The organism is Streptomyces sp. NPDC050164 (assembly GCF_044459945.1).
GTDB lineage: Bacteria > Actinomycetota > Actinomycetes > Streptomycetales > Streptomycetaceae > Streptomyces > Streptomyces coeruleorubidus_A.
On sequence record NZ_JBITJK010000058.1, the window covers coordinates 1 to 48,683 of the forward strand.

A 48,683-nucleotide genomic window follows, 5' to 3' on the forward strand; every position below is an offset into this window, starting at 1 on the left:
CTCCGCCTTGCAGAGGCACGCACCAGACCCCGCTCGCCGGCACCGAGCAGAACAGTCGCTTCCCTGCGACCTGATCCAAACGACAGACCCTAGACGTCGGCTCGCGGGGTGGCGGGCGGACTGGGTCGGCCTGACGCCGTGTGCCACCAGGGCTGCCAGGGCACGCCCCGGACAGCCGCGCCGGGCGGACCGGCGGCGTCCTGGCGCGTCGCACCGCCCGAGTGGCAGCAGTCCAGCACCGCGACGACATGGGTGCCGCGGGCCGCGATGCCGTCCAGGAGCGCCCCGAGTTCGGTGTCCCACAGCACCGGCTGCCCGCCCGGCATCAGGCTGTCGTGGCACACCAGCGCCCGCGACCAGCCGGTGGCCTCGCCCGGATCGGCGGTCGGACTCTGGCTGCCGTGCCCGCTGAACCACGGCAGCGCGGTGTCGCCCGGCCCGCTGTCCCCGAGATGCTCCGCGAGCCCCGCGAGCACGGCCGCCCGGCTCGCCTCGGCGTCGTACAGCGTCCGGATCCGCGTGGCCGGAGCGCTCCGGCTCCGCAGCCAGTTCTCCGCCTCCCGTGCGTCGTTGACGCAGCCGCGCAGCGGCAGGCCGGGGTAGTCGTCGATGCCCACGAGCAGGGCGTACACGTGCGCATGGGGTGATCCTTCCAGGCCCGCCGGGGCGCGGGCGGGGCGTTTCCGGGGCGCACGCCGGGCGCATGCGCGCAACCCCATGTCCGCGCGTCCCGGGGCGAGTTGACTTGGCCGTGGTGATGGCTGATGTTTGTGCCGCCTTCAGCACCGCGCGTAACGGAAGGAAACATGCACGTGAGTTTCGGGGGACCCACCAATCCGTACCAGCCACCCGGGCCGCCGAACGGCGGACCGTACCCGCCGCCTCCGGCCAACGGCCCCCACGTGCCGCCTCATTACGTGCCGCCCCAGCCGGGCCCGGCACCGTACGGCTACCCGCACCCCCAGCCGTACCCGTACCCGCACCCCCCGCAACCGCAACCGCAGCCGTACCCGTACGTCCCCCAGCCGCGGCCCGGCGCCCGGGGCCCGGGGTGGGGCGGTCTGCGCGGTGGCGAATGGCCGTCGGTGCGCGAGCTGTTGCGGCAGGGGCAGCCGCGGGTCTCCGGCTGCATGTGGCTGGTGCTGCTCGCCCCGTGCACCTGGTTCGCGTTCCTGCCGCTCGTGCTGTGCTACTCGTTCGCGCGCTCGGCCCGCATCCGGGCCCACCGGCTGTTCCCGCACACGCACCGGGCCGTCGACGACCGGCGCGTGACGCGCGTGCAGAAGGTGCGGGCCTGGACCGCGGCCGCCATGTCCCTGCTGCTGCTCGCCATGTACGGCAAACCGGAGGACGTCACCGAGGCCCAGGAGCAGTACATGCTGCGGCTGGTGATCACCCCGCTCCTGCTGCTCATGAGCGCCCCCGTCGTGATCGCGGTGCTGTTCCGGTGGGCGTCGTCGGAGACCAGGTCGGCCATGCGGGTACGGGTACGGGCCGCCCTGCGGTCGGCCCGCTGGTACGTCGGCGCCGTGATGGGCGTCCCGTTGCTCGGCGGGGTGATCATCATGCTCGGCCAGCGCCAGACACCCTCCTCCGGTTCGACGGGCGCCGCCCCCTGGCTGATCCTCGCGGCCGCCCTGCCCCTGGTCTGGCTGTTGTTCTTCCTGGGGTTCGCCACGGGTCCGGCCATCCGCACGGGCTTCAACACCGCGGCCGTGCACGCCGCGCTCCCCGCCCTGCTGACCGGCACGCTGGTGTGGGAGTTTTCCGTCGTCAGCCTGCTCGCGGGCGGCCTGCCGCCCGGGCCGCCGGTGATCCAGGCCCTGGCCGTCATCGGCGGTCCCGCCTCGGTGACGGCGGTGGTCTGGTGGGAGATCAGCCGCCTGCGCACCCTGTTCGGGGTGACACTGCGCGCCTGAGCACGAGGCCCGTCAACTCCGCGGTCGGTACGAGGCGTTGGCGTGGGCGACCGCCCGTCCGCGCCCCGCATCCGCCCCGGCCGTGATTACGTATGGCCCATGACTGCGATCAGACTGCTCCTCGTCGACGACGATCCGCTGGTGCGGGCCGGACTGTCCTTCATGATGGGCGGGGCCGACGACATCGAGATCGTCGGCGAGGCGGCCGACGGCGGCGAGGTGGAGGAGCTCGTCGACCGCACCCGCCCGGACGTCGTGCTCATGGACATCCGGATGCCGACGGTGGACGGTCTCACGGCCACGGAGCGGCTGCGCGCCCGCAAGGACGCCCCGCAGGTGGTGGTCCTCACCACCTTCCACGCCGACGAACAGGTCCTGCTGGCGCTGCGCGCGGGCGCCGCCGGATTCGTCCTCAAGGACACTCCGCCGGCCGAGATCCTCGCCGCGGTGCGCCGGGTCGCGGCCGGCGACCCGGTCCTGTCGCCCACCGTCACCCGCCAGTTGATGCAGCACGCGGTCGGCACCGCCGCCGACACCCGCCGCACACGCGCGGCGGCCCGCATGGCCGCCCTCAACGACCGCGAGCGCGAGGTCGCCGTCGCGGTCGGCCGGGGCCTGTCCAACGCCGAGATCGCCACCGGCCTCTTCATGAGCGTCGCCACCGTCAAGACGCACGTCTCCCGCATCCTGGCCAAGCTCGACCTCAACAACCGCGTGCAGATCGCGCTGCTGGCCTACGACGCGGGACTCCTGGAGGAGGAACAGGAGGGCCACTGACCGCCCTGCCGTCACACGAAGGGGGAGGCGGTCCCGCCGGGGATCTCCGCGAGGTGCACCGGCCTGCGCTCCCGGCGCGACAGCTCGCACGCCTCGGCGACGCGCAGCGCCTGAAGGGCCTCGCGCCCGTCGCAGGGGTTGGCCCGTTCGCCCCGCACGACCTCGACGAACGCGTTCAGCTCCGCCTCGTAGGCGGGGCCGAAGCGCTCCAGGAAGCCGGTCCAGGGCTTGTCCGCGGCCGGCGGCCCGGTCGGCTCGGTGGACGCGATCGGCGTACGGTCGTCCAGGCCGACCACGATCTGGTCGAGCTCCCCGGCCAGCTCCATGCGCACGTCGTAGCCGGCCCCGTTCAGGCGGGCGCCGGTGACGGTGGCGAGCGTGCCGTCGTCGAGGGTGAGGAGCGCGGCACCCGTGTCGACGTCGCCCGCCGTGCGGAACATCGCGGGCCCGGCGTCGGACCCGGCCGCGTACACGTCCGCCACCTCGCGGCCCGTCACCCAGCGCAGCACGTCGAAGTCGTGGATCAGCGTGTCCCGGTACAGCCCGCCGGACAGCGGCAGCCACGCCGCGGGCGGCGGCGTCTGGTCGCTGGTCAGCGCCCGCACGGTGTGCAGCCGCCCCAGCCTGCCCGAGCGCACGGCCTCGCGGGCGCCCCGGTAGCCGGCGTCGAAACGGCGCTGGAAGCCCATCTGGAGCACCGTCCCGGCCGTCTCGACCTCGGTGATCGCGCTCAGGGTCCCCGGCAGATCCAGCGCGATGGGCTTCTCGCAGAACACCGGCAGGCCCGAGCGTGCTGCCCGACCGATCAGTTCGGCGTGGGCCGACGTAGCCGTCGTGATCACCACGGCGTCGACCCCCCAGCGGAAGATCTCCTCCACGCCCGGCGCGGCCGTCTCACCCAGCCGGTGCGCCAGTTCCTGGGCCCGCGAGGCGTCCGCGTCCGTGAGGATCAGGGAGCCGACGTCGCGGTGCCGGCTGAGCGTGTTCGCGTGGATCGTGCCGATGCGGCCCGTACCGATGACGCCGATGCGCATGGAAACAAAGTGCGGGCACAGTTCGCCCCTGTCAATCGGAATGTCCGGACAATCTGACTACACAACTTCCCGTCAACAACGCACGGAGCTACGCTCGGCCCGTGCCGAAACCAGAAGTGGACCCGACCGTGCAGCTCGAGCTGAGCGTGGACCGCAGCTCTCCCGTGCCGTTGTACTTCCAGCTGTCCCAGCAGCTGGAGGCCGCCATCGAGCACGGCACGCTGACCCCCGGCAGCCTGCTGGGCAACGAGATCGAGCTCGCCGCCCGGCTCGGCCTGTCCCGGCCGACCGTCCGCCAGGCCATCCAGTCGCTCGTCGACAAGGGCCTCCTCGTCCGCCGCCGAGGCGTGGGCACCCAGGTCGTGCACAGCCAGGTCAAGCGCCCGCTGGAACTCAGCAGCCTCTACGACGACCTGGAGGCGGCGGGCCAGCGCCCGGCCACCAAGGTCCTGGTCAACACGCTCGTGCCCGCCTCCGCCGAGGTCGCCGCCGCACTCGGCGTCGCCGAGGACAGCGACGTCCACCGCGTGGAGCGTCTGCGCCTCGCCCACGGCGAGCCCATGGCCTACCTCTGCAACTTCCTGCCCCCCGGCCTCATCGACCTCGACACCGGCCAGCTGGAGACCACCGGCCTCTACCGCCTGATGCGAGCGGCGGGTATCACCCTGCACAGCGCCCGCCAGTCGATCGGCGCCCGTGCGGCGACGCAGACAGAGGCGGAACGACTGGCGGAGGAGGCAGGGGCCCCGCTGCTCACCATGCAACGCGTCACGTTCGACGACACGGGCCGAGCAGTGGAATTCGGCACGCACACGTACCGCCCGACGCGCTATTCGTTCGAGTTCCAGCTGCTGGTACGGACGTGAGGGTGATGCCGCTGAGGGGCGGGGGGAACCGCGCGACAAGCCCCCACGCACCCGCACTCGGCACTGATCCGCACCACCCCTCTGCTCCGCACCCTGCCTCCCCGTGAGGCAGAATCGGCGGCGATGAGCACCTACCGCGACTTCACCGCCCCCATCGGCTCCCGCCGTGCCACCGTGCTCCGCACCGTCGGCACCCGGGAGCGCCGCTCACACCTGACGGCACCCCGCGTACCGACGGTCGGCATCGACATCGGCGGTACGAAGGTGATGGCGGGCGTCGTCGACGCCGACGGCAACATCCTGGAGAAGGTCCGCACGGAGACGCCGGACAAGTCCAAGAGCCCCAAGGTCGTCGAGGACACCATCGCCGAGCTGGTCCTGGACCTCTCGGACCGGCACGACGTGCACGCCGTCGGCATCGGCGCGGCCGGCTGGGTCGACGCCGACCGCAACCGCGTGCTGTTCGCCCCCCACCTGTCCTGGCGCAACGAACCGCTCCGCGACCGCCTCTCGGGCCGGCTCTCCGTGCCGGTGCTCGTGGACAACGACGCCAACACCGCCGCCTGGGCCGAGTGGCGCTTCGGCGCCGGCCGCGGCGAGGACCACCTCGTGATGATCACGCTCGGCACCGGCATCGGCGGCGCGATTCTGGAGGACGGCCAGGTCAAGCGCGGCAAGTACGGCGTCGCCGGCGAGTTCGGCCATATGCAGGTCGTCCCCGGCGGCCACCGCTGCCCGTGCGGCAACCGCGGCTGCTGGGAGCAGTACAGCTCCGGAAACGCCCTGGTCCGCGAGGCGCGCGAGCTGGCAGCGGCCGACTCGCCGGTGGCGTACGGGATCATCGAGCACGTCAAGGGCAACATCGGCGACATCACCGGCCCGATGATCACCGAGCTGGCCCGTGAGGGCGACGCCATGTGCATCGAGCTGCTCCAGGACATCGGCCAGTGGCTCGGCGTCGGCATCGCCAACCTCGCGGCCGCCCTCGACCCCTCCTGCTTCGTCATCGGCGGCGGCGTCTCGGCCGCCGACGACCTGCTGATCGGCCCCGCGCGGGACGCGTTCCGCAGGCATCTGACCGGCCGCGGCTACCGCCCCGAGGCCCGTATCGCCCGGGCCCAGCTCGGCCCCGAGGCGGGCATGGTCGGCGCCGCGGACCTCGCCCGGCTGGTCGCCCGCCGCTTCCGGCGCGCCAAGCGCCGCCGCGTGGAGCGCTACGAGCGCTACGAGCGGTACACGCAGTCGCTCCGCAGTACCCAGGAGACGCTGTGACCGCATCCCTGCCGCACCAGGGCTCCTGGCCGGACGGTGAGGAACGCCCGGCCGAGGACCGCCGCCACATGATCCGCCGCAGGGCGCTCACCCTGCTGATCATCGTGCTGCTCATCGGCATCCCGGCCGGCTACCTGGTGATCTCCGCGAACCAGAGCCGGGACAGCGGCAAGGACAAGGAGGCGAAGTACTCGGCGACCGGCCTGACCGAGGGCTGGCCGTCCAAGCTCCAGCGCCGGATCTACCAGGTACCCGTCCCGCACCCGGCCTGGCACGTGGCGTACTACGAGACCAACAACTGGAAGACCAGCCGCCTGTACGCCCAGTTCGAGACCAACGCGGCCGGTCTGGACGCCTACCTGACGGGCCTGGGCATGACCCGCGACGACCTGAAGAAGGGCCACATCACCATCGGCGCCCGCGACCGCAAGGTCACCGGCTGGACGTTCCCCGAGGGCGACTCCTGGTACGGCTTCGTCCACCGGCAGAAGAACCCCGCACCCACGCACGACGTGGTGGTGGACCTGTCCAACCCGGCGTATCCGTGGGTGTACGTGGTGTCCCGGACGGTGCCCTGACCCGAAGCCCGGTCCGGCCGGCGCGGCCGTCGGGGCCGATTGTCAGACCCCGCCCGTAGAGTCGGAGACAGCTGACCCGAAACGCGGGCGGGAGGTGGCAGGACGTATGGGTGACACGGCTGTGATGGCCGAGCGGGCGGCAAAGCGGACGGTTCCGGTCCGGCTCCCGGCCGTCTTCCTGCCCGCGCCCCTCCCGCGCGACGGGCGCATCGCCTTCTGGGACCCCGAAGGGCAGCCCCTGCCCGCAGAGATCACAGAGCTCACCGAGGACACCGAGCTCACCGTCGTACGACGGCACGGCGCCGCGGTCCGGCGGCGCGCCACCCCGGCGCTGTCCCTCCCGCTGGACGAGGCCCTGCCGCTCCTGGTGCGCGCCCGGCACGACCCCGCGGCCCACCCCGCCACCGCCTGCTGGGGCGCGGCCGCCCTGCACGCCCTGCGGCTGACCGCGCGCGGCCGGCTGCTGCCCGGCCTGACCCCCACGGGCCACGACGCCTGGCGCGCCGGCCCGCTCGACCCGGACGACATCGCACACCTGCGCGCGGTGGCCGCCGCCCTCCCGTACGAGGGGCACGCCGTCCCGCTGCCCGGCCCGGGCCCGATCCGCCTGCCCGAACCGGAAGCGCTGGTACGCGCCTTCCTGGACGCGGTCGCCGACACCCTGCCGCGCACCCCCGCCGCACCCCACGCCACCGGCAGACCCTTCGCGGCCCGCGACGCCCAGCACCTGCCCGATGCCCACGACTGGGCCGCCGAGGTCGCCGCCGGCATGGACGCCGGGGTGCGGATCTCGCTCCGGCTGGACCTCTCGGCGTACGACCTGTTCGACGACGCCTTCGACGGCGGCGCACGCGGCGCCGGCGCCGCGATCGTCCAGGTGCACAGCCTCGCCGACCCCACCCTCGTCGCCGACGCGGCGGCGCTGTGGGCGGGCGAGGCCGACGACGCCTTCGGCCCGCGCGCCCGGGTGGACGCGGCCCTCGCCGTCCGCCGCGCGGCCCGGGTCTGGCCCCCGCTCGACCGGCTCGCCGACCAGGACGTGCCCGACGTGCTGGCGCTGACAGAGGACGAGCTGAGCGACCTGCTCGGTGTCGCGGCCACCCGGCTCGCCGCGGCCGGCGTCGCCGTGCACTGGCCCAGGGACCTGGCCCAGGACCTCTCCGCCGCGGCGGTGGTCCGGCCGGCCCCCGGCTCGGCGACCGACGGCACCGGCTTCTTCGAGAGCGAGGATCTGCTCCAGTTCCGCTGGCAGCTGGCGCTCGGCGGCGACCCGCTCACCGAGAGCGAGATGGACGCCCTCGCCGAGGCCCACCGCCCGGTCGTCCGGCTGCGCGACCAGTGGGTGCTGGTCGACCCGGCCCTCGTCCGCAAGGCCCGCAAGCGCGACCTGGGGCTGCTCGACCCGGTCGACGCGCTGTCCGTCGCCCTCACCGGCACCGCCGACGTGGACGGCGAGACGGTCGAGGCCGTACCGGCCGGCGCGCTCGCCGCCCTGCGCGACCGCCTCACCGCGGGGGTACGCCCGGCCGCACCGCCGCCGGGCCTGCGCGCCACCCTCCGTGACTACCAGCTCCGGGGCCTGGCCTGGCTCGACCTGATGACCTCCCTCGGCCTCGGCGGCTGCCTCGCCGACGACATGGGCCTCGGCAAGACCGTCACCCTCATCGCCCTGCACCTGAAGCGGGCCCGCCGCGAACCGACCCTGGTGGTCTGCCCGGCCTCGCTGCTGGGCAACTGGCAGCGGGAGATCACCCGTTTCGCGCCCGGCGTCCCGGTCCGCCGCTTCCACGGCCCGGACCGCAGCCTGGCCGACCTGGCCGGCGGCTTCGTCCTCACCACGTACGGCACGATGCGTTCGGCGGCCTCCGCCCTGGCCGGGCAGGCGTGGGGCATGGTCGTCGCCGACGAGGCGCAGCACGTCAAGAACCCCTACTCGGCGACGGCCAAGGCGCTGCGCACCATCCCGTCCCCCGCGCGCGTGGCCCTGACCGGGACGCCCGTCGAGAACAACCTGTCGGAGCTGTGGGCGCTGCTCGACTGGACCACGCCGGGCCTGCTCGGCCCGCTGAAGTCCTTCCGCGCCCGGCACGCCCGTGCCGTGGAGAACGGCGAGGACGAGCAGGCGGTGGAGCGCCTGGCCCGCCTGGTCCGGCCCTTCCTGCTGCGCCGGAAGAAGTCCGACCCGGGCATCGTCCCCGAGCTGCCCCCCAAGACGGAGACCGACCACCCCGTGCCGCTCACCCGCGAACAGGGCGCGCTGTACGAGGCGGTGGTCCGCGAGTCGATGCTCGCCATCGAGACCGCCGAGGGCATGGCACGCCGGGGCCTGGTGCTGAAGCTCCTGACGTCGCTGAAGCAGATCTGCAACCACCCGGCCCTGTACCTGAAGGAGGAGCCCGCCCGGCCCGGCGGCGACCGGCTCGCCGCCCGCTCCGGCAAACTGGTGCTGCTGGACGAGCTGTTGGACACCCTGCTCGCCGAGGACGGATCCGCTCTGGTCTTCACCCAGTACGTCGGGATGGCCCGTCTGATCACCTCCCACCTGGCCACCCGCGCGGTCCCGGTAGACCTCCTCCACGGCGGCACGCCGGTACCGGAGCGGGAGCGCATGGTGGACCGCTTCCAGACCGGCTCGACCCCGGTCCTGGTGCTGTCCCTCAAGGCGGCCGGTACTGGCCTCAACCTCACCCGCGCGGGTCACGTCGTCCACTTCGACCGGTGGTGGAACCCGGCCGTCGAGGAACAGGCCACCGACCGTGCCTACCGCATCGGCCAGACCCAGCCCGTCCAGGTCCACCGCCTCATCACCGAGGGCACGATCGAGGACCGCATCGCCGAGATGCTCCAGGCCAAGCGCGCCCTCGCCGACGCGATCCTCGGCTCCGGCGAGTCGGCCCTCACCGAACTGACGGACCGTGAACTGTCCGACCTGGTCTCCCTGCGGAGGACGCCATGACGCCGCGCCCGGCCGACGAGGCCCGCCGGGCCCTGCGGGCGGCCCGGGAGCGGGCGGCGTCCGACCCGGACCCGGCACCGGCTTCCCGTCCCGCGCCCTCCCCGGCCCCGGCCCCCGTCGGGCAGGAGGCCCCCCAACCGGCAGACATCGCCCGTGAGGCACTGCGAAGGGCGGTGTCCGAGCACCGGGGCGGCGCAGGCCCGGCGAGGGACATGGGGGTGCTGCGGGATACAGACGCCGAGGTGATCGCCGATCAGCCGGGAGACATCTCGCGGGACACGTCGGGACCCGCGGGGCCGGACGGCTCCGACCACCGAGGAGAGACCGGGGAGGCCCCGGCCCCGACGAACTCGGTCGGCACTCCCACCGACGAGGAGGACCGGTCCGCCGCCCCACCCGAGAGCACGGTGACCGCTCCCTCAGGCGGCACCGACCGGCCGGCCCCCCGCGCGGCGGACATCGCACGCGAGGCGCTGCGCGCGGCTCGGGAGGAAGCCCGGCGGGCACGGGAGGAGACGGAAAGCGAAGGGGCCCGGCGCAGGCGCGGGACACGGCAGAGCCGTGTGGACGAGCGGGCGGCGGCCCTCCGGCGGACGCGCGGAAACGCCGTCGGCGGGGAAACGCGTGACGTACGGCAGGTGCTGTCCGACGCCTTCCGGATGCCCGCGACGGACCCCGGGGGGATGCCCGAGGCCCCGGACGAGACCGGCCATGAGGACTCGCCCTCACCCGACCCCGGCATCCCCGACGCCGCCACAGCCACCGCGCCGCCCCATGACCCCACCCCCTCCACCGCCCCGCCCCCGGCCCCCCGGACGCCTGGCGACCTCCACAGCCCCCGGGCCCCCCACTCCATGGCCGCTCCCAACCGCGACAACGAACTCCGCCGCACCTTCCCCGCCTTCCCACCCCGGGATCCGGACGACAAGGGCTTCGCCGAGAGCTGGTGGGGAAACGCGTGGGTCGCAGCCCTGGAACAGGGCGCGCTGGACGTCAAGCGGCTGGAGCGCGGGCGGGGTTATGCCGGGCAGGGACATGTCGACGCCATCACCGTGACGCCCGGCCTGGTGCTGGCGTACGTGCGGGGCAGTCGTCCGCGCCCGTACCGCGTGCAGGTGCGGCTGCGCACGCTCGACGACTCCGACTGGGAGCGGTTCCTGGACGCCGCCGCCGACCGGCCCGGGCACATCGCGGCGCTCCTCGACAAGGAGATGCCCCAGTCCCTCGCGGACTGCGGCGTTCCCCTGCTGCCGGGCCCGGGCGATCTGGAGCCGCGCTGCAGCTGCCCCGACCGGGGCCACCCCTGCAAGCACGCCGCCGCCCTGTGCTACCAGACCGCGCGGCTGCTCGACGCCGACCCCTTCGTCCTGCTCCTGCTGCGCGGCCGGGGCGAACGCGAGCTGCTCGACGCGCTGTCCCGGCTGAGCGCCACCCGCGCGGCGCGCGCCGCCCAGGACAGGGGACCGGCGCCTCTCCCCGGAGTGCGGGCCGGTGACGTTCTCACGCCGCGCGCCCTCCCGCCCCTGCCGGCGCCGCTCCCGCCGCCCCCGCACCCCGAACAGCCCCCGGCCTACCCGGCGTCCCCCGGCGGCCCGGACCCGTTCGCACTGGACCAACTGGCCACGGACGCCGCCGCGCGGGCCCACGCCCTGCTCACCACGGGCCGTGACCCGGTCGGGCAGCTGACGCTCTGGGAGGACGCGGTCCGCCTGGCCGCGGCCCGCCCCGGCTCGGGACTCACCGCGGGCACCCGGGCGCTCTACTCCTCCCTCGCCTCCGCGGCGGGCCGCACCCCGTCCGAGCTGGCCCGTGCGGTCGCCGCCTGGCGCCAGGGCGGACCGGAGGGCCTCGCCGTACTGGAGGAGCCGTGGGACCCGCCGGCCGGCCGGTTCGACCGGGCGCGTCCGCTGCTCCTCGCCGCCGACCTGCCCGCCTTCCGCCCCTGGCGCAACCACCTCACCCACCCCCACGGCCACGTCCAGCTCCGCCTGGGCCGCGACGGCCTGTGGTACGCCTACGAGTCCGAGCCGGGCCACGACGACTGGTGGCCCCGCGGTACCCCCGACCTGGATCCGGTCGGCGCCCTGACGGGCCTGGGCATGCCGAGCGACCTCTGAAGAGCCGCCGCCGGAACGGGCGGTGAGCGTGGAGCGGTGAGTGCCGCGGTGCAGCGGTGCTCTCAGAACGGCTGCACTGAGAGACGCACGCGTATGAATGGCGGACTGTGACGCATGGAGCCTCCGAGTCGATCTACGTACGCTGCAGTTCAGTGGCGCCGGAGCGCCCGTTTCCCATTTAGAGCAGAGAGCGGCTACTCATGATCAAGGTCGGAATTGTCATCGCCAGTACCCGCCCGGGACGCGTCGGGGAGGACGTGGGCCGGTGGGTGCTCGACGTCGCCGAGCGGCACGGCGGCGCCACCTACGAGTTGGTGGACCTCAGGGACTACGACCTGCCGCACCTCGACGAGCCCGTACCCGCGCTGCTGGGCGGTTACAGCCAGCCCCACACGCACCGCTGGGCCGAGAAGGTCGGCTCCCTCGACGCCTTCGTGTTCGTCACGCCCGAGTACAACCACAGTGCCCCGGGGGTGTTGAAGAACGCTCTCGACTTCCTGTACGCGGAGTGGAACGACAAGTCCGCGGGCTTCGTCGGCTACGGCATGGAGGGCGCCGGCCGCGCGATCGCGCACCTGCGCAACACCATGGCCGCGATCGGCATCGCCGATGTGCGCCATCACGCAGCCCTGCTGATGCACCACGACTTCGTCGACTTCAAGGAGCTCAAGCCGCAGCCTCACCAGGAAGACGCGGTGATCAAGATGCTCGACGACGTCATCTCCTGGGGCACCGCGCTGCGGACGCTGCGCGACAACTGACCCACGCACGGCGCTTGATGCCCCGGCAGGAACCTGCCGGGGCATCAAGTTGTCGGCGCCCCCGGACGGCTCGGTCCTGGAGAATCTCAAACCAACTTGTCGACTGCATGGTCAAGCCCTATGGCTTCCAGGAGCCACTGAGGTTTTCTCAGTGAAGATCACTTCCAGTGGCGGTTGAGGGCAAGGGCGGCGCGGGCTATGTCGCCGATACGGCTGGGGCTGAGGGTGACGCGCTTGAGCGTGCGCCAGCGTTCTTCGAGTTCGGCAGCGGTGCGCTCACCGAGGGCGCGGAGGTCTCTGACCAGGCAGTTCGTGGTGCGGGTGTCGGTGTCGAGGGCTTGTTCCGACTTCCCCTTCGGGCGGCGGACCGGGACGCGGATGCCGGCGCCGATGTATCCCTTGCCGGCCAGGGTGGGCAGGCCGTCTGCGGCTGCCTTGTACAACGCGGGCAGGACGTGCAGCCGGGCGGCGGTCATGTCCGGGGTGGAGCCCGGCTCGACATCGGAGACCCACAGCGGGGTGCCGTCCGGGGCGGACAGGAACTGGACGTTGCCGCCGAAACTCTTGTGTTTCTGGCTGAATCACAGGTCGTTGCCGTTGTCCCGAGTGCCGGCCAGGCGGTCGCTCTCGATGAGCATGCCGTCGAGGATCACGTGGCTCATCTCCTCCTCGCGGCAGCGGTCCAACACCTCGTGCGGATCGGGTGCTTGGGCGGCGAGGATGTCGATGCCCTCGTGCAGGTAGCGATAGCTGGTGGCCTGGGAGATGCCAGCGTCCCTGGCCAGGCAGTGCACGCAGCCCCGCTCACGGAACCAGCGCAGCACGAGGACCGCCTGCCGGAACGCACGCTACTGCTCCCAGCATTTGACACCTCCACCGAGGATGGCCGCGGCGCTGGCAACGGTTCCCGGATGGCCGGCCCGATATCCTGCGCGAAGTACGGACTGGAGGTTCCGGTCGGCGGCGGAGACCCGACACTAATGACCACCGGAGTCACCAGGGGGAGCCCGCAGCATGACCGGCACCACGGAGGCCCTTGGCGGGTCGGCCGCAGTCGACGATGCAGCACGAAGTGTCACGCGCCCGTTCTACGTATACGCCGTGCTCGCCAACACGCTGTTCCAGCGCGGCGTATTCGTCCTCTTCCTTTATCAGCGCGGCTTCTCCGTCGGGCAAGTGGCCCTACTGCAGACACTGCTCTACCTGGTCAGTGGACTTGCGGAGTTTCCGACGGGAGTCATCGCCGACCGAATCGGCAGGCGTGCCAGCATCGTGATCGGCCAGATGCTGATAGCTGGATGTCTGCTCGGTCAGGTGGCGTTCTCCAACTACTGGGTGTTCCTGGCGCTGTTCATCGGGCAGGGCGTGGGCATGGCATGTGTGTCCGGTTCGGATACCGCCCTGCTGTACGACCTGCTCGTGCGTCGTGGTGCAACGGCCGGCTACGTCAAGATCAAGTCCCGGTTCACCATGCTCGGGACGGTCGCCTCGGGAGCCGCCATCGTCCTCGGCGGCCAACTGCAGCAGATTTCCTGGGGAGTCGTCTACGTCGGTTCGGCGGCGTGCCTCGTCCTGGCCATGGTGGTGCTGATGTCAGGGGTGCCCGAGATCCGCGGCGCGGACGCGGTGGACGAGCAGGACGGAGCCGAGGAGCACGGCGACGCCACAGCATGGCGGGCGATGCTTCGGGTCGCCACGCCGGCGCTCGTGACGCTTGTCGTGGTGTCCGGATTGATGCATGCGACTTTGACGCCGTACATCATTTTCACGCAGAAGACCCTCTCCGCTCAGGGAGCGGGCACCGCATTGGTCAGCGTGGTCATAGCGGCGGGATTCTTCGCCGGCGGGCTCACTCCATTGCTGTCGGACCGCGCGGACCGGCGCATCGGGTATCGGGTCATCGTCCCGGTGTCTCTCCTGACGCTCGCCGTGGCGCTCGGCCTGAGCGGCCTCGGCCTTGTGTGGGTCACCATCGCCGCGTTCCTGGTCCTGGCCGGGATTCCCGAGATCACCGCCGTGATCGTGGACAACGTGTTCAACGAGGCAGTGCCGTCGCGCCACCGGGCGAGCCTGCTGTCGATGATCGCATTCGTGGAGTCGGCGCTCATCGGCATCGGCTATCTCGTCCTCGGCGCGCTCATGGGCGGGTTGGGCTCCAGTGTGGGCATGGCCACCTACGCCGCGGTCCCCCTGCTGGCATGTCTCCTGTGGCTCCCGGTGCTCTTCCGAGGGGCACGGGTGACCACCGAGATCGAGAAGCCCGCCGACCAAAAGGCATCCTGAAACAGACCATCTCGCGCAACGTCCTGCCCGATGGCAGGGGCGCTGCTCGTTGACATGTCGCTCCCAGTCAGCGACGGAGCTGTCATCGCGACGATCAGCGCCAAACGGGATGGGAAGAATCGCGCCACTGAGAAAACCCCACTGGCCCATATCGAGGCCGTCATGCGTCGGTCCGTCCGCAGCCGCGCACGATGGAAGTCATCACCAGCGGCCCGCTGTCGACCTCCTCTATCTGCTCGCTTCGCAACCTGAAGACCTCATCTTCCTCGCAGCTGACCACGGAGCCGGAGGTCGGCAGTTCGGTGGTGGAGGAGGTCACGGGAAACCGGCCCGCACCGGCCGGGTGTCCTGTCCGTCACGGCCTTCGCGGGCACTCCCGCCGCGGGCATCGCAGGACCCGCCGCGAGAAAACGCCCGGGAATCCTGTGCGTCGCGACATGCCACGTCAAGGAGCATGGGGCCGCTGGGGACCTGGCCCGCCTGCTGCGCGACTCGGGAGGATGGAAGCGCCGGCACCCCGGATTCGTCTCGGCGACACCGTACATTGGTGTGGACGGCACAACGTACGTCAACCACCCGCAGTGGGTGAGCCAGGAGCCCTTCCGCGCCTACATGGACGATCCACGCAACGCCGCCGCACTGGAGACTGCACCGACATCGTCATGTCTTCCCTGCTCGAGCAGATCGACGCCGCACCACGGCCGGAATCCCACCGCTCCTACAGCACCGGCCCCACGACCGCCGACATCATCGGGGGCGGCTGCCGATCGAGCCCGGGTGGCGCTGGCTGGAACTCGGTTCGGGTGCCGGGTCGATGGCGTACCGGCTCGCGGACGAGGCCCACGAGGGCAGCGTGGTGGCCGGCGACATCGACACCGGCCATCTCGACGCGACCCGCGCCCCGAACCTGACCGTTCTTCAGGCGGACATCACCCGGGAGGAGTTCCCGACGGGCTCCTTCGACATGCGGTGGGACCGCAGGCTGCCGGCGGCGCTCGCCCGGGCCGGGCTGACCTCGGTGGACATGCGACGACATCGCGAGCTCTCTCGGGAAAGGAACCCATGGATCGGCCCTATGACTTCGAATCGATCTACCAGGGCCCGGCTCTGGTGCAGTACAAACAAGCCGTCGTGCCATGGGACATCGGTGAACCCCAGCCGGCGGTCACAGCCCTGGAGCGAGCGGGAGAGATTTCCACCGACGTGCTCGACGCCGGGTGCGGGGTCGGCGACAACGCCGTGTACCTCGCCGGCCGCGGTTATCGGGTCACCGGTTTCGACTACGCGGCCACGGCACTGCGCCAAGCCGAACAGCGGGCCGACGCGCTCGGTGCCGAAGTGGAGTTCGTGCAAGCCGAAGCAACGCGGCTGGACAACCTGGCCCAGAAATTCGCCACGGTGCTGGACAGCGGTTTGTACCACTCACTCGCACGGCAGCAGCGCGCACATTACGCGGAGGCGCTGCCCAAGGTGTGCCTGCCGGAAGCACGCCTGCACCTGCTGTGTTTCTCCGACGAGGCCGAGGACGGCTTCCCGGACCCGCATCGCATCAGTGAGGCTGAGCTGCGCACCACCTTCACCGGGGCATGGCGCATCGACGAGCTGCACCGCGACACTTACGTCACGGCGTTCACAAGGGAGTACCTCGAGAAGCAGGCAGGAGGCGAGCAGTTCCCCCACCTGGACACCCGGGCGCTCGCCTTCGACGGAGAGGGACGGCTGACGCGCCCGATCTGGCGTCTGACAGCCGTTCGGCTGTGACCTGACCTGTCACATAGCCTGACGCGATGGACGTACTCAGTCAGGTGACAGACGCTATGCGCACCGGCCGGCCACGTTTTGTCCGGGTCGAGGGACACCACCCTTGGAGGCGACGCATCCGACCCGTGCCCGGCACGGCGTTCCACGTCCTCTTACAGGGCTCCTGCCGGCTGGTTCCCCCCGCCGGTGATCCGGTCGTGCTCGGGGTGGGGGATGTGGTGCTCCTTCCCAACGGGCACGGCCATGGGATCGCCGACAGCTACGCCGCCCCGCTTCTGGACTCGGATCCCGCCCTGGACGAGGAGTTCGGCGAGAATGCGAGGACGGTGACCCTGGGGTCTGGCGAGCCGGGCGGGCCAGCGGCCCTCACTGTGCTGCTCAGCGGCGTGTTCCCACTCGACCAGAGCTGGTGCCACCCGGTGGTCAATGGCCTGCCCGACGTCGTCCACGTGCCGGCTCAGCTCAGGCGAGAGCCGCCGCTGCGGGTCGTTCTCGACCTGCTGCGGGAGGAGTCGGAGGGCGCCGGGATGGGCGCGGACTCGGTGATCTCCTCGCTGCTGGACACGCTCCTGCTGTACACCCTGCGGGTGTGGTATCAGGAGCACGGAGTCGGCCGTGGCTGGGGACCGGCGCTGAACGACGTGGCGATCAGCAGGGTTCTGTGCCGTATCCACAATGACCCCGGCGGGAACTGGACCGTGGAGGGCCTGGGCGAGGAAGCCGGCCTGTCCCGTTCGGCGTTCGCCCGGCGGTTCACCGAACTCGTCGGCCAGCCGCCCCTCAGCTACCTCACCTGGCTCCGGATGAACATGGCGGCACAGCGGTTGCGCGACTCCGAAGAACCGCTGGGCGCCATCGCGCAACGGGTCGGCTACACCTCCGAGTTCGCGTTCGCCGCAGCGTTCAAGCGGCTGTACGGAACAGCGCCGGGCGCCTATCGCAGACAGGAGCGGTCCGTCATGGCGTGACACCGACCCGGGCGGCGGTCCTGCGGCCCACAGGGACGGCCGTCCGCTGACGGCCGTCCGCCGACGGCTCTTCGCCGATGTCCGGTTTCCGGCGGTCCGCGGGCCCACTGATCAACAATGGTGTCCCCCGACCTGCTTGCGACCAGGAGGACCTGACCATGCAACAGAACGCCCGGACCCCGCGCCGCGTCGAGTTCGTACTCGATCTCATCTGCGTCCACTCCTACATCGCCTTAACCCGCTTCTCCCGTGCGGTGAAGCGGTACCGCGACTCCGGGGGCGAGGCCGAGGTCGTCTTCCGCCCCTACCAACTCGCGCCCGAGACGCCGCCCACCGGCAGGCCCCTCTTCGAGGTCCACAAGGAGTCCTTCGGCGAGGAGAAGGCCCGAGCCATCGCGCAGGACACCGGCTTCGGAGCCCAGGACGGGCTGAGCCTGAACTTCGAACGGGCCGTGTACACCAACACGTTCGAGGCGCACCTCCTGCTCGCCGACGCGGCCGGCCAGGGCCTGGGCGAGGCCATGGCCGAGCGGCTCTTCCGCGCCTACCTGACGGACGGACTGAACATCGGCGATCCCTCCACCCTCGCCCGGCTGGCCGACGAGATCGGCGTCGTACGCAGCGAGGACGGAGCCACGGCCCTGCGCGCCGAACTGGACAGCGTGCGCAGGCTCGGCGTCGACTCCGTGCCCCTCGTCCTCTTCGACGGCGGTCCGGCCCTGAGCGGAGCGCAGCCCGAGGCCGTCTATCTCCACGCCCTCGACACGCCGCCGGCTCCGCCCGTCGAGGGCTGAACACCCCCGCCTCCAGCGTTGCTCTTGACGCTGACCGCATGCGGTGAGGAGGCGCCGACTGTCGGGAGCCAACTCGGCGTCCCTGTCGGTGGCCTGTTCGTGCTGGAGGGGCAGGACATCGCACCCCCAGGCACTTCCCTGGACAAGCTGCACTTGGTCGACGCCACTTGGGACGAGGGTTCGCAGTGACGCTTGAACCAGGCGGTGCCCAGAAGCGTTTGTCAGTGGCCTCTGGTTAGCTGAGGGGCGTGATCGGACGCGCTCTCATATCGGCCCGTGCCGCCAGAACGGTTCAGCGGCCGTCGCTGTGCGACGTACTGCTGTGGATGGCTGGCGACACCTTCCACTGGTTGCACAACGGCCACCACCACTACCCTCCCGCGCCCGGTGAGGAGAGCCTCACCGACATGCACATCCGCCACCTGCGCCAGTTCCTCGGTGACCGCGTCAAGATCTTCCAGTTCAACAAGGATCAGGAGCGGCAGAACGGAGCGGACTGGGAGCTGTGGATCCACAATCGGTCCCATGGAGTCGGCCTGCGCATCCAGGCCAAAAAGGCGAGCAAGCAGCGAAGGTACCCCTTCGCGCACGTCGTCAAGGGCACGAACGCCGACCAGTGTGCACTGCTGCTCCAGCACGCCCTGAAGGTTCGGTGCGTGCCTGTCTACCTGCTGTACAACCACTGGGAATGGGACGGCGCGGATCTGGAGGCCGAAGCAGAAGCGGAGCAGGCGGGTTTTCTATGCGGTCACGGAGTAGATGACCCCGCTCGCCATGGCGCGACGCTGCTGTCGGCCTATCGGGTTGCGAGCGAGATCCAGCGGAAGGGGGCCGGTCACAACCTGCGGCACCGCGCCCTTTGGCCTGAATCGCTGCCGTGGAACAGGGTGTTGTGTGACTGCCGAGCCGTCAACGGAACCAGTCATCAGGTCCTCACTGGGGTCGCCGACGCGGTCAAGGGGCTGGTACGGACCGGCATGCCCGCAAGCACCTCGAGTGAGGAACAGGCCGAGTCCGTCGGCGGCATCCTGCGTGACGGCCCAAATCGTCTGCCGCAACATGTGGTCCGACTCCTTGAATCGCACGAAGCCGAACCGCCGCCCCCGCCGGTGCCCACTACCACGACGATGCTGGTGGACGTCGGCGACGACCCCGAGCAAACGCACACGTGGGAGTTCATGGGTTGTGTCCGGCCCTCGGGTCCCGCACGACGGTGAACTTCTGACAGTTCGGCTACCGGGAACCGGCGGCGCGCCGGAGAGCACGTCGATCGTCTCCCGAGGTGCCGACGGTGGGGGTGCCGAGCCGTCGGCGCCCCCGCTCTTGACCGTGTTCAGGCCGTCGCGGGCCAGAACTGCACGAGGTACTTCTCCACGCCTTCGCCCGTACCTTCCTGCTCCGACAGTGCCGCCGCCTCCCCGCGCCCGGCACAGCTCACCCGCACCCGCTGTAGATGTCGAGGCGTCCCGGGAAAGCGTTCAGGAACACGCCCTGCGCGAAGTCGTCGGGGAACGGGACGGGCAGATCACCGTCATCGGACTCCCCCTTGGCATGACAAACGACTGGTCATCCCGGTGATCCCGAGCCGCCCTTCCGAGCGCGCGTCGGCCTGTCCAGCGCTCCCTGGTACGTGCGGTGTTTGGGGAAGCCGTGGGCGCTGGCCCCGAACAGGAGGCTGTCGGCGGGCACCATCCGCTCCAGGACGCGAACAGCGCGCATGGCGAAGGAAGGTTTGCGGCGCAGGGACTGGGAGCGCGCGCGAGCCAGGAGGAACGGGCAGGACATGGTCGGCGTCGTCCTCTGCTCCATCCGCCGTCACGACCACACCGTGGGCGAGGTCGAAGAGTTGAGTGTCCGGACGGACCAGCAACGCCTCGGAATCGGCCGGGCCCTGCTGTTGGACGGGCTGCGCAGCCTTCGCGAGCAGGGTGCAACGACCGCCCGGCTGTTCACGGGCACGGCGAATCCGCACCGGTCCTACGATCTTTACGAGAGTGTGGGGTTCCGGCGGCAGAACGAGTACGTCCGTTACCGCAAGCCGCTTGCTTGACCGACCGGTCATTGGCTGTCCGGTCAGTCCACAGGATTTGACAATGCCTCGGTTTCCCTCGGTCGTGCGGTTGAACGGGACAGGCTTCGGCGCGACGTCAGGGTCGAGAAGCTGAGGAGCACTCGCTCTCAGGCGACGCCCAGGGGTGTGTCGTCGAAGGCCCTGACCTGACGTGCGGTCAGGTCGCCGACAGCCTCGAGGCGGACCAGCACCTCGGCGCGGCGCTGCCTGGCCAGGTCGGGGTTGTGGAGGGGATCGTAGGCGGAGGGCGCCTGGACGAGACCGGCAAGGAGGGCGGCCTGGGGCCAGTCCAGGTGAGCGGGACTCGTCTTGAAGTACCCGTGTGCGGCCGCGTCCAGACCGTAGTATCCATGCCCGAAATAGGCGGTGGACAGGTACATCTGCAGGATCCGGCCCTTGGGGTAGTCATGCGCGAGCTTGAGCGCCAGAGCGACCTGTTCCACCTGGTCGGGACGGGTACGTTGCCCGTTGGTGTAGAGCATCTTGGCAAGTTGCTGCTCGATGGTGGCGCCCCCGCCATCGCCTCCGCGGAGCCAGATCAGCAGCGCGCGGGCGGCGCCGGCGGGGTCAATGCCGGGGTTGTGCCAAAAACGGGCGTCCTCGGTGGCCACCAGTGCCGCGGCGACCTTGGGGGGCGTGGACAGATTCGTGGCAGTCACCCCGTGGGCGGTGGCCTGCGCGCTCACCCGGGACTGGGCGTCGCCCACCCCCGGAGTGACTGCCAGCAGCACACCCCCGGCCGCCGCGAGCACCACGGCCACGCCGAGACCGACGACGCACGCACGGGCGACGAGACGGCGCAGCCACCGCGGCAGCACTCCCCGGCGGAGGAGGCCACCGAGGGCGAGGACGGCAACGGTGCCTGTTGTGAAGGCGGAGAGGGTCACAGGAACGTTGAAACCGTAGCCGAAGACGGAACGGGCGATACCGAAGAGCGTCGCGGCTATGGCCCCGCCGAGAGCGCCGGCGGCAAGGAGCGTGCCGCGTGGCCCGGCGCGTCCAGCGCTCGGGCGCGGAGACGGGTTCCGGCGGCGAGCCGCAGAGCCTCGTACGGCAGCCGTGACGGTCGCATCCTCCCCGGCCGCTCCGACACGGAGGTCTGGTGTCGGCCCATCGGCCCGGTCAGCACTCGTCTGTGACATGTCCACCGCCAGTTCCTCGTTGCCGGCTCTCGGCCGGCCCACGTCTCCCTCATGGCGTTTCGGCGCCAGGGCCTCGCATCCATAGACGGTGACGAGGGAAAGATGGTTGCTAAATCCAGCCCAGCAGAATACGACCGCTGCCTGCAGGGCCACACGCACTGTGAACTGGAAGGCCGCTTCTTCCTGCCGATCGCCGTATCGGCGTGAATCTGAGATAAGAATTCGGTACGGAATTCATGAAGGGTTCTTCAGGGATGTCCCGCGCGAGGGCCAAGCTCCAGAAAGATCCTTCTGTGGGCGTGCAATTGATGCCTATTATGGGCGCATCAAACATTGAAGGACCTTGTTCGTGCATGAGGGGGCTCCGGTTTCATGGTGACGTACGGCCGAGGCGGACACCCGGTCGGCCGTCTTCGCCCCCGGACATGGCGCCGCAGGGCAACCTGGGGCGTGATGACGCTTGCCCTCGCGGTGCTCGCGGCCTCCGTCGGGACATACGCCTGGGCCGACGAGAAGCTGGACCGTACGGTGAACCTCGGCGCCCTGCCGGACCAACCCTCGCCGGGCAAGGGCACCACTTATCTCATCGCCGGCTCGGACGACCGCCAGAATCTGACCCCGCAGCAGCAGAAGGAACTGCACACCGGCAGCGACGACGAGGGGCCGTACGGCAACAGCGACTCGATGATGCTGCTGCACATCGGCAGCGACGGTGACACCCTGGTGAGTCTGCCGCGCGACAGTTACGTGACCATACCGGCGTTCAGCGGTGCGGACGGTGTGCGGCATCCGGCAACGGCGAACAAGTTGAACGCGGCCTTCTCGCTCGGCGGCGGGCAACTGCTGGCCGAGACGGTCGAGTACAACACCGGCATCCACGTCGACCATTACGCGGAGATCGGCTTCGGTGGCTTCGTCGGCCTGGTGGACGCACTCGGCGGCGTCACCCTGTGCCTGGACCGGCCGATCGTGGACCAAGCCTCGGGAGCCGACTTCAAGGCGGGCTGCCAGAAACTGGACGGCCGGCAGTCCCTCGAACTGGTCCGGGAACGCCACCAGGAGGCGGGCCAGGACCTGAGCCGCATGGCGAACCAGCAGAAATTCCTTGCCGCGATCGCCCACCAGGCGGAGACCCCGTCCACTCTTCTCAACCCGATCAGGCTCTATTCGGCACTCGACGCGGGCATCGGAACGCTGAGGGTGGACAAGAACACGACCCCGTACGACCTGGCGCGGATGTTCCTCGGCCTGAAGGGGATTTCCAGCGGAGGGGGACATGAGTTGACGGTCCCGATCGCAGACGCGAACTACTCCTCTCCGAACGCCGGTGACGCGGTGCTGTGGAACATGACACGCGCCAAGGCCCTCTTCCGCGAGCTGCAGAACGATCAGCCGATCACCATCGGCAACAACGACGCCGACTCTGACCTGTCCGGTGGTTAGCGTCAATTCCCCGGCGTGCGTGCTTCGTTGGCGTCGCCATCAATGTCCCGAACGTGTCCACCGCCGGCAGTCGATGTCTTCCCTACCGGCCGAGGAGGAGACCCTGTGAAAACGATGAGTCAGGTGCCGGAGAAGCGTCGGCGCATGAAGGAGATGGCCTACCTCGCCGCGCTCACGGTGGTCTCCGCACTCACGCTGGTCGGGTGTGGTCTCGGCGCGGCCTCGTCGACGTCGCCCCGGCCGAGCGACATCACGATAAAGCCGGTGACGGACGCCTCCGGCCAAGCCGATCCGGACCGGCCCATTCACTGCACGGCCACCCACGCACACCTGACCAAGGTCTCCGTCACCCGCTCGAACGGTTCCGTCGTCAGCGGCTCCCTCGACCCGTCGGCCGGTACATGGACGCCGTCTCAACCGCTGAGCCTCGACGCCCGTTACACGGTCGTCGCCACGGCCGCCGAAGCATCCGGAAAGTCGGTCAGCAAGCGCCTGAACATCGAGACGATCAGTCCGGCCGACACCGTCACCGCCCGGTCCATCACCCCCGCCACGGGGTCCGACGTCGGCAACGCCCAGCCAGTGGTCGTCGTGTTCACGAAGGCCGTGACCGATGAGGCCGCCGTCCAGAAAACACTGTCCGTGACCGACACGGACCACGTCACCGGAGCCTGGCGATGGGGGACCAACCGCCGTGTCGACGACCGTCCCCGAACGTACTGGCCCCTGGGCGACAAGATCACCGTGAAAGGCGACCTGGAAGGAGTGAACGCAGGAGGGAGCCTCTGGGCGACCGGCGACTACACACACACCTTCACGGTCGACTCCGACGTGCACGCGGTAGTCAATCCCAAGACCCGAACCATGGCGGTCTATCGGGGAAGCAAGCTGATCCGGACACTCCCGATATCGACCGGCGGGGCCGGCTACCAGACCTGGGGCGGCAACCTGGTCGTGCTCGACAAGGAGGCCAAGACCCAGATGACATCGTGCAGCGTCGGCCTCAGCTGCACTCCCGGTAGTCCCACCTACTACAACCTGCCTGTCTACTGGGACGTCCACCTGACGTGGAGTGGTACGTACATCCACGACGCGTCATGGGACAACGCGACCATCGGCAGGGTGGACAACTCCCACGGATGCGTCCACCTGAACGCATCCGACGGAAAGTGGTTCTTCAACACCGTGGAACCGGGAGACCTCGTCCGGGTCATCAACCCGTCCAAGCCGGTGACGCTGGGCAACGGGGACGGCGACTGGAACCTGGCCTGGTCCCAATGGAGCACACCCAACGCCACGCGGTGAGGGGGCGCCCCGAGGCCCGTATGAGTGGAGCCAAGACGGCTCCACTCACTCGAGGGTGCAGCAGGAACGGCAGGAGTGGGCGATCGCTCGCAGACGGGTCGATACGGTGCTGGATCCGGCCGGCGGCACCAGCATTGACAGAACACGCCGGATGTGCGGGATGCGGACGCGCCATCGGCGCCCCGGGAGGCGGCGAAGCCGAAAACGAAGGTGCCCATGTGGTGCGAGGGGCTTGCCTGTTCGGTGCCGCCGATGGCCAGCGCATGGTGCAGGCGCTCGCGGACCGGGCCCGGCTCGGACAGGGGCCGCTGACCTGCCAGGAGATGGCCGCGGTGTTCGGCATGGAGGTGGTGCCGGCGCGTGATCATTCACCGTCGGTTCGCACAGCATGTCGCTCCTGCAGTCCCACGAAGTTTCCACAAGGTCCGCGGCTACGGTGCGCGCGACCGGGTCCGAACAGAGGGCTCTGCGCCTCCTCGACGAAAGGTGACTCCATGATGAAATCAATGCCGCGGAAACGAAGGGCCATGGTGACCGGGGTGATTCTGGCCGGCGTACTCGCCGCTGGCGGGGCCACCGCCTACGCCTCGTCGACATCCTCGCCGGGCGCCAGTCCGTCTTCGGCCGCCTCCGCGAGCTCAGCCAAGCAGCACCACAACAAGCACCACAAGAAGCAGGGCAAGCACCACCGTGCGCTGCCCGGCGTGCACGGCCAGGCCACCGTCGAGAGGCGCAAGACCGGCCAGTTCGTGGTCCGTGAGTGGCAGCGTGGCAGCATCACCGGTGTGTCCGGTGCCACGCTCACCGTGAAGAGCGCCGACGGGGTCAGTTGGACCTGGACGGTGGAGAGGAACGCCCGCATAAGCTGGGACGGCAAGAAGGTCGCCGAGTCGGTGCTCAAGGCGGGCGACACCGTGAGGGTGGTGGGACGGCAGGCCGGCAGCGCCAACGACGCTCTGCGGATCTCCGTGCCGACCCCGGCGCAGCTCGCCAAGCAGCACGCGAAGGAATAGCGGCATCCGGCGACGCCCGGCTCCGCCGCCCGCCTCCGGCCCGGCCGCTCCGTGGCCGTCCCGGAAGCGGGCCTCTTCGCGTCCCGCGGGCCATGGAGAAGTGATGGATTAAAGGCAACTGGAAGCCCTCGTTGGCCGTTAGCAGTTGGGGAATCTGCTGGGCCGTGGCGGCATGGCGGAGGCCCGGCTGGGCCACGACCGGCGACTGGGCCGGACAGTGGCGGTGAAGGCACTGCGGCCCGGTATGGCGCGCGCCCCGTCGTTCTTGGCGTGTGTACGACAGCCGTCGGTGGTGAATGACCCCATGTGATTCAGGCGGACCCCTACAAGCGCGCCGCCGACGAACGCCTCGCGAGATCGTGGACAGGGCGAACGTTGCCTGATGCGGCCCTAGGCATGGCTGGCCCCCTGGTCCCGCAGGCTGCGCTTGGCCGGTAGGTCCGCACGATGGGGTGGCGCCGAAGCCGCGCAAATACAACCCTGCATGCGCGCGGCCGGGCCGGCGACGCCCCGCCACCCTGCCAGGGATGTCATCGAGCGAGCTCGTGGGCCCGCTGCCGTCGAAGCCGTACGCAAGTCCGTGGCGCCCGATCGGTCAGCGCGGCCAGCTCGCCCGTTGGCTCCGCTAGCACGGCCACCCCGGTTCCGTCAGGCCATGGCCCCAGTGGCTGGGCGCTGTTCCACGGGGCGCAAGCTGGGCCGATGGTGTGATGCCGTCGGAGTGCCGTTGTTTTGGGCGGTGATCGCACGTTGTAGGGGATGGTCGTCTGCTTGGCGGTGGCGGTCGTCGCCGCTCTGGCGCAGGCGAGGGTGTTAAGTGTGGCGCGGGCGCCGGGTTGAGGTGAGTATGAGCGATTCGCAGACACGGTCCTGGAATCCGGTTCCCGGATCCGATGGCTGCCGGGTGCTGCGTGACCAGCTGGCCGAGGCGATTGTTGCCATCTGCTGGGAGGCGCGGCTGGTGCGGTTGGCCCAGGCCCTCGATCCGGCGGGTGACAGGCCCGATGGAACGTGACAAGCGCACCCATTATCGCTTACTGGGTGTAGAGCGCGGTAAGCGCAGGCTGGTCGACACCTCGTTGGCGTTAACGTTCCCGACGTTCCCTTGGGGCCACCCCGAAGAGGGTTGCGGCGAGCGTACACATCGCCCCTCCGGTCCTCGATCGGAGCAGACGAGAAAGCCGGACACCGTCGCAACCTACATCCGGAAGGCAACCTCACTGACGAAGTGACCGAGTGGTTCCCCGGCAGGTTGACGCGGTGCGGCGGCGCCGCCAGATGCGAGGACCCGGACCGGATGCCAGCCTGGTCACAAGGACCAAAGGCTATGCAGGAGGTGCGGTCATGGGCGCGGAAGGGATGAGGCAACGGGCCAAGGACATGGCTTCCAAGTTGCGGCAGAAGGGCCAGGGTGGTCAGCAGAGCAAGTCGCGACACAAGACCCAGGGGCGCAGCAAGCTCATCGAAGAGCAGATGAAGAAGCTCCAGGAGCGCCGGCACCGGCATCGGTGACCGGTAGTCCGGCTGTGGGGGGGGCGGCCCGAACGTGTTGGGCACGCGCTCGCCCGGGTGCTCCCATACACAAGCTTGCGTCGTCGCCCTGCGCCGCCGGCGGTGCGCTGGCTAGTGGACGAAGAAGATGCCGTGGAGGGTTAAATCGCGCCTGGTCTCGGCGGCTTCGACGTGCACGTGCACGTCGTGACCTGCTTCGCTGCGAGTGCTGGCGCCGCCGTCCTTAACAACCGCGCCAGCCCCTGACCGCACTGCTGCGCGCCGCCGAGCGCACCAGCGGCGTACTCGCCGCCGGCAAACTCTACGGTTACGGCCAGACGTGCCCGGATGCGGCAGGACGACCACGCCCTGAACCAGGCGGGCCGCATCCGCGTCACCGGGATGCGCGGCCCGGACTACCTCGGTGGGTGGCGTACGGGCGACGCCAGATGCGGGCCCAGGTGGAGGCGTACTGGCGCGGCAGCGGGCCGGTGGTGTACGGGATGTCGTACTTCTCGCACAGCCTGCGCACCCGGGGAGCGATCTGCGCGTAGCGGTTGCTGGGCAGGTCGGGGAAGAGGTGGTGCTCGATCTGGTGGGCTGAGGTTGCCGGTGAGGATCTGTAGGAGCGGTCCGCCGTCGATGTTCGCCGAGCCGAGGGCCTGCCGTACGTACCACTGGCCGCGCGACTCGCCTTCGATCTAGGCCCCGTCTTCAAACAGATCTAGCCCAGAGCAGGAACGACGCTAGGCTGACCGCTGCTTCGTAGGAAGTGACGGTCTTGTTGTACCTCGTGGCGACGCCTCGGAAGTGCTTCAGTCTGTTGAAGCACCGCTCCACGGTATTGCGTCGACGGTACGTCTCGCGGTCGAAGCTGGCGGGGGCGGCCGCTTTGGCGGCCGCGGTTGTGTCGGTGTCGCTGTTGGTCGGCCTTCTCGGGGATGGTGTGGCCGATCCCGCGTTTGCGCAGGTAGGCGCGGAATGCGCGAGAGCTGTACGCCTTGTCTGCGATCACAAGCTGGCCGCCGATCCCAGCATCGTCGCAGGGATACGCCGTCAAGTCGCCGACCAGCTGACCTCCTGGGGGCTGGAACATCTGGTGTTCACCACAGAGCTCATCGTCAGCGAGCTGGTCACCAACGCCATCCGCTACGGCGGCGCCCCAGTGGGCCTGCGGCTGATTCGGGATCAGCGTCTGATCTGCGAGGTCTCCGATCCCAGCCAGACGCAGCCTCATCTGCGACGGGCCCGGTGGACGGATGAAGGCGGCCGCGGTCTGTTCCTGGTGGCGCAGCTGACCCATCGCTGGGGCAGCCGGTACACCGTTGCGGGCAAAACCATCTGGACCGAACAACTGTTGGAAGAAGTGCCCTGACCTATCGGCCCGGTTGGCTGATGCGATGCGTGCGGGCGCTTCAAGCGACGGTCATCAGCACACGTCGCACCGGCGGCCTGCCTGGCCACTCTGTCGGAGTAGTCACTCGAAGACGTCCCGTGGGCATGCGCGGGAGTACGAACGGCTCATCCAGCACTCCGAGAGCCTGATCACCCGGGCCGCCATCACCCTCATGACCAGGCGCCTCACCCACACTGAAGAGGTGGGCTCGCTCATCCGGGACCGGGAACGGCAGCCGCTGCCGCGTGGTCATCGCGCAGTCTCGCAACTGCGTTTCCTGGGCGGCAGCGCCTTTTCCCCGGTGGTTGCGCAGCGTGCCGGTTGGCAACTCTTCCTGAGACGTTAAACTCCGAGTGAATCAATATCTGTTCCCGAGGGATCAGATTTTGGGGGGCCGTGCAGTGTGAGTTTTTGCCCCGAAGGGCAGAGTGGAATTATCCAACACGCACGGGCCGCTCCGGCGTGCTACTGTCTATCCCAGTTGCAGTTGTGGTTCCCAAAACTTCAAGTGCCCCCACCAGGCTTCTGCCGGTCGGGAGCACTTTTGTATTTCCGGTCATTTCCGGGCGGGGTAATCATCGCGGCGACACGGCGTCCGCACGGTGCGGACGCCGATGCACTGCCCCAAAGGAGATATGACATGGCTGCTGGTACCGTAAAGTGGTTCAACGCGGAAAAGGGCTTCGGCTTCATCGAGCAGGACGGTGGCGGCGCCGACGTGTTCGCCCACTACTCGAACATTGCCGCGCAGGGCTTCCGGGAGCTGCTCGAGGGCCAGAAGGTGAACTTCGACATCGCGCAGGGCCAGAAGGGCCCGACGGCCGAGAACATCGTTCCGGCCTGACGCTCACGCGCAATCCGTAGCTGGGGCCCGCATCCTTCGGGGTGCGGGCCCCAGCTGCACGCGTATCCCGCAGCGGCTTTCACCCGCGGGACGCCCCGGGGAAATCCGCAGTACCACCACAAGCGGTTCCTCCCTCAGGACGCGGACGCATCCTGAAGCGCTGCACCTCAGCCGGCGCCCGGATCTCAAGGTCCCCATCGCGTCACCCATTTCAGCACCTGCGCCCACGGATGTATCCGCCGGCCAGATCTGCATTCTTTTGCCACCGGTCCATACTTGTAATTCTCCATGCCATTCATCGCAGCGGGAATTCCTTGATATGTGCCACATCGAGGAAGGTTCCGCATGAACCGCACGTACACGAACGACCGCCCCGCCCGCACCCGTGACGGCCGTGCCGGCGCCGGAAGGGGCGGCAGCGGCTACGGCTCGCAGGCACCGCACCGTACCGGCGCCCCCGTCCGCTCCGGCGGTTACGGCCGTCGGCCCGCCGCAATGCGAGGTGAGTTCGCGCTACCCAGGACGATCACCCCCGCGCTGCCCCCGGTCGAGGACTTCGCCGAACTCGACATGCCCGAGCAGCTGCTGGCCGAACTCGGCAGGCAGGGGGTGACCGTGCCGTTCCCGATCCAGGGAGCTACGCTGCCGAACTCCCTGGCGGGCCGTGACGTCCTGGGCCGCGGCCGTACCGGGTCCGGCAAGACCCTGGCCTTCGGCCTCGCCCTGCTCGCCCGCACCGCCGGACAGCGTGCCGAGCCCCGCCAGCCGCTGGGGCTGATCCTCGTACCCACACGTGAGCTGGCACAGCAGGTGACCGACGCGCTGACCCCGTACGCCCGCTCCGTGCGGCTGCGGCTGGCCACCGTGGTGGGCGGCATGTCGATCAGCAGGCAGGCCAGCGCGCTGCGCGGCGGAGCCGAGGTCGTCGTCGCGACCCCGGGCCGGCTCAAGGACCTCATCGACCGTGGCGAATGTCGGCTGAACCACGTGGGCATCACCGTGCTGGACGAGGCCGACCAGATGGCCGACATGGGCTTCATGCCCCAGGTCACCGCGCTGCTCGACCAGGTGCGCTCGGAGGGGCAGCGGATGCTGTTCTCCGCCACCCTGGACCGCAACGTCGACCTTCTGGTACGCCGCTACCTGACCGACCCCGTCGTGCACTCCGTCGACCCGTCGGCCGGTGCGGTCACGACGATGGAGCACCACGTCCTGCACGTCCACGGCGCCGACAAGCACGCCGCCACGACCGAGATCGCCGCCCGCGACGGCCGCGTGATCATGTTCCTGGACACCAAGCACGCCGTCGACCGGCTGACCCAGGACCTGCTCAACAGCGGGGTGCGGGCCGCCGCGCTGCACGGCGGCAAGTCGCAGCCCCAGCGCACCCGCACGCTGGCGCAGTTCAAGACGGGGCACGTCACCGTGCTGGTGGCGACCAATGTCGCGGCGCGCGGCATCCACGTCGACAACCTCGACCTGGTCGTCAATGTTGATCCGCCGACCGATCACAAGGACTACCTCCACCGCGGCGGCCGTACCGCCCGCGCCGGCGAGACCGGCAGCGTCGTCACCCTGGTCACGCCGAACCAGCGCCGCGGCATGGTCCGACTGATGTCGGACGCGGGAATCCGGCCACAGACCACCCAGATCCGCTCGGGCGACGAGGCCCTGAGCCGGATCACCGGAGCTCAGGCCCCGTCCGGCATCCCGGTCGTCATCACCGCACCGGTGGTCGAACGCCCCAAGCGCAGCGCCACCTCCCGAGGCCGCCGCCGCCCCGCCTCGGCGACCAGGCGCACCCCCGTACGCCAGTCCGGCTTCGGCACGGTGGCCTAGAACTTTCGTGATCAGGAAGCCGGCCCATCTCTGCAGGAGGCACCCTTTGACGCTGGTTCAGATGCAGCCCCGCCCGGCGGGCGCCGACCCCGTGCACACGACGGCGGCGGAGGTCATGGAGACGGCCGGACCGCAGGTGTGTGACGACATGAGCGTGGAGGTGGCGCTGGCCGTCATGGCCGCCGCACGCACGGGCCGGCTGGTCGTCTGCGACCAGGACGGCCAGTGCACCGGCCTGGTCACCCGTACCGAACTCGCCGCCGTCCGGGACAGCTCCGACTACACGGACCGTGTCCGCCTGCGCGACGTCCTCGGCGACCACGGTTCGTTCGCCTCACCCGTGACCACGATGGCCGAGGCCGAGCACGCGATGCGCGCCCGTCGGCTCGGTGCCCTGCCGGTGGTCGACGAGCAAGGCAGCGCCCTGGGCATCCTCGCCATCTCCCGCTGAAGCACCTCGCCCCTGGTCGGACCGTTCTCCCCTCTTCTCTCTGTGAGGCCACATGCGCTGCGTCATCGCCCGCTTCCCCTTCGAGCTCACCAAGGGCGGCGTGCTGGAATCGATGAAGGGCATCAAGCCCGAACCGGTCACCGGCGAATCGGTGATCATCGGCCGCCGCCACTACCCCGTCAAGCAGGTCGGTCAGGTCATCACGCGCCAGGACCGCCGTGACTTCAGCGCCGCCGAAGTCCTGCGGGCCATGGCTCAGCTCGGCTTCACCTGCCGCGCCGTTCCCAAGGCAGCGCCCCTGGGCATTCTCAGCCCGATGCAGCACGCCTCCGCGATGCTCGGCACCCCCGTCACGGTCTGACCGGGTAAACAGACACGAGCCGACACCTGACCAGCAGTGTGGGCCCGACCGGTACGCCGGTCGGGCCCACACTGCGTGCAGCGGGTTCCCGTCGCCGTTGCCCTGCAGGATCCGGGCGGCATGGAAGTGCAGACGCGTGGGTGGCCCGTCCTCCTTCACGGGGCGTCGAAGAGGGCGGGCGAACTCGCCCAAGTGGGCGGAATCCCTCAGCGCATCCGACACCCTCTGCCTCCACGCCGCTTCGGCAGCCAGCCGACCGGTGATGACAGCGCCACCGGTGGTTACGGTCCGGGACATCTGGTTGCTCTGGCCGGACTCCACCAGGGCGGCGACGTCAACCAGCAAGTCGTCAGGCTGCGGCATGAGGCGGACCGTGTTCGCCGGCCATTCGGCTGCTTGAGCGGTGACGCTACCGGGCAAGGAAGGCGCTCACGGTTTTGCCGCCGGGGGCCCCGCGGGTGACCGCCGTGGCGTGGGCGAAGCGGGTGACCATGGGCCAGCCGAAGCCCCCGGTGCCGCCGTTCAGGTCAGGGGTGCGCATGCGCGGCACATGTCGGCGGGGATCGTGAACGGCGACCTCGATCGTGAACGGCGACTTCGATGGTGTCGGGGTGCGCAGCCAGTTCCAGTGTGCAGAGGCCCCCGCTGTGGCGCAGGGCGTTGGTGACGAGCTCGGACACGACCAAGACCACAGTGTCCGCCGCGTCAGGAGCCACGGCCGGCTGCTGGAAACCTTCGAGGAAGGCCCGTGCCGTATCGCGTGCGTGGGCAATGGCTGTGGTGGAACGGACGGCTGCGGCGCTGGCCATCACCGTGATCATCAGGGTCACCCTGGTCTCTGAATCGTCCATGCCCCTGCCTACCCAACCCCTGTGTCCCGCCCCTCCACCTGACAACCCCGCAGAGCTCCAGCGCTTGCCTGAAGGGGACGGAGGACCACAGTCGACGCATGACGGCACCTGCTGCCGTGAGCCCGTGTCTCCGCAGCCCGCGGTCTGCTCGAGTCAGGGGCCGTGCCGGTTTGCCACCAGCTGCTCGATCATCCCGGGATCGTCGAGGGCGGCGCAGGGCCTTCTGCCACGCTCGTCAACGGCCGACCTGGGGGGCGTGACGGCTGGAAACGTCCGTGCCGGTCGGTGGGGTTCTTCACGAGACGCAGTGTTGGCCGATGCCGCCGACGCTCGCCGCGGGCGCAGTCGGCGACGTCACGCCCAGCCCGACATGCCACGCGGCGGTGGGTCACTGTGAGCTCCGGACAGAGCCTCGCAGCTGCTTGAACCATCCATGGGACCGGTCGAGGCAGACTGGTCGAGGCGAAGTACCTCATCTTCCAGCGCACGGAAATCTATACCCGTTGGAGTAGACATTGGCTGGCGGTGTGGTTAAGGTTTCTGTCGTAGCCGAGATCAAGAGAGGTCCGGCAGAGATGAACTGCCGGGCAGCAGTACGAAGTTGCAGTTCGCAGGACGGTGCGGTGGTGGAGTTCCGAAGCCAGAGCGGTTGCAGGACGGCGACGGGACTGACGACCGGACCAGGTGGCCCGCAGTGATCAGGGGCCGCCATGAGCAGTACCGCAGTGGCAGTACCAGTAAGTGAAGGTTCGCAGTACTCAGCAGTGAAGTCAGTGAGCAGTACCTCGGTGAAGGCGTCGGCTGCGGACGCGCGCACCGGGAGGTTCGGCAGTGGGGTTCCAAGCCAGAGCAGACGCAGGACGGGCGACGGGGCTGGCTGCCGAAGAGTGGCGCTTTTCGAGGCCACCAGCAGTTCGCAGTTCCGTTAGTGAGTAGTTGATCAAGAGGGAAGAACGGAGGGGCCGAGCGCCATCAGGATCGCCCGGGCGGAAGTCTTGGGCCCGGGTACCGCAGGACATCGATAGTGAGGTGGTCTCCGGTCAAGCAACCGCGATCCCCGCGGCCCCGACAGCATCTCGGTCGGGTCTGCGGAAACAGAGGGCCGGTGCAGTATCAGGGCCGGCAGATGGTGTAGCAGTTCCTTCGGGGCCCTGGCGGCAGTACGGCGCCAGGGCCCCTCCACGCGTTCCACAGAGAGGTGCAATGACAGCAGACGACACCTTCGGCCGTCTCGATGACGACGACTACCCCGCCTACACCATGGGCCGAGCCGCCGAACTGCTCGGCACCACACAGGGCTTCCTCCGCGCCATCGGCGAACACCGCCTCATCACCCCACTCCGCTCCGCAGGCGGACATCGCCGCTACTCCCGCTACCAGCTGCGCGTTGCAGCCCGCGCCCGGGAACTCGTCGACCACGGGACCCCCATCGAGGCCGCCTGCCGGATCGTCATCCTCGAAGACCAGCTCGAGGAAGCCCAGCGCCTCAACGCCGAATATCGCCGTGCCGCCGAATCAGCGAACCCAACGGCAGCAGCATGAGATGAGCGTGCCCGTCAGCGTCGACGGGCACCGCACGCACGATCTCGGTGTGCGGTGTGATCATTTCCTATGGTGACGCCGTGTGCGGGCGTGTAGCGTCTGCGTCAGCTGTCGTGGTTCGGAATTCCCTCTTGCCCACGCCTTCGGTGTGGGCGTTTTGCTGTGCTGTGCCGCAGGAACCAGGGCGATCACCTCCGTCTGCCACATCGAGTGGGAGGCGTTCATCGACTGGAAGGCATGAGACATGGCTACGGGAACTGTGAAGTGGTTCAACGCGGAGAAGGGCTTCGGCTTCATCGCCCAGGACGGCGGCGGCCCGGATGTCTTCGCGCACTACTCCGCGATCAACTCCACAGGCTTTCGTGAGCTCCAGGAGGGCCAGGCCGTGACGTTCGACGTCACCCAGGGCCAGAAGGGTCCGCAGGCCGAGAACATCAACGTGGCCTGACCTCGCAGACCGGCCGAGAGATCGCGCACGCCGCGTCCAGGTGGCCGCCGCCCCTGCGGGCCCTGCCACCCACCCGGACGAAGGCGCCTGCTCTCGTGCCGGGCCGGCAGGATCAGGGGCCGCGCAGCAATGGCTGCGCGGCCCCTGATCTGTGGAGGCACCCGGGCCGGTGCGACTGCGGCCCGGAACTTCCTGACCTGCGCACCGAGACTCGCCGGACCTCGGTCGCTGCAAGCGTCGTCGGGCACGGGAGCCGCATGTCCTGCGCGGCTGCCGTGCAGCTCGAAGGAGCCGACGCTCAGAAGCTCGTCCAGGCGTCGAGGAAGGCTTTCCGTCCAGCGGGATCGTCCGACCTGCGGTCTGCGTGCAGGACGCGCCAGGCGGTGAACTCGAGATCTCGAAGCCACAGTTCGACCGATGACCTGTGTCTTGAGGCCGGGCAGATGGTCGGATTCGGCGAGGCCCCAAATCCGCCGCCCCGGATGCACGATGGGTGGTCTGACTCGACAGGGCCTGAGTGAGCGGACGCCCGCCCGGGCCCGCGCCGGACCCGCACCCCGAACAGGAGGGGCACCGGTGGTGGCGCGTGATGTGCCTGCACGACGCCGACTGCTTCTCCACGCCCGGCTACCAACCTGGCATCGCCGCGCTCGCGGCCGGCCTGTGGTCTCCCCTCGCCACCCTGGCCCTGATCGCGCTGACCTTGTGCGGTGCCCTGCCGGTCCAGCGGCGGACGGCGCGCCGCGCGAGGCCAGAGGCCGCCACGCCACGCGGCCGCGGCGAACCGGCCCCAAGGGTACGGGCGGTCAGCCGCTAAGCGGGTACGAGAAGACCGGCTCATTCCCCGTGCGCAGGCTTCGTCAGCTCTGCGTTGAACTGAGCGCCGATCAGGAGGGACAGATTGGAGAGCCACAGCCAGACCAGGAACACCACGACGCCTGCCAGCGAACCGTACAGACGGTCATAGGTGCTGACCAGGGAGGTGTAGACGGCGAATCCGAGTGAGACGGTCAGCAGGAGCGCCACCGCCAGTGTGCCGCCGGGCGCCATCCTCCGAACAGGGCGGGAGGACGCCGGCCCCGACCGGTACAGGACGAGCACCAAGGCGACGGCTACCGCGGCCACGACCGGCCACCGCAGCGTGTCCCAGGTGGCCTGGGGCCCGGTACCCAGACTCAGAGCCTGACCCAGACGCCGGGCCAGGCCGCCGGTGAGCAACAACGCGAGGGTCGACGTCAGAAGCAGGGAGCTCAGAACGAGTGCCGTGGCGATGATGCGCGGAGCGGTACGCCAGACCGGCCGGTCCGCGCTGATCCGATGCATGGAGTACAACGCCCGGCGGAAGACGCTCAGATAGCTGCATCCCGACCACAGGGCCCCCGCCCCTCCGACGAAGATCAGCGTCCATGCCGCCGTCGGCTGGGCGACCATCTGCCGCAGGGTGCTGCGCAGCAGAGCACGGGACTCGGCCGGGGCCGCCTGCGTCATGCGGTCGATGACCTCCGGCTTGGCCGTGGGCATGGTCAGACCCAGAATCGAGAGGATCACCAGCAGCAACGGGAACAGGGCCAGAACCGCATAGTAGGTCAGCGCAGCGGCCCAGTCCGTGACGTCGTCGTTCCAGACGGCCATCGGCGTCCGGCGCAACGCCACCCACCACCGAGCCGTGTGACCGTCTGCATCATCCATGACGCGGATGCTCTCACTCTTCGTCCGCGGGCCACCATCCAGCACTGCGGTGCGACGGAACCCGGCACGCGTGCCGGGTTACCCGACGTGCTTGAGAAGGCGGGACGGCCGCGGGGGCCACGGCCCCTTGGCACCGCGCGGTGAACAGAGCGTGGAGATTCTCCTGTCCCTGTGCGCGAGGTGTCTCTATGACCGGCGCAGCGCAGCGTTCAGTATTGCTCGGTCTCCGCGAAACCCGCGTCCGAGTCGTCGTCCGCACCGAGTGCGGCGGCGGTCGGGTTGAATCCGGGCGGGCTGTCCTTGAGACCCAGGCCCAGGCCGGCCAGCTTCGCCTTGACCTCGTCGATGGACTTCGCACCGAAGTTGCGGATGTCCATGAGGTCGGCCTCGGAGCGCGCGAGGAGTTCGCCCACGGAGTGGACGCCCTCGCGCTTGAGGCAGTTGTACGACCGGACGGTGAGCTCGAGCTCCTCGATCGGCAGGGCGAGGTCGGCGGCGAGGGCGGCGTCCGTGGGGGAGGGGCCCATGTCGATGCCCTCGGCGTCGATGTTGAGCTCGCGGGCCAGACCGAACAGCTCGACCAGGGTCTTGCCGGCGGACGCCATGGCGTCACGCGGGCGCATGGCCTGCTTGGTCTCGACGTCGACGATCAGCTTGTCGAAGTCGGTGCGCTGCTCGACACGCGTGGCCTCGACCTTGTACGTGACCTTGAGTACCGGCGAGTAGATGGAGTCGACCGGGATCCGGCCGATCTCCTGGCCGACCTGCTTGTTCTGCACGGCGGAGACGTAACCGCGGCCGCGCTCGACCGTGAGCTCCATCTCCAGCTTGCCCTTGCCGTTGAGCGTGGCGAGGACGAGGTCGGGGTTGTGGACCTCGACACCGGCCGGGGGCGCGATGTCGGCGGCGGTGACCAGACCCGGGCCCTGCTTGCGCAGGTACATCACGACGGGCTCGTCGTGCTCCGAGGAGACGACCAGCTGCTTGATGTTGAGGATCAGGTCGGTGACGTCCTCCTTGACGCCCGGCACGGTGGTGAACTCGTGCAGCACGCCGTCGATGCGGATGGACGTGACCGCCGCACCCGGGATCGAGGAGAGGAGGGTCCGGCGCAGGGAGTTGCCGAGGGTGTAACCGAAGCCCGGCTCCAGCGGCTCGATCACGAACCGGGAGCGGAACTCGTCGACGACCTCTTCGGCCAACGAGGGACGCTGAGCAATCAGCACGGGGTGTTGCCTCCAGTGGTTTTGGCGCCCGCTCTGTGACGCCGTAGACACACGAAGAGTACGGGCGATACGGATGCGACTCCGGGAAATAGCACCTGGAGTGGTCCATCAGCCACAATGACGACCACGGTCAAGATCGGCACGGAGACGGCGGCCCCCCCAGGGCCTCAGCGTGTAGCGCGACCCATATCCGCGATGGCACCGTGCATGTCACCTGGGGCGTCGTTCGGCACAACCACCTGGGTGCATCCCCCCCCGCGTGGCGGTGGGGCAGAACCGTCCGAACACACGCCGACCGGGACATCGGCATCGGCATGGTCATCCGAACCGGCGCTGCGGTGTGCCACGGCGGACTCCGGAGGGCGGTCCGCCAGGAACTCGCCCCCGACGAACTCCAAGGACGGGCCCAGGCCACCGGAGCGTGGCTCGCCTTCAGCCTGAGACCCTTCGCCGCCCTCGCCGCTGGCGGCCTCGGCACGTGGCTAGGGCTGCACCTCACCCTCACGCTCATCACCGCGGCCCTGGTCATCCCGTTCCTTGTGCTCTGGAACTCACCCGTGCGACACCTTCGTGGGTCGATCCGTAGTCGAAGCAGATCTGGGAGTCCTCTTCCGGTGATTTGGCCATCGGGGTGCTGATCACGGAGTAGGAGCCGCAGCCGGTGAGGTCACCACCTCCTTGCTTGACATCTCCCCGTCAATACCGGTCAGGAGTGGACGAATGTCAACGCCTTGCCAACCCGGGCAATCAAGTTGAGCATCGATTCGGCCGAAGCCATCCGGCAACGATCGAGTCATGCCGCTGTACCGGGATCGATGGGACGGTTGTGAGGTGCCATCCCGGACGGGGTCTGACTCCTGAGATCTTTGACCGAAGTGTCCAGTCACGGACCTGTCGACTGTCGTTGCGGGATGCTGCCTGCCACCGAGTCACGGGGCGTGTCCCGATAGGGGCCTTGCCGACGATCAGGCGCCATCACAGTTCAGACCGCCCGAGCAGGCCGGTGCCATCCACCCTGCACCTCACATAGCGGGAGGCGAACCATCATGACGACCAGACAGCGCAGCACCTCCTCGAGCACGGATCCTCCCGTTCGGCGCGAGGTGGTCCTGGGCGTGGACACGCACGGCGAGGTGCATGTCGCCGCCGTGATCTCTCCGCTTGGGAAGATCCTGGGTACCGGGTCTTTTCCGGCCACGGCGGCCGGCTACCGACAGCTGCTCGTCTGGGCCCGCAAGCGGGGGACGGTGCGCCGAGCTGGCGTGGAGGGCACGGGCACCTTCGGCGCGGGCCTGTCCCGCTACCTGCTGGCTCAGCACGTCGAGGTGTTCGAAGTGAACCGGCCCGACCGCACGGCCCGCCGTCTGCTCGACAAGTCGGACCCGCTCGACGCGCAGGCTGCCGCGCGGGCCGTGCTCAGCGGTCGCGCCCGGGCCCGGGCCAAGTCCGGCGACGGTCCGGTGCACAGCGCTCGGATGTTCAAGCTCGCCAAGGACTCCGCGGTCAAGGCCCGTACCCAGGCGATCAACCAGCTCAAGGCCGTCCTGGTCATCGCCGACCCCGCCCTGCGGGAACGACTGTCCAGCCTCGGCAACGCCGAGCTGTTCCGCACCTGCGCGCGCCTCGGCCCACCCGACGGTGGAGGAGACGAGGACGCGGTGGCCGAGGCCACCCACATGACGTTGCGCATGCTCGCCGAGCGCATCGAACAGCTCACCGGGCAGATCGATGAGCTGAACCAACGCCTGACCCTGCTCGTCGAACGCCACGCCCCACAGCTACTCGTACCGGTGGGCATCGGTCCGGACAGCGCCGTCACTCTCCTGATCACCATGGGAGACAACCCTGAGCGGCTGAACACCGAGGCATCCTTTGCCGCCCTTTGCGGAGTCAGCCCCATCGAGTACTCCTCTGGCCGTCGGAGCACGCGCCGGCTCAACTACGGCGGCGACCGCCAGGCCAACGCGGCCCTGCACCGCATCGTGTTCACCCGCCTGCGCCACGACCCGCGCACCCAGGCGTACTACGAACGCCGCACCCAGGAGGGCAAGACCCGACGTGAGATCATCCGATGCCTCAAGCGGTATGCAGCCCGCGAGGTCTTCAACCTGGTCAGACCGGTTTCCCGCACCCCCGCGTTATAGGGGCGTCCATGACTCTCTCCGCGTCGGAAAGTCCACACCGTGAGGAGCTTCTGGACCACTCGAGGCCGGGACGAGGTGAGAGCCCGGCCAGAGAGACAGTTGGGAACCCCGTGGGCGGGGCCATGCGCCGACCCCGCCCTGTCTCGTTGGCGATGAGTTTGCCCTGAGCCGGGCCCTGCCCGCCGGTCGTCGAGCGCAGAGCCTGGCTGCGGGGTGAGGCGGATGCTCCGCTTTGGTACAGGAAGCGACGGGCGTGCTGCATCGGTGCCCAGAGTGCCCGCCCGATCAAGCTGAACCCCGTGCAGGAGCGCCTGGGGCGCAGGGTGGAACGGGCTCCGGACCACGGTGCGCTCGGGCCCGTCCAGGAGGAGCGCGTTGTGCACGACGCCGATGCCGCTCTGCACGTCGTCGGGGGTGTGCCCCGGGAAAGCATCCCAGGAGGCGGTTGCGGTGAGATAGCCGACGCCGGTCCAGGCGTGCAATGGTGCCGTAGCGGAGTTCGGAGACAGCTTCGTCCAGCGCGGGGCTGAGCACGGCCATCGTGCTCGGATGCGCGATGAGGTTCACGCCGAGGGTGCTGGCGAACTCCTCGTTCGTGGTGCGGACCGGCTCGGCGAGGAACTGGCGCGGGTCACCGGGGAGTTTCAGCACGGCGAGGACGGCGGCGAAGTGCTCCGTGGTCAGAGCTGGTCCGGGTTCCGCCGGGGCGAGACCTGTGATCAGAGCTTCTGGGGGGAGATGTGCTCGGCCTGGTAGCGCAGGTCCGCCTCGGACCAGCCGCCCGGCAGCACGATCGTGGGGGAGGAGACCCCGCCCAGTTCGCTGGTGGCCGGCTTATCGAGCAGCGGTGTGCCCGCCTTCTTGCGGCCGGCGCCCTCGGTACCCGTACCGGAGACGATCGCGTCATGGATCGCGGCGCTGCCGGTCATGTGGACGGTGGACCTTCGGGTGGTGCACCAGGTACCTCCCGACGTCGGCGCCACCGGTGAGGACCCGGACCGCCCGAGGTCGATCAGCGGCGCCAGTACTCGGTTGAAGACGTCGAGGAGGCCGTCGGTGACCGGGTTCAGCTTGAGGGCCACCACCCTGTTGTGCGCGTACAGCTCGTAGAGCACGTCCAGGATGGGGACCGAGGTGATATTGCCGGCGCTGGTTTTGTACGTGGGAGCTGACACCACTTGTTACTCAGAGCGGGGAGCGCCCGGTTTCGCCGGAGGGCGATGTCTCTGGGTTCTGACAACACCCGAGGGCTTGCGGTGGGAGCATGGACGTGCTCTGCGGGATGAGGCAGCGATGGCGCCACCGAAATCCAAGGTCGACTTGTACGCGGCGATCCGCCGTGATGCCCGGGCAGGGATGTCGTACCGGGCCTTGATGCGTGAGTACGGAGTCGGATTCCGCACGGTGAAGGCCGCGTTGGAGTCGGTCTGGCCGGAGCCGCGGAAGAAGCCGCGGCCGCGCGGGACCCGCCTGGATGCCTACAAGCCGTTGATCGACCAGATGCTCCGGGCGGATCTGGATGCGCCGCGCAAGCAGCGTCACACGGTCAAGCGGATCTTCGACCGGCTCCTGACGAGCACGGGGCGGAGGCGGTGACCTATCCGATGGTGCGGGCCTATGTCGCCGACCGGCGTCCCCAGATCGCCGTTGAGGCCGGCCGCGGGGTGGTACACGCGTTCATTCCGCAGTCCCACCGGCCGGGGGCCGAGGCGGAGGTGGACTTCGGTGACATGAAGGTACGCCTGGCCGGTGAGCAGGTCACCTGCTTCGTGTTCGCGATGCGGCTGTCGTATTCGGGCAAGGCCGTGCACCGCGCCTTCGCCTCCTGCGGCCAGGAGGCGTTCCTCGAAGGCCACGTCCACGCTCTCAGCGTGCTGGGCGGTGTCCCGACCGGCAAGGTCCGTTACGACAACCTCCGCTCCGCGGTCTCCCGGGTGCTCAGCTCGCGGTCCCGCGTGGAGAACGAGCGGTGGACCGCGTTCCGGTCGCACTTCGGCATCGATGCTGCGTATTGCCTGCCTGGCATCGAGGGCGCCCACGAGAAGGGCGGAGTGGAGGGGGAGATCGGCTGGTTCCGCCGCAATCACATGGTCCCCGTCCCCGAGGTCGCCTCCCTCGCCGAGCTGAACGTGATGATCGAGCAGTGGGACGAGGAGGACGAACGGCGCCGGATCGGCTCCCGTCCGCGGCCGGTGAGCGAGTACTTCGCCGTCGAACGGCCCCTGCTGCAGCCACTGCCGGACGAACCCTTCGAGACCGGGCGGCTGTTCAGCCTGCGGGTGGACCGCTTCAGCCAGATCAGTGTCCGCACCAATCGCTACTCGGTGCCGGTGCGGCTGATCGGCCGAACTGTCCGGGCGATGCTGCACGCCTCCGAGCTGGTGGTCTACGACAGCCAGCAGGAGGTCGCCCGCCATGAACGGCTGATCGCCAAGGGGAAGGCCCGGTTGGATCTGGACCACTACCTGGAAGCCCTGGTCCGCAAGCCCGGCGCGTTTCCCGGGGCCACCGCCCTCGAACAGGCCCGTTCCGCAGGAAAGTTCACGCCGGTCCACGACGCCTGGTGGGAGGCGGCGAAGGCTGCCCACGGCGAGCGGGACGGCACCCGGGCCCTCATCGAGATCCTGCTGTTGGGCCGCCACGTCCCCCACGAACACCTGGTCGCCGGGCTCGCCTCCGCGCTCAGAGCCGGTGCCCTGACCGCAGACGCGGTCGCCCTGGAGGCCCGGAAGGCGGCCGAAGCCGACGAGGTCGCGGCTCCTGTTGTTCCTGCGGAGCCAGGCCGGACGAACGTTACCTCGCTGACCGAACGGCGGCTGGCCCAGCTGCCCTCCGACACCCGGCCGCTGCCCTCGCTCGCGGCCTACGACCAGCTGCTGCGAGCACGGCAGTCGGCCGCCCGCCCCGCCCTCCAGAAAGAGATGCCGTGACACTCAAACGCCATCGCGGGCTGACCGAACAGGCCGCCGACGCCGCCGTCGACCAGGCATGCCGCATGCTCCGGCTGCCCACTATCCGGGCCCAGTTCCCCGAACTGGCCGAAGCCGCCGCCCGGGACCAGATGTCGTATCGGGGGTTCCTCGCCGAACTGCTGATGGCCGAGTGCGACGACCGGGCCCGCCGCCGCGCTGCCACTGTGCCTGATCGGTGACTCGGGCACTGGCAAGTCCCACCTGCTGATCGCGCTCGGCACCGAGGCCGCCATGGCCGGCTTCCGGGTCCGCTACACACTCGCCACCAAGCTGGTCAACGAGCTGGTCGAGGCCGCGGACGAGAAGATCCTGACCAGACCATCGCCCGCTACGGACGCGTCGATCTCCTTTGCATAGACGAACTTGGCTACATGGAGCTGGACCGCAGGGGCGCTGAGCTGCTGTTCCAGGTGCTGACGGAGCGGGAGGAGAAGAACAGTGTCGCCATCGCCTCCAACGAGTCGTTCGGGGGGTGGACAAAGACATTCACCGATCCGCGGCTTTGCGCGGCCATCGTCGACCGCCTCACCTTCGGCGGGAACATCATCGAAACCGGCACTGACTCCTACCGGCTCGCCAGCACCCGGGCCGCCCGGGCGCAGAGCGCAGCCTCAGGCTGACCCGTCCGAGCCTCAAAAACCGGCCAGAGACTGCGTTCACCGCTATCCGTGCCACGACCGAGTGCGCGTGCGCTGAACACGCTAAGCCGGGCGGGGGAGCGAGTTGAGGCCGTCGATCGCGATGTCGGTGGCCCTTTGAACGGCTTTGTAGGTCTGCTCCGGCCGGTCGCCCCGCTTTTGGCATGCGGCGACGACGACCTTGATCGCCCCGACCAGCGAGCCCACCGCCGCGGCGGCCTCGACGAGGTCCAGCTCGGGGCAAGCGAGGTGGAGCGCTTCGGTCAGCTGTAGTTGGATGTCGAACAGCAGGTGCAGTTCGCGCGCCTGAAGTGCCGGGACCGACGCGATCAGCCGGGTCCGAGCCGGGCCGACCTTCCGCGCCAACTCCGAGTCCGTGTCCGCGAAAACACTCTGGTCGATGACGCGCCGCAGCAGGTCGGCCACCGGTTCGCCGGGCTGCCGTTCTCCGATGATCTCGACCGCGCGCTCCAGCCGCGACCTGTCGTCGAAGAAGACGATGTCGTCCTTGCTGTCGAAGTAGCTGAAGAAGGTCCGTGTCGCGATGTCTGCGGTGGCCGCGATCTCCGCCACGGTTGTCTGGTCGTAACCCTTCTCGGCGAACAATCGCAGGGCGCCTTCGATGAGCGCTTGCCTCGTGCGCATCTTCTTCCGCTGGCGCAGCCCTGGATCGCTGGTCACGACAGCACCTTACCGCTTACCGCATGCGATGTAATTTTGCATTCATTGACGTTTTGCATTGAGTGCTGTTTTATCGAGAGGTCCGTACCGACCGAGGAGCGGCCGATGGAGAGCACGTCCCCGGCAGTAGTCATGCCCACGGCCCGCCAGAACCCGTTCGATCCGCCCGAGGAACTGCGCCGCCGGCAGGGGCTCGGCCCGATCCATCGGATGACCTACGCCGACGGTGGTCAGGGGTGGTTGGTGACCGGCTTCGCCGCAGCGCGGGCGATCCTGGCGGATCCTCGGTTCAGCGTCCGCCCGGACCATATGCGCTCACCGATTGCCCAGCCGGCAACGGCGCCCGTGCCGCCGGGATTCTTCCTCCGCATGGACTCGCCCGAGCACGACCACTATCGGCGGTTGCTCACCGGTGACTTCACGGTGCGCCGGATGAAGCTCCTCGAACCGGAGATCGAAGCGATCGTCAATGACCAGTTGAACGCGATGGAGTTCGCCGGGGGCCCGGCCGACTTGTTCAAGGCATTCGCGCTGCCGATCCCGTCACAAGTGATCGGCGAACTGCTCGGGGTGCCCTACTCCGACAGGCAGGGGTTCCAGCGGAACGCCGCCACGCTCTTGAACGTCGACCTCACACCGGAACGCCGGCAAGAGGCGGCCAGGGAGCTCATGGCATATCTACGGGACCTGCTGCGCCACAAGCGTTCCTGGCCAGAGGAAGATGTGCTCAGCGGGCTCGCTGCGCACGAGGGACTTACTGCGGACGAGAGGGCCGGACTGGCGCTCCTGCTCCTGATCGCCGGGCATGAGACGACGACGAACATGCTTGCACTGGCCACTTTCGCTCTGCTGGCCAACCCCGCACAGCTGGCCGAGGTCCGCGACAAGGAGGAAAACGCCCCTGCGGTGGTCGAGGAGTTACTGCGTTACCTCACGATCATCCACCACGTGGTCCGTGTCGCGCTCGAGGACATCGAGCTCCACGGCTGCCTGATCAAGGCCGGCGAGTCCGTCACCGTCGCACTTTCCGCGGCGAACCGGGACGCTGACCATTTCGCCGACCCGGACGCGCTTGACCTCACCCGCTCCACGGCCGGACACCTCGCGTTCGGTCACGGCCTCCACCGGTGCCTCGGGCAGCGACTGGCCCGCGCCGAAATGCGCATCGCCCTCCCCGCACTGCTTCGCCGCTTCCCGGCACTACGTCTCACTGTCGCGCCCGAGGAAGTGCCACTGCGGCCGGCCATGCCGGTCTACGGCGTGCGTGAACTTCCGGTCACCTGGTAGGCCGATCAAGGTCGAGAAGAACGACGTGTGCTCGGCGACCTGCGGCGCGACGTCTGCGAGTTTGAGCAACGCCCCTTCACTACCGGCTCCCCACCGCCATCCGGCCCTTCAAGCACCGCCCGCATCACCGCCCCCAGACACCTCCCCGACTAACGCGTCCAGCGGATACCCGCATCGGACCACGATCGTCTGGATCAAACTCACCCAGGCGCACGGCATGGATCAGTTGCGGCCTCCGGTGTTGTCACTTCTCGTCGACATTTCCGACCCGAGTGATCGCTAAGTGCTTCCGGAAACCGCCGACAAATGTTGTCCGTTCCCACCTACGAAACCACGGCGCCGAGCACGACGCCGACGCCTGCGGTGTCGGCCGGGTGGAGCTGGGCGAGGCCCGCGCGCTCCCGCACCTCCTCCTCCGTGGTGCCAGGCGGCATCCACACCTCGGCGCTGAGATCGTTCAGCAGGAGGCGGTCCCAAATGCTGTCGGGCAGGACGCGGACCGTGACCCGTCCGCCAGGTGCTTGGCCGAAGGAGAAGCCGTCGACGGGACTGCGGTTCTCCCCCAGGGCGGTGATGCTGGCGGCGAGCGCGCCGAGGGAGGTCAGCACCGGGTAGGGGCCGGTGATCCATTCTTCGCCGATCAGCGGACTGTCGCCGGGCAGCCGCTTGTAGACGCCGGCCGTGCGCACCCACGCCTCGGCCGCTTCGGCGGTGGCTGCCTGCATCTGCTCGAGCAGTTTCCGTCGCTTCGCCAGGTCGCAGGCGGCCCAGGCGGCCTCGCCGCGGACCAGGCCGTCGACGGCCTGGTCGATCGCCCGCACCTCCGCGTTATAGGGGTGTCTGTGAGACGTGAGAGGCTTTGAGGCGTGAGCGAGACACCGTCGAACACCCTGCAATACCGCTTTGACGGGCCAGAAGAGGCTCCCGTCCTGATCTTGGGTCCCTCCCTGGGTACCACATGGCACATGTGGGACCGCCAGATCCCCGAGCTGATCAAGCAGTGGCGCGTCTTCCGGTTCGACCTGCCGGGACACGGCGGCGCCCCCGCGTACCCGGTGGGCTCGGTCACCGACCTCACCACACGGCTGCTGACCACCCTGGAAGGGCTCGGCGTGCAGCGCTTCGGCTACGCGGGCTGCGCGTTCGGCGGCGCGGTCGGCATCGAGCTGGCCCTGCGCCACCCCGAGCGGCTCGCCTCCCTCGCGCTGATCGCCGCCTCGCCGCGCTTCGGCACGGCCGACGAGTTCCGGCAGAGAGGCGTGATCGTCCGCACGAACGGCCTCGACCCCATCGCCCGTACCGCGCCCGAGCGCTGGTTCACCGGCGGCTTCGCCGCCGCGCAGCCCGCGATCACCGAGTGGGCCGTGCAGATGGTGCGCACCACCGACCCCGGCTGCTACATCGCCGCCTGCGAGGCGCTCGCCTCGTTCGACGTCCGGTCCGAGCTCGGGCGGGTCGGCGTGCCGACGCTGGTCCTCGTCGGTTCGGACGACCAGGTCACCGGCCCCGCCGAGGCCCGCACCCTGGTCGCCGGCATCCCGGACGCCCGCCTCGCCGTCGTCCCCGGCGCCTCCCACCTGGTGCCGGTGGAGCAGCCCGCGGCCGTCACCGACCTGCTGGTGCGGCACTTCTCCACCGCCTGGCAGCCCGCCTTCGAGACCTCCACCGGCCAGACCGCCCTGCCCGCGGCCGCCGTCAAGCCCGTCCTGTCCGCCGCCCCCGCGCAGCCCCTCCAGACCGGGCCCCTCGCCGAGATCGCCCCGGTCGTCCCGCCGCAGCCCCAGGGGCGGCCCGACCCCTACGACGCCGGGCTCAAGGTCCGCCGCGAGGTGCTGGGCGACGCACACGTCGACCGGGCGCTGGCACAGGCCGGCGAGTTCTCCGGGGACTTCCAGGAGTTCATCACCCGCTACGCCTGGGGCGAGATCTGGGACCGCCCCGGCCTGGACCGGCGCACCCGCAGCTGCGTCACCCTCACGGCCCTGGTCGCCGGCGGTCACCTGGACGAGCTGGCGTTCCACACCAAGGCCGCCCTGCGCAACGGCCTCACCCCGGGAGAGATCAAGGAGGTGCTGCTCCAGGCGGCCGTCTACTGCGGCGTACCGGCGGCGAACAGCGCTTTCAAGGTCGCCCAGCAGGTCATCCGCGAGGAGACCACGCCCCAGGAGTGAGCCCGCGGGGGAGTGCGGAGGCAGGATGGAATCATGAAGCTCACGAAGAAGTCGCACGCCTGCGTCCGCCTGGAAAAGGACGGCCGCACCCTCGTCCTCGACCCGGGCGGGTTCAGCGAGGAGGACGCCGCGCTCGGCGCGGACGCGATCCTCGTCACCCACGAGCACCCCGACCACTTCGACGAGTTCCGGCTGCGCGCCGCGATGGAGAACAACCCGGCCGCCGAGATCTGGACCCTGAAGTCGGTCGCGGAGAAGATCTCGTCCGCCTTCCCGGGCCGCGTGCACACCGTCGGCCACGGCGACACCTTCACCGCCGCCGGCTTCGACATCCAGGTCCACGGCGAGCTCCACGCGGTGATCCACCCGGACATCCCGCGGATCACCAACGTCGGCTACCTCGTCGACGGCGGCAAGGTCTTCCACCCCGGCGACGCCTTCACCGTCCCCGGCCACCGGGTCGAGACGCTGATGCTCCCGGTGATGGCCCCCTGGAGCAAGATCTCGGAGGTCATCGACTACGTCCGGGAGGTCAAGCCGCAGCGCGCCTACGACATCCACGACGCCTACCTCACCGACCTGGCCCGCCCCATCTACGACCGCCAGATCGGGCAGCTCGGCGGCTCGGAGCACCTGCGGCTGACGCCGGGCGACTCCACCGAGGTCTGAGGCTCCGGGGGACCGGGCCGCGTTGTCAGACTCGCCGGGTAGGTTGTGGGACATGCGCATCGCGACCTGGAACGTGAACTCGATCACCGCCCGCCTGCCGAGGCTCCTGGCCTGGCTGGAGAGCAGCGGCACGGACGTGCTGTGCCTCCAGGAGGCCAAGGTCGCCGAGGACCAGTTCCCGACGGAGCAGCTGCGCGAGCTGGGCTATGAGGCGGCGGTCCACGCGACCGGCCGGTGGAACGGCGTGGCGGTGCTGTCCCGCGTCGGCATCGAGGACGTCGTCAAGGGCCTGCCCGGCGACCCCGGCTTCGACGGCTCGGTGGAGCCCCGCGCCATCTCGGCGACGTGCGGCCCGCTCCGCGTCTGGTCGGTCTACGTGCCGAACGGCCGTGAGGTGGACCACCCCCACTACGCCTACAAGCTCCAGTGGATCGAGGCGCTCAAGGCCGCCGTCGCCGGTGACGCGTCCGGCAGCCGCCCCTTCGCGGTGATGGGCGACTACAACGTGGCGCCGACGGACGACGACGTCTACGACCGCGCCGCCTTCGAGGGCTCCACCCACGTCACCCCGGCCGAGCGCGCCGCCCTGGCCTCCCTGCGCGAGGCGGGCCTGTCCGACGTGGTCCCGCGACCCCTCAAGTACGAGCACCCGTTCACGTACTGGGACTACCGCCAGCTCTGCTTCCCCAAGAACCGCGGCATGCGCATCGACCTGGTGTACGCCAACCAGCCGTTCACGAAGGCGGTCAAGGACGCGTACGTGGACCGCGAGGAGCGCAAGGGCAAGGGCGCGTCGGACCACGCGCCGGTCGTGGTGGACGTCGACGTCTAGGGTCTGTCGTTTGGATCAGGTCGCAGGGAATCGACGGCATCTCTTCAGCGCCGGTGAGCGGGGTCTGGTGCGTGCAGCTGCAAGGCGGAGG

The 48,683-nt window shown here is 69.5% G+C and carries 40 protein-coding genes and 12 pseudogenes; 38 read left to right on the top strand and 14 right to left on the bottom strand.

Annotated features, from left to right (window positions below):
* Positions 1-89 precede the first annotated feature (89 nt).
* Positions 90-632 (bottom strand): caspase family protein, encoded by a 543-nt coding sequence (locus ACIBNA_RS41840; RefSeq protein ID WP_399170581.1) that lies wholly within the window; start codon positions 630-632, stop codon positions 90-92.
* 174 nt (positions 633-806) lie between these two features.
* On the opposite strand from ACIBNA_RS41840, the gene ACIBNA_RS41845 reads away from it, so the two are divergent.
* Together ACIBNA_RS41845 and ACIBNA_RS41850 are read left to right on the top strand one after the other, a co-directional pair.
* On the top strand, positions 807-1,919 hold the full coding sequence (locus ACIBNA_RS41845; RefSeq protein WP_399170582.1) for a hypothetical protein: 1,113 nt from the start codon (positions 807-809) through the stop codon (positions 1,917-1,919).
* Between the two features lie 99 nt (positions 1,920-2,018).
* Entirely contained in the window at positions 2,019-2,696 is a 678-nt protein-coding gene (locus ACIBNA_RS41850) for a response regulator (RefSeq protein ID WP_399170583.1), read from the top strand.
* Between the two features lie 11 nt (positions 2,697-2,707).
* Here ACIBNA_RS41850 and ACIBNA_RS41855 read toward each other — a convergent pair whose 3' ends face one another.
* Positions 2,708-3,730, bottom strand: coding sequence for a Gfo/Idh/MocA family oxidoreductase (locus tag ACIBNA_RS41855; RefSeq protein WP_399170584.1), 1,023 nt, complete (start codon positions 3,728-3,730; stop codon positions 2,708-2,710).
* Positions 3,731-3,858: 128 nt separating this feature from the next.
* Here ACIBNA_RS41855 and ACIBNA_RS41860 point away from each other — a divergent pair, with 128 nt between their 5' ends.
* The 6 genes from ACIBNA_RS41860 to ACIBNA_RS41885 all read left to right on the top strand — a co-directional run bounded on the left by ACIBNA_RS41860 (position 3,859) and on the right by ACIBNA_RS41885 (position 12,280).
* Complete coding sequence (locus ACIBNA_RS41860) at positions 3,859-4,596, top strand: GntR family transcriptional regulator (RefSeq protein WP_399170617.1); 738 nt, start codon at positions 3,859-3,861, stop codon at positions 4,594-4,596.
* 123 nt (positions 4,597-4,719) lie between these two features.
* Positions 4,720-5,868: an ROK family glucokinase gene (locus ACIBNA_RS41865; RefSeq protein ID WP_150483899.1), complete on the top strand. Its 1,149-nt coding sequence runs from the start codon at positions 4,720-4,722 to the stop codon at positions 5,866-5,868.
* Entirely contained in the window at positions 5,865-6,446 is a 582-nt protein-coding gene (locus tag ACIBNA_RS41870; RefSeq protein WP_399170585.1) for a sugar kinase, read from the top strand. Before ACIBNA_RS41865 ends, ACIBNA_RS41870 begins: the two co-directional genes overlap by 4 nt.
* Before the next feature lie 106 nt (positions 6,447-6,552).
* On the top strand, positions 6,553-9,402 hold the full coding sequence (locus ACIBNA_RS41875) for a DEAD/DEAH box helicase (RefSeq protein ID WP_399170586.1): 2,850 nt from the start codon (positions 6,553-6,555) through the stop codon (positions 9,400-9,402).
* Positions 9,399-11,519 carry an SWIM zinc finger family protein gene (locus ACIBNA_RS41880; protein WP_399170587.1) on the top strand — a complete coding sequence of 707 codons (2,121 nt, stop codon included), beginning with the start codon at positions 9,399-9,401 and terminating at the stop codon, positions 11,517-11,519. The genes ACIBNA_RS41875 and ACIBNA_RS41880 overlap by 4 nt, the downstream gene beginning before the upstream one ends.
* A gap of 200 nt (positions 11,520-11,719) precedes the next feature.
* Positions 11,720-12,280 (top strand): NADPH-dependent FMN reductase, encoded by a 561-nt coding sequence (locus ACIBNA_RS41885; protein WP_399170588.1) that lies wholly within the window; start codon positions 11,720-11,722, stop codon positions 12,278-12,280.
* A 158-nt stretch (positions 12,281-12,438) separates the two neighbouring features.
* On the opposite strand, the pseudogene ACIBNA_RS41890 reads toward ACIBNA_RS41885, so the two are convergent.
* Positions 12,439-13,258: pseudogene (locus ACIBNA_RS41890) on the bottom strand (transposase family protein).
* Between the two features lie 36 nt (positions 13,259-13,294).
* On the opposite strand from ACIBNA_RS41890, the gene ACIBNA_RS41895 reads away from it, so the two are divergent.
* Positions 13,295-14,563: an MFS transporter gene (locus tag ACIBNA_RS41895; protein WP_399170589.1), complete on the top strand. Its 1,269-nt coding sequence runs from the start codon at positions 13,295-13,297 to the stop codon at positions 14,561-14,563.
* Positions 14,564-14,723: 160 nt separating this feature from the next.
* Here ACIBNA_RS41895 and ACIBNA_RS41900 read toward each other — a convergent pair whose 3' ends face one another.
* Positions 14,724-14,882, bottom strand: coding sequence for a hypothetical protein (locus ACIBNA_RS41900; protein ID WP_399170590.1), 159 nt, complete (start codon positions 14,880-14,882; stop codon positions 14,724-14,726).
* Positions 14,883-15,377: 495 nt separating this feature from the next.
* Here ACIBNA_RS41900 and ACIBNA_RS41905 point away from each other — a divergent pair.
* The 6 genes and pseudogenes from ACIBNA_RS41905 to ACIBNA_RS41930 all read left to right on the top strand — a co-directional run.
* Positions 15,378-15,470 (top strand): annotated as a pseudogene (locus ACIBNA_RS41905) (hypothetical protein); the annotation flags it as partial.
* A 155-nt stretch (positions 15,471-15,625) separates the two neighbouring features.
* Positions 15,626-16,324 carry a class I SAM-dependent methyltransferase gene (locus tag ACIBNA_RS41910; protein ID WP_399170592.1) on the top strand — a complete coding sequence of 233 codons (699 nt, stop codon included), beginning with the start codon at positions 15,626-15,628 and terminating at the stop codon, positions 16,322-16,324.
* Between the two features lie 26 nt (positions 16,325-16,350).
* Positions 16,351-17,292 carry an AraC family transcriptional regulator gene (locus tag ACIBNA_RS41915; RefSeq protein WP_399170593.1) on the top strand — a complete coding sequence of 314 codons (942 nt, stop codon included), beginning with the start codon at positions 16,351-16,353 and terminating at the stop codon, positions 17,290-17,292.
* Positions 17,293-17,450: 158 nt separating this feature from the next.
* Positions 17,451-18,086: a DsbA family protein gene (locus ACIBNA_RS41920; RefSeq protein ID WP_399170595.1), complete on the top strand. Its 636-nt coding sequence runs from the start codon at positions 17,451-17,453 to the stop codon at positions 18,084-18,086.
* Between the two features lie 248 nt (positions 18,087-18,334).
* Positions 18,335-19,303 (top strand): DUF6615 family protein, encoded by a 969-nt coding sequence (locus ACIBNA_RS41925; RefSeq protein ID WP_399170596.1) that lies wholly within the window; start codon positions 18,335-18,337, stop codon positions 19,301-19,303.
* Positions 19,304-19,866: 563 nt separating this feature from the next.
* Positions 19,867-20,136 (top strand): annotated as a pseudogene (locus ACIBNA_RS41930) (GNAT family N-acetyltransferase); the annotation flags it as partial.
* Positions 20,137-20,264: 128 nt separating this feature from the next.
* On the opposite strand, the gene ACIBNA_RS41935 reads toward ACIBNA_RS41930, so the two are convergent.
* Positions 20,265-21,044, bottom strand: coding sequence for a biosynthetic peptidoglycan transglycosylase (locus ACIBNA_RS41935; RefSeq protein ID WP_399170597.1), 780 nt, complete (start codon positions 21,042-21,044; stop codon positions 20,265-20,267).
* Between the two features lie 306 nt (positions 21,045-21,350).
* On the opposite strand from ACIBNA_RS41935, the gene ACIBNA_RS41940 reads away from it, so the two are divergent.
* The 6 genes from ACIBNA_RS41940 to ACIBNA_RS41965 all read left to right on the top strand — a co-directional run bounded on the left by ACIBNA_RS41940 (position 21,351) and on the right by ACIBNA_RS41965 (position 26,572).
* Positions 21,351-21,506, top strand: coding sequence for a hypothetical protein (locus tag ACIBNA_RS41940; protein WP_399170598.1), 156 nt, complete (start codon positions 21,351-21,353; stop codon positions 21,504-21,506).
* A gap of 246 nt (positions 21,507-21,752) precedes the next feature.
* Complete coding sequence (locus ACIBNA_RS41945; protein ID WP_399170599.1) at positions 21,753-22,742, top strand: LCP family protein; 990 nt, start codon at positions 21,753-21,755, stop codon at positions 22,740-22,742.
* 114 nt (positions 22,743-22,856) lie between these two features.
* Positions 22,857-24,047 (top strand): Ig-like domain-containing protein, encoded by a 1,191-nt coding sequence (locus ACIBNA_RS41950; RefSeq protein WP_399170618.1) that lies wholly within the window; start codon positions 22,857-22,859, stop codon positions 24,045-24,047.
* 506 nt (positions 24,048-24,553) lie between these two features.
* Complete coding sequence (locus ACIBNA_RS41955) at positions 24,554-25,060, top strand: hypothetical protein (RefSeq protein ID WP_399170600.1); 507 nt, start codon at positions 24,554-24,556, stop codon at positions 25,058-25,060.
* Between the two features lie 847 nt (positions 25,061-25,907).
* Positions 25,908-26,075, top strand: a complete 168-nt coding sequence (locus tag ACIBNA_RS41960) for a hypothetical protein (RefSeq protein WP_399170601.1) — start codon at positions 25,908-25,910, stop codon at positions 26,073-26,075.
* Positions 26,076-26,440: 365 nt separating this feature from the next.
* Positions 26,441-26,572: a hypothetical protein gene (locus ACIBNA_RS41965; RefSeq protein ID WP_399170603.1), complete on the top strand. Its 132-nt coding sequence runs from the start codon at positions 26,441-26,443 to the stop codon at positions 26,570-26,572.
* A gap of 373 nt (positions 26,573-26,945) precedes the next feature.
* Here ACIBNA_RS41965 and ACIBNA_RS41970 read toward each other — a convergent pair.
* Both ACIBNA_RS41970 and ACIBNA_RS41975 read right to left on the bottom strand, forming a co-directional pair.
* Positions 26,946-27,252 (bottom strand): annotated as a pseudogene (locus ACIBNA_RS41970) (fatty acid desaturase family protein); the annotation flags it as partial.
* A gap of 13 nt (positions 27,253-27,265) precedes the next feature.
* Positions 27,266-27,566: pseudogene (locus ACIBNA_RS41975) on the bottom strand (transposase); the annotation flags it as partial.
* Positions 27,567-27,575: 9 nt separating this feature from the next.
* Between ACIBNA_RS41975 and ACIBNA_RS41980 the strand changes: the two are divergent.
* From ACIBNA_RS41980 to ACIBNA_RS42005, 6 genes and pseudogenes are all read left to right on the top strand, one after another.
* Positions 27,576-27,926 (top strand): annotated as a pseudogene (locus ACIBNA_RS41980) (ATP-binding protein); the annotation flags it as partial.
* A gap of 115 nt (positions 27,927-28,041) precedes the next feature.
* Positions 28,042-28,155: pseudogene (locus ACIBNA_RS41985) on the top strand (IS5/IS1182 family transposase); the annotation flags it as partial.
* A 432-nt stretch (positions 28,156-28,587) separates the two neighbouring features.
* The gene (locus tag ACIBNA_RS41990) at positions 28,588-28,791 is read left to right on the top strand and encodes a cold-shock protein (protein ID WP_003973099.1); all 204 of its coding nucleotides are present in this window, start codon (positions 28,588-28,590) and stop codon (positions 28,789-28,791) included.
* A 345-nt stretch (positions 28,792-29,136) separates the two neighbouring features.
* Entirely contained in the window at positions 29,137-30,630 is a 1,494-nt protein-coding gene (locus ACIBNA_RS41995; protein WP_399170604.1) for a DEAD/DEAH box helicase, read from the top strand.
* A 61-nt stretch (positions 30,631-30,691) separates the two neighbouring features.
* Positions 30,692-31,081, top strand: coding sequence for a CBS domain-containing protein (locus ACIBNA_RS42000; RefSeq protein WP_399170605.1), 390 nt, complete (start codon positions 30,692-30,694; stop codon positions 31,079-31,081).
* Between the two features lie 52 nt (positions 31,082-31,133).
* Positions 31,134-31,442: an SCO5918 family protein gene (locus tag ACIBNA_RS42005; protein WP_234545261.1), complete on the top strand. Its 309-nt coding sequence runs from the start codon at positions 31,134-31,136 to the stop codon at positions 31,440-31,442.
* Between the two features lie 99 nt (positions 31,443-31,541).
* Here the strand turns inward: ACIBNA_RS42005 and ACIBNA_RS42010 are convergent.
* Together ACIBNA_RS42010 and ACIBNA_RS42015 are read right to left on the bottom strand one after the other, a co-directional pair.
* Positions 31,542-31,805, bottom strand: a pseudogene (locus ACIBNA_RS42010) (hypothetical protein); the annotation flags it as partial.
* Positions 31,806-31,851: 46 nt separating this feature from the next.
* Positions 31,852-32,263, bottom strand: a pseudogene (locus tag ACIBNA_RS42015) (ATP-binding protein).
* 1,233 nt (positions 32,264-33,496) lie between these two features.
* Here ACIBNA_RS42015 and ACIBNA_RS42020 point away from each other — a divergent pair.
* The 3 genes and pseudogenes from ACIBNA_RS42020 to ACIBNA_RS42030 all read left to right on the top strand — a co-directional run.
* Positions 33,497-33,835, top strand: coding sequence for a MerR family transcriptional regulator (locus tag ACIBNA_RS42020; protein ID WP_102909439.1), 339 nt, complete (start codon positions 33,497-33,499; stop codon positions 33,833-33,835).
* A gap of 244 nt (positions 33,836-34,079) precedes the next feature.
* On the top strand, positions 34,080-34,283 hold the full coding sequence (locus ACIBNA_RS42025) for a cold-shock protein (protein WP_031104458.1): 204 nt from the start codon (positions 34,080-34,082) through the stop codon (positions 34,281-34,283).
* 517 nt (positions 34,284-34,800) lie between these two features.
* Positions 34,801-35,073: pseudogene (locus tag ACIBNA_RS42030) on the top strand (amino acid transporter); the annotation flags it as partial.
* Between the two features lie 47 nt (positions 35,074-35,120).
* Here ACIBNA_RS42030 and ACIBNA_RS42035 read toward each other — a convergent pair.
* Both ACIBNA_RS42035 and ACIBNA_RS42040 read right to left on the bottom strand, forming a co-directional pair.
* Positions 35,121-35,972 (bottom strand): YihY/virulence factor BrkB family protein, encoded by an 852-nt coding sequence (locus tag ACIBNA_RS42035; RefSeq protein WP_399170606.1) that lies wholly within the window; start codon positions 35,970-35,972, stop codon positions 35,121-35,123.
* Between the two features lie 209 nt (positions 35,973-36,181).
* Positions 36,182-37,198 (bottom strand): DNA-directed RNA polymerase subunit alpha, encoded by a 1,017-nt coding sequence (locus ACIBNA_RS42040; protein WP_399170607.1) that lies wholly within the window; start codon positions 37,196-37,198, stop codon positions 36,182-36,184.
* 1,046 nt (positions 37,199-38,244) lie between these two features.
* Between ACIBNA_RS42040 and ACIBNA_RS42045 the strand changes: the two genes are divergently transcribed.
* Both ACIBNA_RS42045 and ACIBNA_RS42050 read left to right on the top strand, forming a co-directional pair.
* The gene (locus tag ACIBNA_RS42045) at positions 38,245-39,342 is read left to right on the top strand and encodes an IS110 family transposase (protein WP_399170609.1); all 1,098 of its coding nucleotides are present in this window, start codon (positions 38,245-38,247) and stop codon (positions 39,340-39,342) included.
* A 549-nt stretch (positions 39,343-39,891) separates the two neighbouring features.
* Complete coding sequence (locus ACIBNA_RS42050; protein ID WP_399170610.1) at positions 39,892-40,098, top strand: hypothetical protein; 207 nt, start codon at positions 39,892-39,894, stop codon at positions 40,096-40,098.
* Here ACIBNA_RS42050 and ACIBNA_RS42055 read toward each other — a convergent pair.
* Positions 40,062-40,517 (bottom strand): hypothetical protein, encoded by a 456-nt coding sequence (locus ACIBNA_RS42055; RefSeq protein WP_399170612.1) that lies wholly within the window; start codon positions 40,515-40,517, stop codon positions 40,062-40,064. The two genes, ACIBNA_RS42050 and ACIBNA_RS42055, sit on opposite strands and share 37 nt — an antisense overlap.
* Positions 40,518-40,635: 118 nt before the next feature.
* Here ACIBNA_RS42055 and istA point away from each other — a divergent pair.
* Positions 40,636-42,272, top strand: a pseudogene (gene istA / locus ACIBNA_RS42060) (IS21 family transposase).
* Positions 42,269-42,934, top strand: a pseudogene (locus tag ACIBNA_RS42065) (ATP-binding protein). Before istA ends, ACIBNA_RS42065 begins: the two co-directional pseudogenes overlap by 4 nt.
* Before the next feature lie 81 nt (positions 42,935-43,015).
* Here ACIBNA_RS42065 and ACIBNA_RS42070 read toward each other — a convergent pair.
* On the bottom strand, positions 43,016-43,633 hold the full coding sequence (locus ACIBNA_RS42070) for a TetR/AcrR family transcriptional regulator (RefSeq protein ID WP_230529747.1): 618 nt from the start codon (positions 43,631-43,633) through the stop codon (positions 43,016-43,018).
* A 105-nt stretch (positions 43,634-43,738) separates the two neighbouring features.
* On the opposite strand from ACIBNA_RS42070, the gene ACIBNA_RS42075 reads away from it, so the two are divergent.
* On the top strand, positions 43,739-44,920 hold the full coding sequence (locus ACIBNA_RS42075; protein WP_399170619.1) for a cytochrome P450: 1,182 nt from the start codon (positions 43,739-43,741) through the stop codon (positions 44,918-44,920).
* A 323-nt stretch (positions 44,921-45,243) separates the two neighbouring features.
* On the opposite strand, the gene ACIBNA_RS42080 is transcribed toward ACIBNA_RS42075, so the two are convergent.
* Positions 45,244-45,741, bottom strand: a complete 498-nt coding sequence (locus ACIBNA_RS42080) for a hypothetical protein (RefSeq protein ID WP_399170613.1) — start codon at positions 45,739-45,741, stop codon at positions 45,244-45,246.
* Positions 45,742-45,786: 45 nt separating this feature from the next.
* On the opposite strand from ACIBNA_RS42080, the gene pcaC reads away from it, so the two are divergent.
* The 3 genes from pcaC to ACIBNA_RS42095 are packed head-to-tail and all read left to right on the top strand — an operon-like array spanning position 45,787 to position 48,592.
* The gene (pcaC, locus tag ACIBNA_RS42085) at positions 45,787-47,091 is read left to right on the top strand and encodes a 4-carboxymuconolactone decarboxylase (RefSeq protein ID WP_399170614.1); all 1,305 of its coding nucleotides are present in this window, start codon (positions 45,787-45,789) and stop codon (positions 47,089-47,091) included.
* Between the two features lie 33 nt (positions 47,092-47,124).
* A complete protein-coding gene (locus ACIBNA_RS42090) occupies positions 47,125-47,760 on the top strand; it encodes an MBL fold metallo-hydrolase (protein WP_399170615.1) in 636 nt (211 codons plus the stop codon).
* 52 nt (positions 47,761-47,812) lie between these two features.
* Complete coding sequence (locus ACIBNA_RS42095) at positions 47,813-48,592, top strand: exodeoxyribonuclease III (protein WP_399170616.1); 780 nt, start codon at positions 47,813-47,815, stop codon at positions 48,590-48,592.
* The last annotated feature ends 91 nt before the right edge of the window (positions 48,593-48,683 follow it).

Excerpts from the sequence above, each read along its gene's own strand:
- ACIBNA_RS41845 (WP_399170582.1), top strand. The coding sequence starts at position 807 with ATGCACGTGAGTTTCGGGGGACCCACCAATCCGTACCAGCCACCCGGG.
- ACIBNA_RS41850 (WP_399170583.1), top strand. The coding sequence starts at position 2,019 with ATGACTGCGATCAGACTGCTCCTCGTCGACGACGATCCGCTGGTGCGG.
- ACIBNA_RS41855 (WP_399170584.1), bottom strand. The coding sequence starts at position 3,730 with ATGCGCATCGGCGTCATCGGTACGGGCCGCATCGGCACGATCCACGCG.
- ACIBNA_RS41865 (WP_150483899.1), top strand. The coding sequence starts at position 4,720 with ATGAGCACCTACCGCGACTTCACCGCCCCCATCGGCTCCCGCCGTGCC.
- ACIBNA_RS41875 (WP_399170586.1), top strand. The coding sequence starts at position 6,553 with ATGGGTGACACGGCTGTGATGGCCGAGCGGGCGGCAAAGCGGACGGTT.
- ACIBNA_RS41880 (WP_399170587.1), top strand. The coding sequence starts at position 9,399 with ATGACGCCGCGCCCGGCCGACGAGGCCCGCCGGGCCCTGCGGGCGGCC.
- ACIBNA_RS41885 (WP_399170588.1), top strand. The coding sequence starts at position 11,720 with ATGATCAAGGTCGGAATTGTCATCGCCAGTACCCGCCCGGGACGCGTC.
- ACIBNA_RS41895 (WP_399170589.1), top strand. The coding sequence starts at position 13,295 with ATGACCGGCACCACGGAGGCCCTTGGCGGGTCGGCCGCAGTCGACGAT.
- ACIBNA_RS41910 (WP_399170592.1), top strand. The coding sequence starts at position 15,626 with ATGGATCGGCCCTATGACTTCGAATCGATCTACCAGGGCCCGGCTCTG.
- ACIBNA_RS41915 (WP_399170593.1), top strand. The coding sequence starts at position 16,351 with ATGGACGTACTCAGTCAGGTGACAGACGCTATGCGCACCGGCCGGCCA.
- ACIBNA_RS41920 (WP_399170595.1), top strand. The coding sequence starts at position 17,451 with ATGCAACAGAACGCCCGGACCCCGCGCCGCGTCGAGTTCGTACTCGAT.
- ACIBNA_RS41940 (WP_399170598.1), top strand. The coding sequence starts at position 21,351 with ATGGCGTTTCGGCGCCAGGGCCTCGCATCCATAGACGGTGACGAGGGA.
- ACIBNA_RS41945 (WP_399170599.1), top strand. The coding sequence starts at position 21,753 with ATGACGCTTGCCCTCGCGGTGCTCGCGGCCTCCGTCGGGACATACGCC.
- ACIBNA_RS41950 (WP_399170618.1), top strand. The coding sequence starts at position 22,857 with ATGAGTCAGGTGCCGGAGAAGCGTCGGCGCATGAAGGAGATGGCCTAC.
- ACIBNA_RS41955 (WP_399170600.1), top strand. The coding sequence starts at position 24,554 with ATGCCGCGGAAACGAAGGGCCATGGTGACCGGGGTGATTCTGGCCGGC.
- ACIBNA_RS41960 (WP_399170601.1), top strand. The coding sequence starts at position 25,908 with ATGAGCGATTCGCAGACACGGTCCTGGAATCCGGTTCCCGGATCCGAT.
- ACIBNA_RS41965 (WP_399170603.1), top strand. The coding sequence starts at position 26,441 with ATGGCTTCCAAGTTGCGGCAGAAGGGCCAGGGTGGTCAGCAGAGCAAG.
- ACIBNA_RS41990 (WP_003973099.1), top strand. The coding sequence starts at position 28,588 with ATGGCTGCTGGTACCGTAAAGTGGTTCAACGCGGAAAAGGGCTTCGGC.
- ACIBNA_RS41995 (WP_399170604.1), top strand. The coding sequence starts at position 29,137 with ATGAACCGCACGTACACGAACGACCGCCCCGCCCGCACCCGTGACGGC.
- ACIBNA_RS42000 (WP_399170605.1), top strand. The coding sequence starts at position 30,692 with ATGCAGCCCCGCCCGGCGGGCGCCGACCCCGTGCACACGACGGCGGCG.
- ACIBNA_RS42005 (WP_234545261.1), top strand. The coding sequence starts at position 31,134 with ATGCGCTGCGTCATCGCCCGCTTCCCCTTCGAGCTCACCAAGGGCGGC.
- ACIBNA_RS42020 (WP_102909439.1), top strand. The coding sequence starts at position 33,497 with ATGACAGCAGACGACACCTTCGGCCGTCTCGATGACGACGACTACCCC.
- ACIBNA_RS42025 (WP_031104458.1), top strand. The coding sequence starts at position 34,080 with ATGGCTACGGGAACTGTGAAGTGGTTCAACGCGGAGAAGGGCTTCGGC.
- ACIBNA_RS42035 (WP_399170606.1), bottom strand. The coding sequence starts at position 35,972 with ATGGATGATGCAGACGGTCACACGGCTCGGTGGTGGGTGGCGTTGCGC.
- ACIBNA_RS42045 (WP_399170609.1), top strand. The coding sequence starts at position 38,245 with ATGACGACCAGACAGCGCAGCACCTCCTCGAGCACGGATCCTCCCGTT.
- ACIBNA_RS42050 (WP_399170610.1), top strand. The coding sequence starts at position 39,892 with ATGCGCGATGAGGTTCACGCCGAGGGTGCTGGCGAACTCCTCGTTCGT.
- ACIBNA_RS42075 (WP_399170619.1), top strand. The coding sequence starts at position 43,739 with ATGGAGAGCACGTCCCCGGCAGTAGTCATGCCCACGGCCCGCCAGAAC.
- ACIBNA_RS42090 (WP_399170615.1), top strand. The coding sequence starts at position 47,125 with ATGAAGCTCACGAAGAAGTCGCACGCCTGCGTCCGCCTGGAAAAGGAC.
- ACIBNA_RS42095 (WP_399170616.1), top strand. The coding sequence starts at position 47,813 with ATGCGCATCGCGACCTGGAACGTGAACTCGATCACCGCCCGCCTGCCG.